At 33.7% G+C, this 57,671-nt stretch carries 56 protein-coding genes and 1 tRNA gene (1 of these 57 running past the window's edge); 30 read left to right on the top strand and 27 right to left on the bottom strand.

What is annotated here, in order from left to right; all coding sequences use genetic code 11:
- Both H6X70_RS15115 and H6X70_RS15110 read left to right on the top strand, forming a co-directional pair.
- A protein-coding gene (locus H6X70_RS15115) for a S1C family serine protease (RefSeq protein WP_194768535.1) crosses the window boundary here: on the top strand, positions 1-66 show its final stretch. 1,338 nt of this gene lie to the left of the window's left edge; 66 of the gene's 1,404 nt are visible here — the last part of the coding sequence; its start codon lies off the left edge, out of view; its stop codon occupies positions 64-66.
- Positions 67-327: 261 nt separating this feature from the next.
- The gene (locus tag H6X70_RS15110) at positions 328-939 is read left to right on the top strand and encodes a tRNA (guanine-N1)-methyltransferase (protein ID WP_194768534.1); all 612 of its coding nucleotides are present in this window, start codon (positions 328-330) and stop codon (positions 937-939) included.
- A 257-nt stretch (positions 940-1,196) separates the two neighbouring features.
- Here the strand turns inward: H6X70_RS15110 and H6X70_RS15105 are convergent.
- Positions 1,197-1,270, bottom strand: a tRNA-Arg gene (locus H6X70_RS15105).
- 192 nt (positions 1,271-1,462) lie between these two features.
- Positions 1,463-3,091 (bottom strand): sodium/sugar symporter, encoded by a 1,629-nt coding sequence (locus H6X70_RS15100; RefSeq protein WP_194768533.1) that lies wholly within the window; start codon positions 3,089-3,091, stop codon positions 1,463-1,465.
- A 139-nt stretch (positions 3,092-3,230) separates the two neighbouring features.
- Between H6X70_RS15100 and H6X70_RS15095 the strand changes: the two genes are divergently transcribed.
- The 6 genes from H6X70_RS15095 (at position 3,231) to H6X70_RS15070 (ending at position 11,285) form a co-directional block, all read left to right on the top strand.
- Positions 3,231-4,223 (top strand): GntR family transcriptional regulator, encoded by a 993-nt coding sequence (locus H6X70_RS15095; protein ID WP_194768532.1) that lies wholly within the window; start codon positions 3,231-3,233, stop codon positions 4,221-4,223.
- Between the two features lie 10 nt (positions 4,224-4,233).
- Positions 4,234-5,136 carry an aldose 1-epimerase gene (locus H6X70_RS15090; protein ID WP_194768531.1) on the top strand — a complete coding sequence of 301 codons (903 nt, stop codon included), beginning with the start codon at positions 4,234-4,236 and terminating at the stop codon, positions 5,134-5,136.
- Between the two features lies 1 nt (position 5,137).
- Positions 5,138-6,289: a galactokinase gene (gene galK / locus H6X70_RS15085; RefSeq protein ID WP_194768530.1), complete on the top strand. Its 1,152-nt coding sequence runs from the start codon at positions 5,138-5,140 to the stop codon at positions 6,287-6,289.
- A gap of 17 nt (positions 6,290-6,306) precedes the next feature.
- On the top strand, positions 6,307-7,329 hold the full coding sequence (locus tag H6X70_RS15080; RefSeq protein ID WP_194768529.1) for a UDP-glucose--hexose-1-phosphate uridylyltransferase: 1,023 nt from the start codon (positions 6,307-6,309) through the stop codon (positions 7,327-7,329).
- Positions 7,330-7,574: 245 nt separating this feature from the next.
- Positions 7,575-9,140, top strand: a complete 1,566-nt coding sequence (locus H6X70_RS15075; RefSeq protein ID WP_194768528.1) for a hypothetical protein — start codon at positions 7,575-7,577, stop codon at positions 9,138-9,140.
- 318 nt (positions 9,141-9,458) lie between these two features.
- Complete coding sequence (locus tag H6X70_RS15070) at positions 9,459-11,285, top strand: DUF885 domain-containing protein (protein WP_194768527.1); 1,827 nt, start codon at positions 9,459-9,461, stop codon at positions 11,283-11,285.
- Between the two features lie 93 nt (positions 11,286-11,378).
- Here the strand turns inward: H6X70_RS15070 and glyA are convergent, their stop codons facing one another.
- Positions 11,379-12,650 (bottom strand): serine hydroxymethyltransferase, encoded by a 1,272-nt coding sequence (gene glyA, locus H6X70_RS15065; protein ID WP_194768526.1) that lies wholly within the window; start codon positions 12,648-12,650, stop codon positions 11,379-11,381.
- 200 nt (positions 12,651-12,850) lie between these two features.
- Here glyA and fahA point away from each other — a divergent pair, with 200 nt between their 5' ends.
- Positions 12,851-14,137 (top strand): fumarylacetoacetase, encoded by a 1,287-nt coding sequence (gene fahA / locus H6X70_RS15060; RefSeq protein ID WP_194768525.1) that lies wholly within the window; start codon positions 12,851-12,853, stop codon positions 14,135-14,137.
- A gap of 109 nt (positions 14,138-14,246) precedes the next feature.
- Here fahA and H6X70_RS15055 read toward each other — a convergent pair whose 3' ends face one another.
- From H6X70_RS15055 to ytxJ, 3 genes are all read right to left on the bottom strand, one after another.
- Positions 14,247-14,981, bottom strand: coding sequence for an ion transporter (locus H6X70_RS15055; protein WP_194768524.1), 735 nt, complete (start codon positions 14,979-14,981; stop codon positions 14,247-14,249).
- A gap of 101 nt (positions 14,982-15,082) precedes the next feature.
- On the bottom strand, positions 15,083-15,496 hold the full coding sequence (locus H6X70_RS15050) for a gamma-glutamylcyclotransferase (protein ID WP_194768523.1): 414 nt from the start codon (positions 15,494-15,496) through the stop codon (positions 15,083-15,085).
- A 10-nt stretch (positions 15,497-15,506) separates the two neighbouring features.
- A complete protein-coding gene (ytxJ, locus tag H6X70_RS15045; protein WP_194768522.1) occupies positions 15,507-15,902 on the bottom strand; it encodes a bacillithiol system redox-active protein YtxJ in 396 nt (131 codons plus the stop codon).
- A gap of 267 nt (positions 15,903-16,169) precedes the next feature.
- Here ytxJ and clpB point away from each other — a divergent pair, with 267 nt between their 5' ends.
- The 4 genes from clpB (at position 16,170) to deoD (ending at position 21,743) form a co-directional block, all read left to right on the top strand.
- The gene (gene clpB, locus H6X70_RS15040; protein ID WP_194768521.1) at positions 16,170-18,770 is read left to right on the top strand and encodes an ATP-dependent chaperone ClpB; all 2,601 of its coding nucleotides are present in this window, start codon (positions 16,170-16,172) and stop codon (positions 18,768-18,770) included.
- Positions 18,771-19,143: 373 nt separating this feature from the next.
- The gene (gene deoC / locus H6X70_RS15035) at positions 19,144-19,893 is read left to right on the top strand and encodes a deoxyribose-phosphate aldolase (RefSeq protein ID WP_194768520.1); all 750 of its coding nucleotides are present in this window, start codon (positions 19,144-19,146) and stop codon (positions 19,891-19,893) included.
- A 475-nt stretch (positions 19,894-20,368) separates the two neighbouring features.
- Entirely contained in the window at positions 20,369-21,034 is a 666-nt protein-coding gene (gene deoC / locus H6X70_RS15030) for a deoxyribose-phosphate aldolase (protein ID WP_194768519.1), read from the top strand.
- 10 nt (positions 21,035-21,044) lie between these two features.
- Positions 21,045-21,743 (top strand): purine-nucleoside phosphorylase, encoded by a 699-nt coding sequence (gene deoD, locus H6X70_RS15025; RefSeq protein ID WP_194768518.1) that lies wholly within the window; start codon positions 21,045-21,047, stop codon positions 21,741-21,743.
- A 110-nt stretch (positions 21,744-21,853) separates the two neighbouring features.
- Here the strand turns inward: deoD and H6X70_RS15020 are convergent, their stop codons facing one another.
- Positions 21,854-22,267, bottom strand: coding sequence for a TerB family tellurite resistance protein (locus H6X70_RS15020; RefSeq protein ID WP_194768517.1), 414 nt, complete (start codon positions 22,265-22,267; stop codon positions 21,854-21,856).
- A 371-nt stretch (positions 22,268-22,638) separates the two neighbouring features.
- On the opposite strand from H6X70_RS15020, the gene H6X70_RS15015 reads away from it, so the two are divergent.
- From H6X70_RS15015 to H6X70_RS15005, 3 genes are all read left to right on the top strand, one after another.
- Complete coding sequence (locus tag H6X70_RS15015; protein WP_194768516.1) at positions 22,639-22,917, top strand: DUF1456 family protein; 279 nt, start codon at positions 22,639-22,641, stop codon at positions 22,915-22,917.
- 242 nt (positions 22,918-23,159) lie between these two features.
- Positions 23,160-24,449 (top strand): hypothetical protein, encoded by a 1,290-nt coding sequence (locus H6X70_RS15010; protein WP_194768515.1) that lies wholly within the window; start codon positions 23,160-23,162, stop codon positions 24,447-24,449.
- A gap of 8 nt (positions 24,450-24,457) precedes the next feature.
- Positions 24,458-24,901, top strand: a complete 444-nt coding sequence (locus H6X70_RS15005; protein WP_194768514.1) for a hypothetical protein — start codon at positions 24,458-24,460, stop codon at positions 24,899-24,901.
- 120 nt (positions 24,902-25,021) lie between these two features.
- Here the strand turns inward: H6X70_RS15005 and sucC are convergent, their stop codons facing one another.
- Positions 25,022-26,215 carry an ADP-forming succinate--CoA ligase subunit beta gene (gene sucC / locus H6X70_RS15000; protein ID WP_194768513.1) on the bottom strand — a complete coding sequence of 398 codons (1,194 nt, stop codon included), beginning with the start codon at positions 26,213-26,215 and terminating at the stop codon, positions 25,022-25,024.
- Positions 26,216-26,411: 196 nt separating this feature from the next.
- Between sucC and lysA the strand changes: the two genes are divergently transcribed.
- Positions 26,412-27,647 (top strand): diaminopimelate decarboxylase, encoded by a 1,236-nt coding sequence (lysA, locus tag H6X70_RS14995; RefSeq protein ID WP_194768512.1) that lies wholly within the window; start codon positions 26,412-26,414, stop codon positions 27,645-27,647.
- An 82-nt stretch (positions 27,648-27,729) separates the two neighbouring features.
- On the opposite strand, the gene H6X70_RS14990 is transcribed toward lysA, so the two are convergent.
- Entirely contained in the window at positions 27,730-28,290 is a 561-nt protein-coding gene (locus H6X70_RS14990; RefSeq protein ID WP_194768511.1) for a hypothetical protein, read from the bottom strand.
- A 5-nt stretch (positions 28,291-28,295) separates the two neighbouring features.
- Positions 28,296-29,153 (bottom strand): PPK2 family polyphosphate kinase, encoded by an 858-nt coding sequence (locus H6X70_RS14985; RefSeq protein ID WP_194768510.1) that lies wholly within the window; start codon positions 29,151-29,153, stop codon positions 28,296-28,298.
- Positions 29,154-29,291: 138 nt separating this feature from the next.
- Between H6X70_RS14985 and H6X70_RS14980 the strand changes: the two genes are divergently transcribed.
- Positions 29,292-30,065 (top strand): hypothetical protein, encoded by a 774-nt coding sequence (locus tag H6X70_RS14980; protein WP_194768509.1) that lies wholly within the window; start codon positions 29,292-29,294, stop codon positions 30,063-30,065.
- 104 nt (positions 30,066-30,169) lie between these two features.
- Here the strand turns inward: H6X70_RS14980 and H6X70_RS14975 are convergent, their stop codons facing one another.
- From H6X70_RS14975 to H6X70_RS14950, 6 genes are all read right to left on the bottom strand, one after another.
- On the bottom strand, positions 30,170-31,333 hold the full coding sequence (locus H6X70_RS14975) for a sigma-54-dependent transcriptional regulator (protein WP_194768508.1): 1,164 nt from the start codon (positions 31,331-31,333) through the stop codon (positions 30,170-30,172).
- Between the two features lie 36 nt (positions 31,334-31,369).
- Complete coding sequence (locus H6X70_RS14970; RefSeq protein ID WP_194768507.1) at positions 31,370-32,299, bottom strand: mechanosensitive ion channel family protein; 930 nt, start codon at positions 32,297-32,299, stop codon at positions 31,370-31,372.
- A gap of 5 nt (positions 32,300-32,304) precedes the next feature.
- Positions 32,305-33,609, bottom strand: a complete 1,305-nt coding sequence (locus tag H6X70_RS14965; RefSeq protein WP_194768506.1) for an ABC transporter permease — start codon at positions 33,607-33,609, stop codon at positions 32,305-32,307.
- 5 nt (positions 33,610-33,614) lie between these two features.
- Positions 33,615-34,541 carry an ABC transporter ATP-binding protein gene (locus H6X70_RS14960; protein ID WP_194768505.1) on the bottom strand — a complete coding sequence of 309 codons (927 nt, stop codon included), beginning with the start codon at positions 34,539-34,541 and terminating at the stop codon, positions 33,615-33,617.
- 303 nt (positions 34,542-34,844) lie between these two features.
- Positions 34,845-35,966 carry a molecular chaperone DnaJ gene (dnaJ, locus tag H6X70_RS14955; RefSeq protein WP_194768504.1) on the bottom strand — a complete coding sequence of 374 codons (1,122 nt, stop codon included), beginning with the start codon at positions 35,964-35,966 and terminating at the stop codon, positions 34,845-34,847.
- Positions 35,967-35,974: 8 nt separating this feature from the next.
- Complete coding sequence (locus tag H6X70_RS14950) at positions 35,975-36,538, bottom strand: nucleotide exchange factor GrpE (protein ID WP_194768503.1); 564 nt, start codon at positions 36,536-36,538, stop codon at positions 35,975-35,977.
- A 148-nt stretch (positions 36,539-36,686) separates the two neighbouring features.
- Between H6X70_RS14950 and H6X70_RS14945 the strand changes: the two genes are divergently transcribed.
- Positions 36,687-37,349, top strand: a complete 663-nt coding sequence (locus H6X70_RS14945; RefSeq protein WP_194768502.1) for a YceI family protein — start codon at positions 36,687-36,689, stop codon at positions 37,347-37,349.
- 51 nt (positions 37,350-37,400) lie between these two features.
- On the opposite strand, the gene H6X70_RS14940 is transcribed toward H6X70_RS14945, so the two are convergent.
- Together H6X70_RS14940 and mnmD are read right to left on the bottom strand one after the other, a co-directional pair.
- On the bottom strand, positions 37,401-38,303 hold the full coding sequence (locus H6X70_RS14940) for a TIGR01777 family oxidoreductase (protein WP_194768501.1): 903 nt from the start codon (positions 38,301-38,303) through the stop codon (positions 37,401-37,403).
- 205 nt (positions 38,304-38,508) lie between these two features.
- On the bottom strand, positions 38,509-39,201 hold the full coding sequence (gene mnmD / locus H6X70_RS14935; RefSeq protein WP_194768500.1) for a tRNA (5-methylaminomethyl-2-thiouridine)(34)-methyltransferase MnmD: 693 nt from the start codon (positions 39,199-39,201) through the stop codon (positions 38,509-38,511).
- Between the two features lie 134 nt (positions 39,202-39,335).
- Between mnmD and H6X70_RS14930 the strand changes: the two genes are divergently transcribed.
- Positions 39,336-40,403: a branched-chain amino acid aminotransferase gene (locus H6X70_RS14930; protein ID WP_194768499.1), complete on the top strand. Its 1,068-nt coding sequence runs from the start codon at positions 39,336-39,338 to the stop codon at positions 40,401-40,403.
- Between the two features lie 71 nt (positions 40,404-40,474).
- On the opposite strand, the gene H6X70_RS14925 is transcribed toward H6X70_RS14930, so the two are convergent.
- Complete coding sequence (locus H6X70_RS14925; protein WP_194768498.1) at positions 40,475-40,861, bottom strand: nucleoside triphosphate pyrophosphohydrolase family protein; 387 nt, start codon at positions 40,859-40,861, stop codon at positions 40,475-40,477.
- Positions 40,862-40,933: 72 nt separating this feature from the next.
- Here H6X70_RS14925 and H6X70_RS14920 point away from each other — a divergent pair, with 72 nt between their 5' ends.
- Positions 40,934-41,119, top strand: coding sequence for a hypothetical protein (locus H6X70_RS14920; protein ID WP_194768497.1), 186 nt, complete (start codon positions 40,934-40,936; stop codon positions 41,117-41,119).
- Positions 41,120-41,372: 253 nt separating this feature from the next.
- Here H6X70_RS14920 and H6X70_RS14915 read toward each other — a convergent pair whose 3' ends face one another.
- Positions 41,373-43,412, bottom strand: coding sequence for a dipeptidyl-peptidase 3 family protein (locus H6X70_RS14915; RefSeq protein ID WP_194768496.1), 2,040 nt, complete (start codon positions 43,410-43,412; stop codon positions 41,373-41,375).
- A 176-nt stretch (positions 43,413-43,588) separates the two neighbouring features.
- On the opposite strand from H6X70_RS14915, the gene H6X70_RS14910 reads away from it, so the two are divergent.
- Together H6X70_RS14910 and crcB are read left to right on the top strand one after the other, a co-directional pair.
- On the top strand, positions 43,589-44,611 hold the full coding sequence (locus tag H6X70_RS14910; protein WP_194768495.1) for an SRPBCC family protein: 1,023 nt from the start codon (positions 43,589-43,591) through the stop codon (positions 44,609-44,611).
- Between the two features lie 3 nt (positions 44,612-44,614).
- The gene (gene crcB, locus H6X70_RS14905) at positions 44,615-44,986 is read left to right on the top strand and encodes a fluoride efflux transporter CrcB (protein WP_194768494.1); all 372 of its coding nucleotides are present in this window, start codon (positions 44,615-44,617) and stop codon (positions 44,984-44,986) included.
- Here crcB and H6X70_RS14900 read toward each other — a convergent pair.
- Complete coding sequence (locus H6X70_RS14900; RefSeq protein WP_194768493.1) at positions 44,983-45,588, bottom strand: DUF1684 domain-containing protein; 606 nt, start codon at positions 45,586-45,588, stop codon at positions 44,983-44,985. The genes crcB and H6X70_RS14900 overlap by 4 nt on opposite strands.
- 143 nt (positions 45,589-45,731) lie before the next feature.
- Between H6X70_RS14900 and H6X70_RS14895 the strand changes: the two genes are divergently transcribed.
- Positions 45,732-46,703, top strand: coding sequence for a YpdA family putative bacillithiol disulfide reductase (locus tag H6X70_RS14895; protein ID WP_194768492.1), 972 nt, complete (start codon positions 45,732-45,734; stop codon positions 46,701-46,703).
- Positions 46,704-46,711: 8 nt separating this feature from the next.
- Positions 46,712-47,089 carry a VOC family protein gene (locus H6X70_RS14890; protein WP_194768491.1) on the top strand — a complete coding sequence of 126 codons (378 nt, stop codon included), beginning with the start codon at positions 46,712-46,714 and terminating at the stop codon, positions 47,087-47,089.
- A 9-nt stretch (positions 47,090-47,098) separates the two neighbouring features.
- Here the strand turns inward: H6X70_RS14890 and H6X70_RS14885 are convergent, their stop codons facing one another.
- Positions 47,099-47,542: an Lrp/AsnC family transcriptional regulator gene (locus tag H6X70_RS14885; RefSeq protein WP_194768490.1), complete on the bottom strand. Its 444-nt coding sequence runs from the start codon at positions 47,540-47,542 to the stop codon at positions 47,099-47,101.
- A gap of 122 nt (positions 47,543-47,664) precedes the next feature.
- Between H6X70_RS14885 and H6X70_RS14880 the strand changes: the two genes are divergently transcribed.
- A complete protein-coding gene (locus tag H6X70_RS14880; RefSeq protein ID WP_194768489.1) occupies positions 47,665-48,060 on the top strand; it encodes a hypothetical protein in 396 nt (131 codons plus the stop codon).
- Between the two features lie 70 nt (positions 48,061-48,130).
- On the opposite strand, the gene H6X70_RS14875 is transcribed toward H6X70_RS14880, so the two are convergent.
- Together H6X70_RS14875 and H6X70_RS14870 are read right to left on the bottom strand one after the other, a co-directional pair.
- Positions 48,131-48,271 carry a hypothetical protein gene (locus H6X70_RS14875; RefSeq protein ID WP_194768488.1) on the bottom strand — a complete coding sequence of 47 codons (141 nt, stop codon included), beginning with the start codon at positions 48,269-48,271 and terminating at the stop codon, positions 48,131-48,133.
- Between the two features lie 249 nt (positions 48,272-48,520).
- On the bottom strand, positions 48,521-51,982 hold the full coding sequence (locus H6X70_RS14870) for a methylmalonyl-CoA mutase family protein (protein WP_194768487.1): 3,462 nt from the start codon (positions 51,980-51,982) through the stop codon (positions 48,521-48,523).
- Positions 51,983-52,127: 145 nt separating this feature from the next.
- On the opposite strand from H6X70_RS14870, the gene purU reads away from it, so the two are divergent.
- From purU to H6X70_RS14850, 4 genes are all read left to right on the top strand, one after another.
- Positions 52,128-52,982 carry a formyltetrahydrofolate deformylase gene (gene purU, locus H6X70_RS14865; RefSeq protein ID WP_194768486.1) on the top strand — a complete coding sequence of 285 codons (855 nt, stop codon included), beginning with the start codon at positions 52,128-52,130 and terminating at the stop codon, positions 52,980-52,982.
- A 58-nt stretch (positions 52,983-53,040) separates the two neighbouring features.
- Positions 53,041-53,775, top strand: a complete 735-nt coding sequence (locus H6X70_RS14860; protein ID WP_194768485.1) for a DUF4197 domain-containing protein — start codon at positions 53,041-53,043, stop codon at positions 53,773-53,775.
- Between the two features lie 144 nt (positions 53,776-53,919).
- Positions 53,920-54,117 (top strand): Lacal_2735 family protein, encoded by a 198-nt coding sequence (locus H6X70_RS14855; RefSeq protein ID WP_194768484.1) that lies wholly within the window; start codon positions 53,920-53,922, stop codon positions 54,115-54,117.
- A gap of 92 nt (positions 54,118-54,209) precedes the next feature.
- Positions 54,210-54,404 carry a Lacal_2735 family protein gene (locus H6X70_RS14850; RefSeq protein ID WP_194768483.1) on the top strand — a complete coding sequence of 65 codons (195 nt, stop codon included), beginning with the start codon at positions 54,210-54,212 and terminating at the stop codon, positions 54,402-54,404.
- Between the two features lie 213 nt (positions 54,405-54,617).
- On the opposite strand, the gene H6X70_RS14845 is transcribed toward H6X70_RS14850, so the two are convergent.
- The 3 genes from H6X70_RS14845 to prfA form a co-directional block, all read right to left on the bottom strand.
- Entirely contained in the window at positions 54,618-55,394 is a 777-nt protein-coding gene (locus H6X70_RS14845; protein ID WP_194768482.1) for an ABC transporter substrate-binding protein, read from the bottom strand.
- Positions 55,395-55,460: 66 nt separating this feature from the next.
- Positions 55,461-56,279: an orotidine-5'-phosphate decarboxylase gene (gene pyrF / locus H6X70_RS14840; RefSeq protein WP_194768481.1), complete on the bottom strand. Its 819-nt coding sequence runs from the start codon at positions 56,277-56,279 to the stop codon at positions 55,461-55,463.
- A 103-nt stretch (positions 56,280-56,382) separates the two neighbouring features.
- Positions 56,383-57,459, bottom strand: coding sequence for a peptide chain release factor 1 (prfA, locus tag H6X70_RS14835; RefSeq protein WP_194768480.1), 1,077 nt, complete (start codon positions 57,457-57,459; stop codon positions 56,383-56,385).
- Positions 57,460-57,671: the final 212 nt, after the last annotated feature.

Here is a 57,671-nt window from a genome sequence, read left to right as displayed (position 1 = left end):
TACGAGCCATTAAGAATAGAAATTATTAATTTAAACGGCGAAATAGAACGTTTTAATTTCAGATAAACCAATTAAATCACAATAAAGCGTGTACGTATTTTAAAGCTTCATTCTGAATAAGATTACAGCGTATTAAATACTAAACCCACAAGAAAGCTTGTGATTTAAAAACTTTGAATTTTATTAAAATATTATAATCTAAATAACGTTTTACAACGTAGTTACTAAAGCCTCACTTGTTGAGGCTTTTTAAATATTCACAGCAAATAGTAAACTATATTTTATAAATTGCGCAAATTAGAAAAATCATTAAAAATTATTCCCAACATGAAACTCATTAAATCAACCCTTTTAATAGTATTTACCTGTCTTATATCTCTTCATTCTTTTTCCCAAACCGATGATATCGATGAAGATAAATTATCATTAAACAGCGGTACTATTGATAGTCAATTTGAGTTTGTTATAAGACGTTCAAATAAATATCAAGATTATAAGGTTGTAAAGAAAAACTGGCTGTACACGCTTAAAGCCCATACTTTAGATTCTTTAAATGCTGTACATAAAGATTTATTAGAAACACAAGCGGTAGTTAAAAACCAAAACCAAGAGATTTTAGATTTAAAAGAATCGCTTTCTAACACCCAAATGGATTTAGATAAAACAAACACCGAGAAGGATAATATGGCCTTGTTTGGGTTGCAAATGGGTAAAGCTAACTACAATGTACTCATGTGGTCTATAATTGGAATTTTAATAGCTTTTCTTGCTTTCTTTATCTATAAATTTAACAACAGTAATGCCGTTACCAAAGAAGCGAAACAAAACTTAGCTGAAATTGAAGAAGAGTTTGAAGAGCACCGCAGATCGGCTTTAGAACGCGAACAAAAGGTGCGTCGTCAACTTCAAGATGAATTAAACAGACAGAAAAAAGGATAAAAAACATTCCTTTTTTTGAATAATTATTTAGGTTGAAATTTTAAATAGTAATTTAAAATTTCAACCTTTTTTTATGAAACTATTATAGAGCACATTTCAGAGGCGTGAGAAACGTAAAATTCTTCCTCAATAGATTAACTACTATTTTTGCTTAATTCTGAAATCCCACAACTTTTGTGCTTGATCCGTAAAACCTTGAACAGCACACAAACCATATAAAAACAAAAAAGACCTACTATTTCTAGTAAGTCTTTTTGTGAGCCCTGCAGGATTCGAACCTGCGACCGCCTCCTTAGAAGGGAGGTGCTCTATCCAGCTGAGCTAAGAGCCCTCACAGAAACCATTTCTAATTTCTGGTGTGCAAATATAAAATTAACTATATTTCTAACCAAAGGAAATGTTTATAATTTTTACTAAAAATTTAATTCCATCATAACCCTTTGATATTATGAATATTATTACTTCACTTTAAATAAAAAAGGCATCATAAAATGATGCCTCCTTAGTTCTATACTGATTTATGTTACCAAAACAATGCATAAAGCACTGCTAAAATAATACACACAATCATCGATCCGATGTTGAATAACGGTGTGGTTTTAAATAAATCTCCAGAAAGATCAATCCCTTTAGGGTCGTCTGCTCCTTTATTTTGAATATGACTTAAAATAACAATTATAATCATTGTTAATACAGCCGTAATTCCCATTTGGTGCATCCAAGGTTCAAAAATTGGAATTGGTAAAAACTTAAGCGCTAATGCAATTGGAATAGAAGCTATAGCCCCCCAAATTGCAGCGTTGTTTGTTGTTTTTTTCCAGAACAAACCTAACATAAATACCGCTAAAATTCCCGGACTTACTATTCCTGTATATTCTTGGATAAATTGAAATGCTTGATCGATACCACCTAATAAAGGTGCTACAATTACAGCAATAACCAATGCAATTGCACCAGAAAGACGACCTACATTTACTGTTTCTTTATCGCTTGCATTCTTATTAATGTATTGTTTGTAAATATCCATTGTGAAAATGGTAGACGTCGAATTTAACATAGAAGCCAAAGACGAAACCACTGCTGCTGCTAAAGCTGCGAAAGCCACACCTTTAAGACCTACAGGTAAAAACTGTAACAACCATGGGTATGCTTTATCAGCTTGAGCAGAAGATGGCACATTTAACATACCTACTTCTCCTAAATTAGCCATAATTGCAGGGTCGTTAACCATAACATAAGCTGCAATTCCAGGAATAACAACAATTAAAGGAATAACTAACTTTAAAAATGCTGCTAAAAGGATACCTTTTTGAGATTCCTTTAAAGATTTTGCAGCTAAAGTACGCTGAATAATGTATTGGTTGAATCCCCAATAGTACAAATTGGCTACCCATAAACCACCTACTAACACCCAAATACCAGGTAAATTAACATAGTTATCATTCGATTCTTCAAGAATCATGTGGAATTTCTCTGGAGCAGCTTCTAAAACTTTAGAAAACCCTGCTATCACACCTTCTCCACCAGATACTGTATTTAAGGCCAAATAAGTTGTTACTAAACCCCCAAGTACTAAAAACACCACTTGTATAACATCGGTCCATGCTACTGCAGACAAACCACCATATAGTGAATAAGCTGCCGCAAACAACGCTAAACCAATAATAGCATATATCATATCTACACCCATAATAGTTTCAATAGCTAAACCTCCTAAATAGAGTACTGAAGCTAAATTCACAAAAATGTAAAGTCCTAACCAGAAAACAGCTAGAATGGTTTTTAAGTTGGTTGAAAATCGTTTTTCAACAAATTCTGGAATGGTATAAAGTCCTTTTTCAATAAAAATAGGCAGGAAATATTTACCTACTATAATTAAAGTTAAAGCAGCCATCCACTCATACGAAGCAATAGCAATACCTAGTGCAAAACCTGATCCAGACATCCCGATAAATTGTTCTGCTGAAATATTAGCTGCAATAAGCGAAGTTCCTATCGCCCACCATGGTAAAGATTTACTCGCTAAAAAATAATCTTCTGCGTTTTTTTGATGCCCCTCTTTGTCTCGAGACACCCATAATCCTACGCCTAGAATTAACACGGCATACGCAACAAAAACCACGTAATCCCACATTTGAAATCCTGCTGTCATAAATAAAAAAATTAGTTTAAATAAGTTAGTTCAGCTCCAAATATAGAAATTAATTATAAATATTCAGTCTTTAGTTTTAAAAAACCAACTAGTAGGGTCTGGTATGGTATTGTGTATTTTATTATATTTGCTGGAAATTATGATAGAAATAAACAAAAAAACAGGCGTACCGAAGTACAAGCAAATCGTCAATAGTATTGAAGAAGCTATAGATGGTGGTGCATTACAAAAAGGTGACCAATTACCTTCTATAAACGCTATTAAAGACACCCATAACCTTTCTAGAGACACTGTTTTAACGGCTTATAACGAATTAAAAAACAGAGGCATCATTCAGTCTATTGTGGGAAAAGGGTATTTTGTTTCGAGTGAACACATCCAAATTCAGCAAAAAATATTTTTACTTTTTGATGAATTTAATTCCTTTAAAGAGGATTTATACAATGCCCTTTTAGATCATCTAGGTTCGCATATTCAGGTTGATCTTTTCTTTCATCATTTTAATGAAAAAAGTTTCAGTCAATTAATTCAGGATAATGCTGGCGACTATAATTATTACGTTATTATGCCTGCAAATTTGAAGCATACCGCTCAGGAACTTAAAATACTTCCGAAGGAGAAAGTGTATATTTTAGACCAGCTTCCTAAAGATTTGTCGAAATACGCTGCTATTTATCAAGATTTTGAAAACGACATTTTCGACAACCTTTCCAAAGCCAATCAACTCATTACTAAATACGAGCAACTAATTTTGGTTTTCAATAAGAAAAAGCAACCAATGGGAATGCAAAAAGGATTTATTAAATATTGTAAAACTAATAACATTCCTTTTGATGTAATAAACAGTTTTGATACTGAAACCCTTAAAAAAGGCAGTCTTTACATTATTCCCGACGATAGGAATTTACTGAACATTATTAAAAGCTCGAAAAAAGAAAAATTAAAACTAGCTCAAGATGTTGGAGTCATTTCATACAACGAAACGCTTTTAAAAGAAATTGTAGAAGGCGGAATAACCACTATTTCTACAGATTTTAAGGCCATGGGAAAACGCTTGGCAGAAATGATTTTAAATAAAGAAAACATTAAAATAAAAAACCCTCATAATATTATTATTAGAAACTCACTTTAAACTATAAGCCGTGTATCAATTCAATCATAATAAAGAAACCAATATCCTAGAAGTTTCTTATCCGGAAAGCAAATCTTTTGCTAAAATTCACCTCAATCAAGGGGCAAGCATTCAAGAATTAACCTTAATGGGGCAAACACTTATAAAAGATTTAGCGCCATTAACGTATGCATATACTTATGCTTCTGCATTTCTATTTCCTTTTGCGAACAGAGTTAAAGATGGCGCTTATTCGTATAATGAAAAGCCTTATCAATTAGAAGTAAATAACAAACCCGAAAACAATGCGCTTCATGGTTTAATATTCGATAAGAAATTCAAGCTTCTTGGTACATACGCTAAAGAAGAAACGGCAGTTGCCATTTTTGAATATGACGAAGTAAAAAAACACGAAGGTTTCCCATTTACCTATACCATTTTACTGCATTATATTTTCCACAAAAACAGCTTAGACATCGAATTTAATATAAAAAACACCAGCTCTGGCACGTTTCCGTTTACCGTGGGCTGGCATCCTTACTTTTTAAGTGCCAATTTATTTAATAGCACCTTAAATTTTGGAAGCTCAAAAAAGCTCATTATTGGCGAACGAAATATTGCCACTGGAATTGAAGATATCAAGCCTGTTAAAGACCTTCAGATTGAAGACAAACAACTGGATGATTGCTGGGTATTAAACAACGATAAAACCATCAAATTTACGACACCTGAATACGAACTAATCATTGATTCTTCAGAAGAAAACAGCTTTGTTCAAGCCTATACACCACCAGTTAAAAATGTTATTGCCATCGAACCTACCACGGGTGTTTCCGATAGTTTTAATAACAAAATAGGCATAAAGGAATTACGCTCATACAAAACTTACGAAATACGATGGACCATCGAAGTAAATAAAATTAAAAACAACTAAAATGAACACGCAACTCATTCAAGATGTAAAAAACAAATACATCGAAAACTTTAAAACAGAGCCTTTACTAATTTTTTCGCCAGGGCGTATAAACATCATTGGAGAACATACCGATTACAACGATGGATTTGTATTTCCTGCCGCAGTAAACAAAGGTATTGCTGCCGCGATACAAAAAAGCGACTCCAATATATCGACCGCTTATGCTCTTGATAAAAACAGCAAAATTGAATTCGATCTAAACCAAATAAAACCTTCAAAAGAAGGAAGCTGGCAAAACTATGTTTTTGGTGTTGTTGCCGAAATTCAGAATAGAAATAAAGTTATTGGTAACTTCAACATCGTTTTTAAAGGCAATATTCCTGGTGGTGCTGGCATGTCATCATCTGCAGCATTAGAAAATTCGGTAGTTTTTGGTTTAAACGAATTGTTCAATTTAGAATTATCTAAAGAGGACATGATTTATATTTCACAAAAAGCAGAGCATAATTATGTTGGTGTTAATTGTGGTATTATGGACCAATACGCCAGCATGTTTGGCATTAAAGACAACGCGCTACACTTAGATTGCAGAAGTTTAAAATCGACCCCTCATAAAATTGATTTTAAAGACCATCAATTAATGCTGATTAACACTAACGTAAAACATCAATTATCTGATAGTGCCTATAACGACCGTCGTTCTGCTTGCGAAAGCATTTCTGAACTGCTAGGAATAAAAGCTTTAAGAGATGCTACTGAAGGTGATTTAAAAAGTATTGAAGACCAAGTAACGCCTGAAAATTATCAAAAAGCATTATACGTTATTCAGGAAAATGAACGTACCGAAAAGGCGGCGCAAGCCATTGAAGATAACGATTTAGAAACTCTAGGACAGTTAATTTATGCCTCTCACAATGGTTTACAACACCAATACAAAGTAAGCTGTGAAGAGTTAGATTTTCTAGTAGATCAAGCTAAAGCTAACAAACAGGTTTTAGGCGCTAGAATGATGGGCGGTGGTTTTGGTGGTTGTACCATAAACTTAATTTCAAAAACTGAGGCTGAAGCTTTTGCTGAAACAACCTCTAAAGCATATAAAAAAGCCTTTAATAAAGACTGTTCTGTTTACTTCATCGAGCTTTCTCAAGGTACACATATAGTAGAATTATAAAAGTAATTTAATTGAAAATGAAAAATACAGATTTACAAGATTACTCACATAAACGTTTTAATATTCTAACAGGAGAATGGGTTTTAGTTTCTCCACACCGTGCAAAAAGACCATGGCAAGGACAAAACGAAGCCGTTTCTAACGAAAAACGCCCTAGCTACGATGAATCCTGCTATTTATGTGCAGGAAACACCCGAATTAATGGTGAAGTTAACCCAAAATACACCGATGCTTTTGTGTTTACGAACGACTTTGCAGCGCTTCAAAAAGACTCTAAAACCTTTGCTGTAAACGACGGACTTCTAGTGGCACAAAGTGAAACAGGCATTTGTAAAGTGGTGTGTTTTAGCCCAGACCATTCTAAAAGTTTGGCTGATATGACACCTAAAGAGATTGAAAAAGTTGTTTTTACATGGCAAAAAGAATTTAAAGCACTTGCTGAAAACCCAGACATTAACTATGTTCAAATTTTTGAAAACAAAGGTGCTGTTATGGGATGTAGCAATCCGCATCCACACGGACAAATCTGGAGCCAGTCTACACTTCCTAACGAAGTTGATAAAAAAAACACGCAACAATTTAATTACTTCAGCAAAAATAACAGCAGTTTATTAGGTGATTATTTAGCACAAGAATTAGAAAAACAAGAACGTATCATTTTTGAAAATGATGAGTTTGTCGTTTTAGTTCCGTTTTGGGCAGTTTGGCCTTTTGAAACCATGATTGTTCCTAAAAAGCATCAAGCCAATATTTTGGATATGAATGCCGAACAAGCGCTACAATACGCTGAAGCCATTTCGGTAATTACCAAAGCATACGATAAATTATTTAACACCTCGTTCCCCTACTCTAGCGGAATTCATCAAGCTCCTACCGATGGAAATGAAAACAAACATTGGCATTGGCACATGAGTTTTTATCCGCCACTTTTAAGAAGTGCTTCGGTTAAAAAATTCATGGTAGGTTACGAAATGTTTGGTTCGCCACAACGCGACATTACTGCCGAAACCGCTGTAAAAATGCTTCGTGATTTACTTTAATTTGAACACGATAAAATAAAAAATGCTTTAACAAGAGGCTGTCTAAAAAGTATAACTAATGTCATATTGAGCTTGTCGAAATATTTCTAACTGATTGCTAATCAATATCGGTTTCGACAAGCTCAACCTGACAAATCAAATTTTCCTTACTTTTTAAACAGCCTCTTTGTTTATTTTACAGCTATAAATACTAAATCATAGCTTCAAAAGTTATATTTTTAGCCATCTAAAATTAAAGCCTTTAAATGAAACGCTATTTATACTTTTTTATCACTCTTGGATTTTTAATGCTTTGGAGCTCTTGCCGTAAAGATTTTGAATTTTCTCCAAGTACCGGCAGTTTACAATTTTCTAAAGACACCGTGTATTTAGATACCGTTTTTACCGATATTGGATCGAGCACCTACAATTTAAAAGTGTATAATAATAGTGATGATGATATTTCAGTACCTTCAGTAAGACTAAGCCTTGGAGATGCTTCAAATTACCGTTTGAGCATAGATGGGATGACAGGAAAAACTTTTGAAAACGTAGAGATTCTTGCCAAAGACAGCATGTATATTTTTGTTGAATCGACAATAGACATCAGTAAATTACCAAGTTTAGACGGTACTTTTTTATACACCGACCAAATTGAATTTGATGCAGGTTCAAATCTTCAAAAAGTAGAATTAGTTACCCTGGTTCAAGATGCTGTTTTTATCTATCCAGACCGAGATGATGACACCAAAGTTATAGAAACTTTAAAAATTAATATTGATGGCGAATTGGTTGAAACCGATATACAAGGTCGCGAACTGCAAGCTTCCGAACTTACCTTCACCAACCAAAAACCTTATGTGATATACGGTTTTGCTGCCGTTCCTGAAAACGAAACTCTAACTATTGAAGCTGGTGCACGTATACATTTTCATGAAAATTCGGGCATTATTGTGTATAACAACGCATCGCTCCATGTAAATGGTGCCTATAGTAGTGATCAAGAATTATTGGAAAATGAAGTGATTTTTGAAGGCGACCGCTTAGAGCCTGAATACGCCGAAGTCCCCGGACAATGGTCTGCCATTTGGCTGTTTGAAGGCAGTGTAAATAACATTATAAATTACGCCACGATAAAAAACGCAACCGCGGGCATAATTAGCGATGGAAATCCACAAGAGTCTAGCGACAAACTTAGCATTACAAACTCTCAAATATACAATTCAAGCAGTTTTGGTATTTTAGGTAGAAACACATCTATAAGTGGTGAAAATGTTGTGATTAACAATTCCGGACTAGCTTCTTTTGCTGGAACTATTGGCGGAAAATACAATTTCACACACAGTACATTTGCTAATTATTGGGATTATAGTTTCAGACAATACCCTGCATTATTACTAAATAATTTTGTGTTCGACGAAGACAACGGGATTATTGCAACCAATTTAACCGAAGCTAATTTTAACAACTGCATCATTTATGGTAACGAAAACATCGAGTTTTTAGCTGATGAAGTTGAAGCAGACAACACCGTTTTCAATTTTAAACTCACCAATTGCTTAATTCGTTTTAATGATAATAACGATGAGTTTGATGGGCCGAATTACGATTTTACAGATAACACGCATTACGAATCGATTATTTTAAATGAAGACCCTAATTTTAAAAACACTGAAAGCAACCAAATGATTATTGGCGAAGAATCTGCTGCAATAAACCAAGGGAATTCAATATACGCTTTACAAGTGCCATTCGACATTTTAAACGTAAGCAGAACTTTAGCACCAGATTTGGGCGCTTATCAACACATCACTTTTCCGGAGGAAGAGTAAATTAGAAGTCATATACTTCTACAATTATAAACCAAGGGTGAACATTAAAATGTTCACCCTTGGTTTTTGAAATAGTTTAGGTTTTCTAGAACTGTGTTTTATTTTGACTCGCTGTATCAACTCAAATAATGCGACCCTAAGTACATGCATCGAGAATCGTATGCTACACTAAAATTTCGTATCTATATTCAACATTATTGTAGTCATCAAAATACAAAATAGACTGAATTAGCACATGATTTGAATAGAATTTAAATTCTTCAAAACACTTTCAAAAGATTTTCATATCTTATAAAAATTGATTCAAAACAAATCCCAATGAAACCATTATTTTTAAAATCTGCACAAATTATTTTTATGCTTGCCCTATGCTTTTCCTGTAAAAAAGAAAAAACCAAAACACCTACAAATGCTGAAATTGAAGTAGAGTCGGAAAAAGTAACTGCTTTTTTTCAAAAAGCTTTTGATGAACGAGTTGATGCTTACCCTGAATTTCAAACAAGACTAGAGATTAAAAAAGATTATGGAAAACTGAATGACAACTCGCCTGCTGCCGCAGAAAGAGATCTAAAAAGAAACAAAGAAGCACTTGCCTGGTTAATAGATTCGGTTAACGTCGATTTACTTTCAAAAGATGTTTTATTAAGTTATAAACTTTTTAAACAAAAGGTTGAAAATAACATTTACGACTACAAATACCGATTTCATAATTACCCTGTAAACCAAATGTTTGGGGCACAATCGGGAAAACCTGCATTTATGATAAACATGCATCAAATCGATTCTATCGAAGATGCTGAAGCCTATATTTCTAGACTAAATGGCTTTAATAAATTCTTCAACCAATTGGTTGAAAACTTAAAAACCCGTGAAACCATGGGCATCATGCCGCCGTTATTTGTTTATGATAAAGTGATTCAAGATTCTGAAAACATTTTAGTAGGACAACCTTTTGATACTTCAGATAAAAAAAGTGCTTTATATGATGATTTCACTAAGAAAGTGAACAAATTAGACCTAGACAACGACACCAAATCGGCCTTAGAAGAACAAGCCAAGGACGCGCTATTAACCGCTGTAAAACCGGCATACAACACGCTTATTTCTTTTATGAAAGCCCAAAAAGGGCGCGCAAACACAAATGATGGCGCATGGAAATTCCCTGATGGTGAAGCCTTTTTTAATAACGCTTTAAATAGAACAACAACCACCAATTTAACTGCTGAAGAGATTCACGAAATTGGTTTAGCTGAAGTAGCCAGAATTCACAAAGAAATGAACGCTATTCGTGAGAACGTTGGATTTGAAGGCGATTTGCAAGCGTTTTTTGAGTTTATGAAAACCGATAAACAGTTTTATTACTCATCTGACCAAAAAGGAAAAGACGCCTATTTAGCGGAAGCGGTTCGTATTATCGACAGTATGAAAACGAGATTAGACGAGATATTCATTACAAAACCAAAAGCCGATATTATTGTTAAAGCCGTTGAACCGTTTAGAGAGCAATCGGCTGGAAAAGCATTTTACAATCGTCCCGCCGCCGACGGCTCTAGACCGGGCATATATTACGCCAATTTATATGACATGGCTTCTATGCCAACATATCAAATGGAAGCATTAGCCTATCATGAAGGCATTCCTGGACACCACATGCAACTGGCTATTCAGCAAGAATTGAAAGATGTACCTATGTTTAGAAAATTTGGGGGTTATACCGCTTATACTGAAGGTTGGGGATTATATTCTGAGTTTATTCCTAAAGAAATGGGCTTCTATGCTAACCCTTATTCAGATTTCGGTCGCTTAGCAATGGAATTATGGCGCGCCTGCCGATTGGTTGTAGACACAGGAATTCACGCTAAAAAATGGACTCGCGAAGAAGGTATTAAATACTACACCGATAATACCCCTAATGCCGAATTAGACGCGGTTAAAATGGTAGAACGCCATATTGTGATGCCTAGTCAAGCCACAGCATATAAAATAGGCATGTTGAAAATTTTAGAATTACGTAAAAAAGCGAAAGATGCCTTAGGTGATCAATTTGATATTCGAGAATTCCATGAAGTCGTGATTTCTCATGGCGCCATACCTTTAAATGTATTAGAAGATTTTGTAGACGACTACATGGCTTCAAAAAAATAAACTTTTACGCTAAGCTTAAAAACAAAAAATCCTGCTTGATGCAGGATTTTTTTAGTTGTAAACCTTAATACTAAGGTTCTATTTCATTGTAAATTATACAAATAAAGGTTTATCCTTCATCATGTTATTTACTTTAACTTTTACAGCTTCTAAAACCGCCTCATCTTCAAAATTAGTTACTACTTCATCAATTAAATTAACAATAGCAACCATATCATCTTCTTTTAAACCACGTGTAGTAACAGCAGCAACTCCTAAACGAATTCCAGAAGTTACAAATGGTGATTTATCATCAAATGGCACCATGTTTTTGTTTACCGTAATATCTGCTTTTACTAAAGCGTTTTCAGCATCTTTACCAGATAAGTTTTTGTTACGTAAATCGATCAACATACAGTGGTTATCGGTTCCACCAGAAATAATATTATATCCTTTAGCGACTAAAGCATCGGCCATAGTTGCTGCATTTTGTTTTACTTGTAATTGGTAATGTAAAAAATTATCGGTTAAAGCTTCACCAAAAGCAATTGCTTTAGCTGCAATAATATGCTCTAATGGACCACCTTGATTTCCTGGGAAAACAGCAGAATCTAATAACGAAGACATTTTACGTAAGCTCCCGTTTTTAAGAGTAATTCCGAATGGGTTATCAAAATCTTGTCCCATCATAATCATACCACCTCTTGGACCTCTTAAAGTTTTATGCGTTGTTGTTGTCACGATATGACAGTGAGGTAACGGATCGTTTAAAATACCTTTAGCAATAAGACCAGCAGGATGCGAAATATCAGCTAATAAAATAGCACCAACACTATCGGCAATCACTCTAAAACGTTTAAAATCGATGTCACGAGAGTAAGCAGAAGCACCAGCAATAATTAATTTAGGCTGCTCTTTAGTAGCAATCTCTTGAATTTTATCATAATTTAAAACCCCTGTTTCTTGCTCTACACCGTAAAATACAGGATTGTAAAGTTTTCCAGAAAAATTAACTGGAGAACCGTGGGTTAAGTGCCCTCCGTGAGACAAATCAAAACCTAAAATTTTATCACCTGGCGTTAAACATGCGTGATAAACAGCAGTATTAGCCTGACTTCCAGAGTGTGGTTGTACGTTTACGTAAGCCGCTCCAAATAACGCTTTTGCTCTATCGATAGCAATTTGCTCAACTTCATCAACAACCTCGCAACCACCATAGTAACGTTTGCCAGGATACCCTTCGGCATATTTATTTGTTAGCACAGATCCTGCAGCTTCCATTACTTGAGAGCTTACAAAATTTTCTGATGCAATAAGTTCTATACCATGTAATTGGCGTTCTTTTTCAGCTTGAATAAGTTCAAAAATTTGTTCGTCGCGTTGCATAAAATTAAATTATGATTAAATATTCGGCAAAAATAGGAAATTGATTAGTTAAAAGCACCAAAAAACATATATTTACTTATAAGTTTTTAACGGTTTTATTAACGGTTACTGCTTATCTATATTTTATTCTTTTTTTTCATTTAAAATAAAAAAAATGTGTAGGTTTGATAAGAATACTATAACATAAAAAAAATTAAGTTATGCCATTATCAGCTAACAATCCAGATAGAAAATCGTGGTTACACGTCGATAAAAACTCAGATTTCCCAATTCAAAACATTCCGTTTGGTGTGTTTTTAACCCGTGACGATATTATTACTATTGGTACACGAATTGGCGATACCGCTATAGATTTAGGTGCTTTACACCAATTGGGCTATTTTAAAGACATCCCTTTAACCGACGATATTTTTCTTCAGGATTCATTAAATGATTTTATTGCCGATGGCCGAAAAACATGGCGTGCAGTTAGAAACCGTATTGCAGAAGTTTTTGATGCCGATAACGACAGCTTAAAAAATAATACCAAACATAAAGAAACCATACTTTTTAGATTGGATGAAATTGAAATGCAGCTTCCTGTACAAATTGGTGATTATACCGATTTTCACTCAAGCATAGAACACGCTACGAATGTGGGCAGTATGTTTAGAGATCCAGAGAATGCTTTATTACCAAATTGGTTACACATTCCTATTGGATATCACGGCAGAAGCTCGTCAATAATTCCTTCTGGAATTCCGGTACACAGACCTCAAGGCCAAATGCTTCCAGATGGTGCTACCGAACCCGTTTTTGGCCCAAGTAAATGGGTTGATTTTGAATTAGAAATGGCTTTTATTACTACCGATGCTAATGATTTAGGAGAACCTATTCCAACAAAAGAAGCTGAAGAATATATTTTCGGATTGGTATTACTAAACGATTGGAGTTCTAGAGATATTCAAAAATGGGAATACGTGCCTTTAGGTCCGTTTTTAGCAAAAAATTTCGCGTCTTCAATTTCACCATGGATAGTAACTTTAGATGCCTTAGAGCCTTACCGTGTTGAGAGTCCGAAACCTCTAAAACCACAGTTAGACTACTTAAAGTATGAAGGCAAGAAAAGCTACGACATTAACTTAGAAGTGGCTATTCAACCAAAAGGTGCTAAAGAAACCGTAGTTAGCAAATCGAATTTCAAATACATGTATTGGAATATGGTACAACAATTAGCGCACCACACGATAAACGGTTGTCCGATAAATTCGGGCGACATGATGGGGAGCGGTACAATTTCTGGACCTACCGAAAACAGTTATGGTTCCATGTTAGAACTCACTCACAATGGCGAAAAACCATTAAAAATGAAAGATGGCAGTGAACGCAAATACATTAATGATAACGATACGGTAATTATGCGCGGATTCTGTGAAAAAGACGGAACACGAATTGGTTTTGGCGAAGTTTCAACCAAATTATTACCCGTTTACAAGAAGAAAAAATAACAAACTTAAAGATTAAACCTTTAGGTTAATAATACAAGGTTATTTAGGTATCCTAATAAATTAGGCGCTTAAATAGCCTTTTTTTATGTTGTGTTTTTTAAAAAACTCATTATTTACGCTTAGACTTTTCAAGAATCTCTTCATCTTCAATTTCTCTCGCTTTAGACAAAGCACTAGCGACTAACCCTGCAGGAATTGTTACAATACCAACACCAATAATAAGAATAAAAAAGGTGAATATTTTACCGCCATCTGTAATGGGATAAACATCACCATACCCTACGGTTGTTAAAGTTACAATGGCCCACCAAGCACTGTGAAACACAGAAGAAAACACTTCGGGTTGCGCTTCATTTTCAAAATAATAAATACCTGCAGAAGCTAGAAAAACAAAAATTCCGGTTACAATTAAAAAAAGTATAACTTCTTCCTTTACCAATCTGGCCGCTATATGAAATCGGTTAAGCGCCTTGTTGTAACGAATTAATTTTAAGGCTCTAAAAATTCTAAATATGCGAAATGCTCTTAACGCTCTTAAATCGTAGAAACTACTAAGGTAAAAAGGGAAAATAGCCAAGAAATCGACAAGCCCGTAAAAGCTAAAAATATATTTTAATTTATGTTTAGCAACATAAATACGTAATATATACTCTATAGTAAAAACAAGGACACAAAATATCTCGAAACTTTCTATTAAAACGATTGTATTTTTAGAGTTATTTGGTAAGGTTTCTACAGCAAATGAAATAAGCGACAAAAGGATTAAAACCTGAATAAAATAATCAAATATTTTTCCGTGTTTAGAGGTGTTATCTTCAACTAGTGCGCGTAATTTTTTTCCCATTTAATATCATTTTACGATATAATATTACATAAAAATCGTAAAAATGTCATATTAAAATTGAAATTGAATACAAAATAATGGCTATTTCGTAGTAAAACAACTTAAACCTCTTCATTAGAAAACTTCAAAAAATCTCCAGAAGAAATCCATTTTAAATGACTTACATCACGGTTATAAAGATACACCCAAGTTTCAATTGTGGTTCCATCAACTAGAACAGCTTGAACACTTTCTCTTTTAAACAAATCGGATGCACTTGGAACATGCCCAATACCTTCATAATGGTCTAAAACTTTAAAAACATTTTCAAAATCATCTATTTTAAAAACAGCACCATAAACTTTCTCTGAAGCATTAGCACTAACAACGGCACCTGGATACCAAGACACTTGATAGAGTTTTCCTTGAAAAGTGCCTTTAGCAACAAACTGCGCATGTGCCGCTAAAAATCTAGACATGTCGTTTTTTACGCCCTTTAATAAGGTGCCGTAAACAAATAAATAATCTGGTTTCAAGCGCGCATTATTAAATAAAGGTACTTAAATCGATGGCATTAATCGCGCCATGAGAATCGTGCTTAACAACCACGCCATTTTTTATGATTAGTAATTGAGGGGATTCGTGTCTTACTTGAAATTTATAACCCGTTTCATTTGAAACGTCGCGGTAATTCAATAAATCTAAATAGTACAAATCCAAATCACTTTCCGAAACATTATAAGCGGCTATAAATTGTTTCATAACCATTCTACTAATACCACATGTTGTGGAATGCTTAAAAATTGCTTGTGTTTTTGTATTCGATTTCTCCTTAATGGTTTCCAATTGAGAAACTTCAACTAAAGGAATCCATGGTAATACCTTTTCTTCCTTTTTCTCTTTTGCTTCAGACGAACCAAACAATTTATTTAATAAACTCATAATCAATAGCTTTATAGTGTTCCGCGAAAGCGAAAATTCAAATATTATTTTTAATTTTACAGTAAGTCGTTATCTTTTATAAATCTTACGTTTTGACAAAAAGTCATTAAAAACCAGTTGATTTACGACATTTTGTCTGATAATTCGCATTGGTAAGATAATTGACTTTATGTGCTTGTAAATGTAAATTATTTCAGCAATTACAAAAGAAAAAAACTAAGAATTGATTCCTACTAAAACAGGAATACTAAAAAAAGAAAATAAAAAATGAATTTAAATAATTATACCATAAAATCGCAAGAAGCCATACAACAAGCGCAACAAATTGCGCAAGGTTATGGCCACCAGCAAATTGAAAACGAACACCTCTTCAAAGGGATTTTTGAAGTGGACGAAAACGTATTACCTTTTTTATTAAAAAAACTGAATGTAAACGTTTCTATGCTTGAACAAGCGTTAGACAAACAGATTGAAAGTTTTGCTAAAGTTTCTGGAACCGAACTTATGCTGTCCCGTGAAGCCGGAAAAAGCTTGAATGAAGCCTCTATTATTGCAAAAAAAATGAAAGATGATTATGTTTCTATAGAACATTTAATTCTTGCCATTCTTAAATCGAACAGCAAAATAGCACAAATGCTAAAAGACCAAGGTGTTACAGAAAAAGGTCTTACAGCAGCTATTAACGAGCTACGTCAAGGCGAAAATGTAACCTCTCAAAGTCAAGAAGAGACCTATAATTCCCTAAATAAATATGCCAAAAACTTAAATCAGTTGGCCAAAGACGGCAAACTAGATCCTGTTATTGGTCGTGATGAAGAAATAAGACGTATTCTACAAATATTATCGCGTAGAACAAAAAACAACCCCATTCTAGTAGGTGAACCTGGAACAGGTAAAACCGCTATTGCTGAAGGTTTAGCGCATAGAATTATTGATGGCGATATTCCTGAAAACCTTAAAGACAAACAAATTTTCGCTTTAGATATGGGCGCACTAATTGCTGGTGCCAAATATAAAGGCGAATTTGAAGAACGACTAAAAGCAGTTATTAAAGAAGTAACCACGAGCGAAGGTGATATCGTACTATTTATAGACGAAATCCACACACTTGTAGGTGCTGGCGGCGGACAAGGCGCTATGGATGCGGCTAATATTTTAAAACCCGCTTTAGCCCGTGGCGAACTGCGTGCTATTGGCGCAACCACTTTAGATGAATATCAAAAATACTTTGAAAAGGACAAGGCTTTAGAGCGTCGTTTTCAAAAAGTGATGGTCGACGAGCCAGACACCGAAAGTGCTATTTCAATTCTTCGAGGTATTAAAGAAAAATACGAAACGCATCATAAAGTACGCATAAAAGACGAGGCTATTATTGGTGCCGTAGAACTTTCATCCAGATACATTACCAATCGATTTTTACCAGATAAAGCCATCGATTTAATGGATGAAGCAGCATCAAAATTACGCATGGAAATCAACTCTAAACCAGAAGAATTAGATGTTTTAGATCGAAAAATCATGCAGTTGGAGATTGAAATTGAAGCCATTAAACGTGAAAAAGATGAAACAAAGTTAAAATCACTTCGTGCCGATTTAGCTAATCTTAAAGAGTCTAGAAATGAAATTAACGCCAAATGGAAGAGCGAAAAAGAAGTTGTTGACCATATTCAAAACACCAAACAAGCGATTGAAAATTTCAAGCTTGAAGCTGAAAAAGCAGAACGTGAAGGCGATTATGGTAAAGTAGCCGAATTGCGTTACGGAAAAATTAAAGAAGCCCAAGAAGAACTTGAAATTTCACAAAAGAAACTTCAAGAACAATCGGAAACTTCATTAATTAAAGAAGAAGTGACTTATGATGACATTGCTGAAGTTGTAGCCAAATGGACTGGAATTCCGGTTACCAAAATGCTACAAAGTGAACGTGAAAAACTTTTAAAATTGGAAGATCAATTACACAAACGTGTGGTTGGCCAAGAAGAAGCAATTGAAGCGGTTAGTGATGCTGTTAGAAGAAGTCGTGCTGGTTTACAAAACCCGAAAAAACCTATTGGAACCTTCTTGTTTTTAGGAACTACAGGCGTTGGAAAAACAGAACTTGCAAAGGCTTTGGCTGAATATTTATTTGATGATGAAAATGCCATGACGCGAATTGATATGAGCGAATACCAAGAACGTCATGCCGTAAGCCGTTTGGTTGGTGCGCCTCCAGGATACGTGGGTTACGATGAAGGCGGACAATTAACGGAAGCTGTACGACGCAAGCCGTATTCTGTTGTTCTTTTAGATGAAATTGAAAAAGCTCATCCAGATACCTTTAATATTTTATTACAGGTTTTAGATGAAGGGCATTTAACAGACAATAAAGGGCGTATTGCCGATTTTAAAAACACGATTATCATCATGACTTCAAATATGGGTAGTCAAATTATTCAAGAGCGATTTGAAGCCACCAAGGATATCGATTCTGCAATTGAAGCTGCAAAGGTTGACGTGTTAGCGCTTTTAAAACAAACGGTTAGACCAGAGTTTTTAAATAGAATTGACGACACCGTAATGTTTACACCGTTAAGCAAAGAAAACATTGTTGAAATTGTAGGCTTACAACTTAAAGGCATTACAAAAATGATTGCAGAACAAGGCATTACTTTTGACGCCACTCCAGAAGCTGTCGCCTATTTAGCCGACAAAGGATACAATCCTGAATATGGTGCGCGACCTGTAAAACGTGTCATTCAGAAAGAAGTTTTAAACGCTTTGAGTAAAGAAATTTTAGCAGGAAAAGTAACTACCGATAGTATTATTTTATTAGACGCTTTTGATAATCAACTCGTTTTTAGAAATCAAGACGATTTAGTTAAAGGCTAATTATAAAACAGCCAACTTAAATCATGTAGCAAAACACATCGCTAACCACCTAATAATTGGTTAGTTAACCCAAAAATCAGCAAGGATCAAATTATTGAATTCTTGCTGATTTTAATTTTTTATTCCTAAGTTCTCAATGATTTAGTAAAAATATCTCATATAATAAAATATTTATACAACTTTTCTATGATGTACACATTCAGTCTACCGTTAATCTAAAAAACAAATAATTTCATCTGTTAAATTGCTTTTAATATTAGTTTAGCTTCAACATTAATTCTTGAATTCTCAAAAAGGTTAGATAGCACTAAACAAGGAATTAATTGTATTTACCTTAATTACGTAAATAAGCAGAAAAAACTGATTAACAGCAATGAATATATCCCAATATTTAGATTACACCCTTTTAGAATCGACTGCCACAGAACGCGATGTTATCGACCTTTGTAACAATGCAAGAACCAATAACTATTATAGTATTTGCGTAAATGGTTGTTACGTGTCTTTAGCAAAACAATTTCTACAAGACACTAAAATAAAAGTATCTACAGTTGTTGGATTTCCTCTTGGTTCTATGACCACAAAGGCAAAAATTTACGAAGCACAACAAGCTATTGAAGATGGTGCTGAAGAAATTGGTATGGTGATTAATTTAGGCTACGTTAAAAGCAAAAATTACGTTTCAATTTTAAAAGACATTACCGATGTAAAAATGGCCATTGGTAGCACGCCTTTAAAAGTAATTATTGAAATTTCTGAGTTAAATAAAAATGAAATTGTAAAAATTAGTGAAATCTGCATCGATGCTAAAGCTGATTTTATTGAAACTTCAACTGGCTTTTCAAAATCTGGAGCAACGCTTACTGCAATTAAAATTATTAAAAAAACAATTAAAGATGCTGCGCAGATAAAAGCATCTGGCGATATTTTAGATTTTGAATCGGCTGTAAAATATCTTGAAGTTGGTGCAGACAGATTAGGCATTACAACCAACTATAAAGGTCAAAACACTAATACGCGCCAAAATAGAAATAGTAAAATATTTAAACAGTATTTAGAATCTGCAGCAAAAAAATCTGAAAGCACAAATTCAAATTCTATTTCCAACAAAACAACCTTTTAAGTTTCAAAACAAACCCTTTTTATTTCTATTTATCACTACCCTAACCTAGTGAAAATAGAAAATTGTTAATACCTTTAAAAGAACAGCTTCTAAATTTAGTCATTTTACAACCCAAAGTATCCGAAACTTTTTTCATAAATTAGAGTCTATCATTAAATAGATGCTAAACTGTATATTTGAATATGAAATTACTTTATGGAAAGAGGTTTTATGGCCTATCGAAAATTTATCGTGAAATTTGAAGTGAAAACACCGTGAAATTTCAGGCTGTTTGAGCTAAACGTTTTTTTTGATTGAACCTATATTTTTCATAGCGAGTTCCTGAAATTTAGGTGTCGAACAAAAAATTTAGATAAAGATTCGTAAGCCTAGATTTTTTTGGTTCGTTTTTTCATCAATGGAAAAAATGAACAACATTATTTAGAACGGGAATAATATTTAATATCTAATCTGTTATCAAAAAAAGGTTTAACACATGAATCCATTTAGCCATTACATCGACCACACGCTTTTAAAGGCAACTGCCACAAAAAACGACATCATTCAACTTTGTGAAGAAGCCAAAACACATCATTTTTATTCCGTTTGTGTAAACAGTTGCTATGTCTCTTTAGCAAAACAAACCTTAGCTGGATCTCAGGTAAAGGTATGTTGTGTAATCGGGTTCCCCTTAGGTGCCATGAGTACTGAATCGAAAGTTTCAGAAGCTAAGGAAGCCTTAAAAAATGGCACAGTTGAAATTGACATGGTTATGAATATCGGTTTACTAAAAAGCCAAGATTATGATGCTGTTAAAAATGATATCGAAGCTGTAAAAAGCGTCATGCCTAACAATATTTTAAAAGTGATTTTAGAAACCTGCTATTTAGACGATTCTGAAATCATTAAAGCCAGTACATTAGCTATTGAAGCTGGCGCCGATTTTATTAAAACATCTACTGGATTTGGAACGCGAGGTGCAAACTCAAACGACATAAAACTTATGAAAAGTGTTTGCAAAAACGGTACTAAAATAAAAGCTTCAGGAGGTATTAAAGATGCTGAAACTGCTTTACACTATATCAACATGGGCGTAAAACGACTAGGTACCTCCTCTGGTATTGCTATTGTTAGCGGAACAAAATCGAATTCTAATTATTAAATCATCATGTATGAGTGTTCATATTGAAGCCAAAAAAGGAGACATCGCTGAAACCATTTTACTCCCTGGCGACCCATTGCGTGCCAAATGGATTGCCGAAAATTTCCTAGAAAACCCTGTATGTTTCAATAAAGTTAGAAATATGTTTGGCTACACAGGCACTTACAACGGAAAACGCGTTTCGGTAATGGGTACAGGCATGGGCATTCCTTCTATATCCATTTACGCCCATGAATTGATTACCGATTATGGTGTAAAAAATCTAATTCGTGTAGGAAGCGCTGGCTCCTATCAAAAAGACATTAAAATTCGAGACATTGTATTTGCCATGGCAGCTTCATCAAATTCTGGATTGAATAAAATCCGATTTAACGGTGCCGACTATGCCCCTACGGCTAATTTTGAATTGTTTCAAAAAGCATTGGACGCAGCAAAAGAAAAAAATATCCCTGTAAAAGCGGGTAATGTTTTTAGTTCGGATGAATTTTATGCCGACGATTTTGAAACCTATAAAAAATGGTCGAAATTCGGAATGCTCTGCGTTGAAATGGAAACCGCTGGCTTATATACCGTAGCCGCAAAACATCACGTTAAAGCATTGGCCATTTTAACCATTTCAGATTCCTTAGTTACAGGCGAACGAACCACAAGTAAAGAACGCGAAACCACCTTTAAAGATATGGTTGAAATTGCTTTGGAATTGGTTTAAACAATCTTAAATAAGCGCTTCGTTTGAGAATAAGACGTAAAACTTGAATCTATCATAAAATATGCAATACCAAAACCTCACTATAATTAGCAATTAAAGCTAACAATAATTTAATTATAATGTGTTTTAAATATATCTATAAGCACATCTGGAGGTACAATTTTATTAGGAAAGCTATCCATTAAATACAGTACTTTGGTTATAGACTCATGGCTTAACCCCATTCTTAAACCGAAATTATACAACTTTATAACACTTTTAGAATTGTTATTACCACCAAACTCTTGCTCAATATTCATCAACAAAACCAATCTGTGAAATTGCACAATACGCTCGCTATGCGATTTTAAATGGGTGTAAGAAATAGGGTTTTCTAATAAATAATCAAAATCTTCACGAGAAATCCCCAACTGCTTTGCTACACCTAAGAGAAAGTTATACTCTATTTTCCTGATGTCTTTATCATATTTTGCAAAAGCAATCATTTCAGATAAAAGACTTAATTTTTCTACTCTATTAATCATTTCTTGAGGGATTATCTGGTTACTTTATAAAGTTAAGCAGAACCCCCAAATATTAATCGTACATTTAATGTCGCTTATCGAAAAACCGCACGCTGTTAATCGTTGATTTTAATGTGTTTATCAATAAATCATTTTAATTCAACTAATTAAAATGCATTTCATCTTTCAAAAACAAAAAGTTGAAGCTAAACAAAACAACTATAAACACTTGAAAAACAATTAATTAAACATATTTTACTTTAGATATTATTACAATTCCTAAAAATCAATAATTAAGGTATCTTTACAAAACTTAAAAAACGCTAAAAACACCTATGTATTCTTCTTAAAAGGATGAAAAACAGCATAAAAAAAGCCAAAAAATTACAATTATGACAAATAATGATATTCTAAAAAAATTACGCGTGGCATTACAACTTCGTGACGATGAAATTGTGAAAATTCTAGAATTGGTTGATTTTAGGATTTCTAAAAGTGAACTGGGTGCTTTTTTCAGAAAAGAAGACCATCCTAAGTACATGGAATGTGGCGACCAAATTCTAAGAAATTTTTTAAACGGTCTTGTGATTCACTTACGTGGGCCTATGCCCAAAAAAGGTGAACAACCTAAAAAAACAAAAGTGAACAAACCAGTTCCTCCAAAAAAATAAACACCAAATATTAAAATCACAACTTTAAAAGGTTGTCTAAAAGTTACTTTTTAGACAACCTTTTTTATTTATAATAGGCTTTCTAAAAGCCAGTTTAAACAACCAGTTTGGTTGACAATAGGTTAATATTCCATTAACCTAAAGGTAATTTACAATTTTCGCAATTCGTAATCTTGAGTTATAACTTTGCTATTCATTACTAGATATAATACTAGCAATAACAAACCCCAAATTATTTTACTATGAAAAAAAATTACATCGTGTTAATCTTAACCTTATTTACCATATTAGGAATTACTAAGGTAAACGGACAAGAAAACAATACAGAATGGACGCGTGGTTGGACAAACTTTCAACCTAATTTAGAACGCTATAGAGAAGCTGAAATACAAATCTCTTCAATTATTACTGAAGATCTAGTGCTTACAAACAACAAAACATATTTCATGACTGGGAATGTTTATGTGATAGGAAGTGCCACATTAACAATCGCTCCTGGAACCGTAATTCGTTGCGATTCTAAGAACCCTGCCAGTTTAATTGTTTCTAAAAATGCAAAACTAATTGCTGAAGGCGACCAATACAATCCGATAATATTTACATCAAACAAACCCTCAAAATCAAGAAAAAGTGGCGATTGGGGTGGTATTGTAATCTTAGGAAACGGAAAGCTAAATTCCCCTGCTGGAGTTGCCGTAGTTGAAGGCAATTTTTCTCCGCAATATTCGCTTTATGGAGGCGATATAGCCGATGAAGAAACTGCTATTTTAAAATATGTTCGTATTGAATTTCCCGGACATAAAATAAATGAATCTAAAGAATTAAATGGTTTAACACTATGCGGAATAGGTTCTAAAACCATTATTGAAAATGTAATGGTAAGTTACTCTGCCGACGATTCATTTGAATGGTTTGGAGGTGAAGGCGCATTTAAAAATTTGGTATCCTTCAAATCTAAAGATGATGATTTTGATGTGACTAATGGTTTTAAAGGAAGCTTAACTGATATTTTATCTGTAAGGCATCCTTATATTTCTGACATTAGTGGCTCTTATGCTATTGAAGTAGATGGTTATACTTCGGAAGTAAGCTATGCTTCAAACAATAATTTATCTTATATAGAAGTAAAAAATGCCACACTAATTAATTTAGCTTCCGAAGAAAATATTCCGTTTATAAAAGCTGCTATTTCAGCAAAAAAACTAGCGCGAATTTCTATTGAATCCTCTACAATTTCAGGATATGCACACGTTGTTGAACTGGATAAAACCTATTTAAATATTGATGAAGTAACCCATAAACTAAAGTTTAAAAACAACCTTTTTAATATTAGTAATCTAGGCATACAAGCTAACAAACTTAATATTTCAAACACAAATAGTATATTTTCTACCAACATCTTCACTGCCGAGTTTAAATCGCCTGAAAGTCTATTTAGAGATCCTTTAAATACGACAACCCCTTCATTTGCATTAAAATCTACAGAAATAAAAAACAAAAAGAGTATTACATTAAATAACATAAACGAGTAAAAATTAAAATGAATAAAATAAATACCCTAATAGCAGTAGCTTTATTTTTTAGTTGCATTTCAACTTACGGTCAAGTGGCCGATCAAACATTCTTCTCTAAATCGGATAGAATTGAAAAATTTCATACCATTAACGATTTAGAAGATTTAGGTAAAGGAGAGCTTGTTGATTTATATGCCGACAGGTTTTCAGAATTAATTAAAACCATGCCTTTTATGGCAATAACAACAAAATCTGACCAAAAGTTAGATGATTTTGGTATTCGTGCGAGCGCTTCAAACTTAAAACTATTAAGTAAATATAAAACTGAAGAGCGCGAACATATTAAGGCGAGTGATGAGATTATTTCAGATTTTATTGCCTATGCAGACACCGATAATATTGTATGGTCCATTTTATACATGGAAGATATTATTAAAAAACTGAGATTAGGATTTAAAGGTAATTTTTAACCCAATACTATTCTTTAAACGCATTAAAAAAAATAAAAACCTCCAAAAGTTAAACTTTTGGAGGTTTTTTTATAGGCTAAAGTGTTATTTTTCAATTAAAACAACACAAAGTAAGTTTAATTACTTAGCAAGTACTTCTTGTACTTTATCTGCAGCTTCTTGGAATTCAGTAGCACTTAAAACGGCTAACCCTGAATTATCAATTAATTCTTTAGCGATGTCTGCATTGGTTCCTTGTAAACGTACAATAATTGGCACAGTAATGTTACCCATGTTTTTGTAAGCATCAATAACTCCTTGCGCTACACGATCGCAACGAACAATACCACCAAAAATGTTAATTAAAATTGCTTTTACAGCTGGATCTTTTAAAATAATTTTAAAAGCCGCTTCAACACGAGCTGCATCTGCAGTCCCACCAACATCTAAGAAGTTAGCTGGCTCTCCACCTGCTTGTTTAATTAAATCCATTGTTGCCATAGCTAAACCAGCACCGTTAACCATACAACCAACGTTTCCGTCAAGGTCTACATAGTTTAAACCTAGCTCTCCAGCTTCAACTTCAATAGCGCTTTCTTCACGTACATCACGTAAATCAACGTATTTTTTATGTCTGTATAAAGCGTTATCATCAATAGTTACTTTTGCATCAACAGCCATGATTAAGTTATCACTTGTTTTTAAAACTGGGTTGATTTCAAATAAAGAAGAATCAGAAGCCACATAAGCGGTGTATAAAGCTGTAACGAATTTCGTCATTTCTTTAAAAGCAACACCAGATAATCCTAAGTTAAACGCAACGCGTCTTGCTTGAAAAGGTAATAAACCTACAGCAGGATCAACTTCTTCAGTAAAAATTAAATGTGGTGTTTCTTCAGCAACCGTTTCAATATCCATTCCACCTTCAGTAGAATACATAATCATATTACGTCCTGTACCTCTGTTTAATAATACAGACATGTAAAATTCGCTTGTTTCAGATTCTCCTGGGTAATAAACATCTTCAGCAACTAAAACTTGGTGCACACGTTTTCCTGCGGCAGAAGTTTGTGGTGTTACCAAATCCATTCCTATAATTTGTCCAGCAATCTCTTCAACTTCTTTAAGGTTTTTGGCTAGTTTAACGCCTCCACCTTTACCACGGCCACCTGCGTGAACCTGTGCTTTTATTACGTGCCAGCTTGTTCCTGTTTCACTAGTTAATTGCTTCGCAGCAGCTACTGCCTCTTGAGCATTCTGTGCAACTAAACCGCGTTGGATACGTACTCCAAAACTACTTAATATCTCTTTACCTTGATATTCGTGTAAATTCATAATTTGCTAATTGATTAAGAAAAAAGCAAATGTAAATAATAGGCTTTACTTACACTAATATTTAATAATGAAAACTTTAATAAGTTTTCAAGATATTGTTGTTAAATAATTAACACTTTGTTTATTTTGTATAATTTTTCAGTTATTCCTTTTTTATATTCAACAAAGAAATATCTTTGCCAAAAATTATAAACCTATGTTAGAAAATCAATTGCTTAAAATTGCACAGGATTTTGGGAGTCCAGTTTATGTTTATGATGCTGAAAAAATTGAATTTCAGTACCACAGACTAACAAACGCATTTAAAAATGTAAAAAAATTAAAACTTAACTATGCAGTTAAAGCATTGTCTAATATATCAATTTTAAAGCTTTTTAAATCTTTAGGTTCGGGTATAGATACGGTTTCTATTCAAGAAGTTCAGCTTGGATTAGCTGCTGGTTTTGCGCCAGAACAAATTATTTTTACACCAAATGGTGTGTCTTTAGCTGAAATTGAAGAAGCTGCTAAACTTGGGGTTAAAATTAATATTGATAACCTTTCTATTTTAGAACAATTTGGAACTAAACATCCTAAAGTTCCGGTTTGTATTCGTATTAACCCGCACGTTATGGCTGGTGGAAACGCGAATATTTCGGTAGGACATATCGATTCTAAATTTGGAATTTCAATTCATCAAATACCTCATATTTTACGTATTGTTGAAAATACTAAAATGACTATTAACGGTATTCACATGCATACAGGTAGTGATATTTTAGATATTGAAGTATTTCTTTATGCGAGTGAAATTTTATTTGAAACTGCAAAACAATTTAAAAATTTAGATTTTATCGATTTTGGTTCAGGTTTTAAAGTTCCTTACAAAGCAGGCGATATTGAAACGAATATTGAAGAATTAGGTGAAAAATTATCGGCTAAATTCAATGAGTTCTGTAAAGAATACGGCAAAGATTTAACCTTAGCATTCGAACCAGGAAAATTCTTGGTAAGCGAATCTGGAAGTTTTTTAACCAAAGTAAATGCGGTTAAACAAACAACTTCTACAGTTTTTGCTCAGGTAGATTCTGGTTTTAATCATTTAATTCGCCCAATGTTTTACGGGTCGCACCATGATATTGTAAACATTTCTAACCCTAATGGACGTGAGCGTTTTTACACCGTTGTAGGATATATTTGTGAAACCGATACTTTTGGTAATAACCGACGTATTAATGAAATAAATGAAGGTGATATTTTATGCTTTAAAAACGCAGGAGCTTACTGTTTCTCTATGGCGAGCAACTATAACTCAAGATTTAGACCTGCTGAAATTTTATGGTATAACAACAAAGCCCACGTTATTAGAGAGCGCGAAACTTTTGAAGATATCTTAAGAAATCAAATTGAAGTAGATTTTACTCCTAAAAAGAAAGCGGCTACTGCAAAATAATAACCGCATTATAAATTAAAAAATCCTCTTTCTGGTATCATGCCATTAAGAGGATTTTTATTTTTGAAAGCGTTTCTAAACGCTACACCTTCAGTTTTCCTGAAAAAACATTCACTTTCGAATTAAAAGGATTTCCTGAAGCACGTCTTAACATCACTATTTGTCCGCAATGCCATAAAGCATCGGCAATTGGTCCATTAACAATGTTCCAAAAAGGCACATCGGTATTTTCTAAATTAAAAGGTTTTTCAGTGTTTCTTAAAACATCAGAAACCATTTTTAAATTTAATAAGGTCTGTTTGCGTTTGGCTTCAAAACTTAATTCTTCCTTATTCAAATCTTTGTTATCTACTACAATCTGGTTTCTAATAAATTTTGATAATCCGTAAATATGTTCAATAGTTTCGGCACTGGTTCGACCAGATTCACTGGCTTTCATACTTAAATCTTTATCTGTTAAGCCTTCCGAAGCCCAAAAATATCGAAATCCTAAACCATCAACCATTCGCGCTGCAACCGTTCCAGCTGTATAGGATTCTGGAGCCTCAGGAATTTCGTAAAAAGGCAATTGTGCTTCAGTCATATCCTGTGCGTTTACATTGAAAACTACCATAAAAACAAAAACCACTAGTAAATGCTTCATATAATTTATTCGTCGTTAAGTTGCTTTTTATAGGCTTCTAAATGCGATTTAATAGCATCATCAAGCTCTGGCTCTTTAATATCATCAAACTTTTTAAGGGTATCGTAAACCGTTTTGGCAACCAAATAGCGCGCAGAAGCTTTATCATCGGCAGGAATATTATACCAAGGCGCATGAGGTTTCGATGTTCTGTTTATGGCATCTTCATAACAAAATTGGTATTTATCCCATAATTCACGCTCTTTTAAATCGCCAGGAGAAAATTTCCAGTTTTTCGAAGGCTTGTTTAATCGACGTAACAATCTGTTTTTTTGCTCGGATTTAGATAGGTTTAAAAAGAATTTAAAAATGATGGTTCCGCTTTGTGCAAGGCTTTTTTCAAAATTATTAATTTGCTCAAAACGTTTATCCCAAAAGGCATCATCGATATCGCTAACACTATTAACCGTTGGGATATTTTCACCCAAAACATATTCGGGATGTACACGAGTTACCAAAACATTTTCGTAATGCGTACGATTAAAAACACCAAATTTACCACGAGCAGGAAGCGCTATATAATGGCGCCATAAAAAGTCGTGTTTTAGCTCCAGCTCGGTTGGCACTTTAAAACTATGAACTACGACACCTCTAGCATTAAATTCTTTAAACACTTCACGAATTAAGCTGTCTTTTCCGGCGGTATCCATGCCTTGTAAACAAATTAAAACCGCATACTTTCCATGCGCATAAAGGGTGTCTTGCAGCTTGCCTAATTTTTTACTAATGGACTTTAGTTCCTTCTCGGCATCATCAATAACTACTTTAGTTACCGAGTTTTTTAATGAAATGTTTGAGGTGACTTTGTACGGATCTGTATGCATCTTTATATGTTTAAGGTTTTCTATTCTTACATTAATAGTATAAATATAGTAAATCTATGATTTCAACTCACCACATGTTGCACTTTATCGTTATTTTTAATACATTAGTCGAACCTATTTATGTTAACCCCTATGACTATGAAAAAAATTTACCTATTATTTTTTCTAATGACCTCTTTGGTTGTTAGTGCACAAAGCGAGTGTGACAACGCTAATTCTTATCTTGTAAATGCGTATTCTCATGTTAAAGACTCCTACGAGTCTAACAATGTTAGTCACTTAAAATATTATGCTAACCGCTCTGTTGAATCCTTAAAACTCGCCAAGGAAGCCTTAAATTTATGCAATTGCAAAAAGGCTAAAGAATTAACTAACAAAACCCTGGAATTATTGGTGAAAGTTGACAATGCTGAAACTTTTGAAGATGGCCGATTTTTTGTTAAACGCGGAAGAGATTTAAGCAAAGAAAGTGTTATTGAAATTGACAAATGTGCTTTTAACCAATATCAAGATAATCAGGCAGATGAAAATTATGTAGCTGCGCAAACTGCCAATTCAGAATTATCAGATTTACAAGCAGCGCAATTACAATTAGAACAACAACAACAAGCTTTAAAACTTAAAGCAGAGCAAATTAAAAACAAATTAGCAGAGCAAAAAGAGCGCGAATTAGAGCTTGAAAAACAACAAATTGTTGAATCTTATAAAACGAGAATTTTAGAAAACATTAAATCTTACAACGAAACTTTAAAAGTTTACAATACGGCAAACTTCACACCAATTAGTTTTGAAGACACGCCAATTGACATACAAACCAAAAGTATTTCTGAAATTAAATCGCATTATATAAACCAAATGAAAGCTTTAACTAAAGATTATTTAGAAGCGTTAAATCGCTGTGAAACAAGCTAATATTTTATTTTGAAGAACAAAAAAAGCTGTGTAAATCATTTATTTCTACACAGCTTTTTTGTTTTATATGATTTTTATAAATAAGAATTCTAAAAAGAATTCGCTTATTTACTAGCAAACAATTTCACATCTTGTTCGCTTACTTCCTTACCACCTAGTATTATTAAGCGTTCGATAACATTACGAAGTTCTCTAATATTTCCTGTCCAATCGTATTCTTGAAGCAGTTTTATAGCGCTATCTGAAAACTGTTTTTTAGCAGTACCGTTTTCATTTGCTATTTTTTCTGAAAAATGACTGACTAATAAAGGAATATCGGCACGTCTGTCATTTAACGAAGGAACTTCAATTAAAATTACGGCCAATCTGTGATATAAATCCTCACGGAAACGTCCTGCTTCAATTTCCTTTTTTAAGTTCTTATTCGTGGCTGCAATTACACGTACATCCACTTTTATATCGCGATCGCTACCAACACGCTGAATTTTATTTTCCTGTAAAGCGCGAAGTACCTTGGCTTGAGCAGATAAACTCATGTCCCCTATTTCGTCAAGAAAAATGGTGCCACCGTTGGCTGCTTCAAATTTTCCTGCACGGTCTTTATTAGCACTTGTAAAAGCACCTTTAACATGACCAAACAATTCACTTTCAATAAGTTCAGAAGGAATTGCAGCACAATTCACCTCAATTAAAGATGCTTTAGAACGGGCGCTTTTTTCATGTAGCCAATGGGCTACCAGTTCTTTTCCTGTACCATTTGCTCCTGTAATTAAAACACGGGCATCGGTAGGCGCAACTTTATCTATAATCTCTTGAATTTGAGTAATAGCGGCACTTTCGCCAACCATTTCATATTTTTTACTAACTTTTTTCTTTAAGATTTTATTAGCTACAACCAACTCTTTTCTGTCCAATGCATTTCTAACCGTATTTAACAAACGGTTTAAATCTGGTGGTTTCGAAATATAATCGAAAGCCCCCAAACGCATCGTATTTACAGCAGTATCCAAATCGCCATGACCAGAAATCATAACCATAGGCACTTCGGGTTTTATCTTTTTCGTGGCTTCTAAAACTTCAACGCCATCCATTTTTGGCATTTTAATATCGCATAGAATCAAATCGAAATCGGTATTCTTAATTTTTTCTATTCCGTCTAAACCATCAACAGCTTCTTCAACTTGGTAAGTATCATTTTCTTCAGAAAGAATTTTAACCAACACGCGTCTTATCGCTGCTTCATCTTCTACAACTAATATTTTGGGCATAATTTTATATTTGATTTAATTCTAGTTAACTTAAAATTATTGTGGATTTTTAATGATATGTATGTCTCTTTGAGGAAACGGAATACTAATATTGTTTTCTCTAAATAAACGATCTATTTCAAATCGGATATCACTTTTTGGAAACTGCGCTTTAAAACTATCATTTATTGTGAAAACGACTTTAAAATTCAAAGAACTATCTCCAAAATCCATGAAAACCACCGAAGGTTCTGGAGAAATAAGAACCGACGGATTAGAACTCGCTGCCTGAAGTAAAAGCTTTTTAACCAACTGTACGTCGCTTCCATAAGCCACACCAACACTAACGGACTCTCTTGTTGTAGTGCCGTTTTGAGTCCAATTATATAGCATATTTTCTAAATATAAATGGTTGGGAATAACCAATACTTTATTATCGATGGTTACTGCTCTTGTAGTTCGTAATTTTATTTCTTCAACGCGACCTACTTTACCTTCTATTTCAATAATATCGCCCACATGCACGGTTTGATCTACAAGAATAAATATTCCGGAAATAATATCTTGAAATAAGGTTTGCAGCGCCAAACCAATTCCAATTAATAAAGCGGCAGAGGCTGCGAAAATTCCGGTTACATTAATTCCTATGGAATCGAAAACAACTAGAACAACAATGATATAGATTAACCAACGAGCAAATGAAAATACCGTGGTAAACTTAGCTTTATCATCAAGAGGCATTTTTTTTGTGACTACATTTTTAGTCCAACGTAAAATGGTAGTGGTTACCATTAAAACGAGAACCACCAGCAAAACGTACTTTACTTTAAGTACAATTTCATGGGTATTTCCATCGGCAACATAAGAGAAATCGATGAGTTTAAATTCTAAAAACTTAACAATTTGTTCCCAAACACCACTTTCGGTAATAGCATCACTTACTTGGTCGACGCCTTCTTCTATTTTTTCGGCTGTATTTTGTTGCATTTTAATTAATACTTAATCCATTTTAATAATTCTTTGTACGTTGGTTTTTTACCATACATTAAAATACCAACACGGTAAATTTTGGCAGCAAACCAAACGGTTCCCATAAACGTTCCTATTAAGATAAGGAACGACAAAATTTGTTCCCAAATGGGTACTCCAAAAGGAATACGCATTAGCATAACCACTGGCGATGTTAATGGTATAAATGAAAATACTGTCGACACCATACCATGAGGATCTTCAATAACTGTAAAGATACCAATATAAACGGCTAAAACTAAAGGCATTATAATGGGCATCATAAATTGTTGCGTATCGGTCTCATTATCAACAGCTGCACCAATAGCAGCATATAACGAACTGTATAACAAATAACCGCCAACAAAAAACATTACAAAAGCAATAATTAAATTGGTTAATGGTAAGTGATAAAACGCGTTTGCAATGTTTTGAATTTGAAGATTCACTTCTGGGTTATTCATGGCTTCTTCGGCCATTTGTTGCTGTGGCGTTTGCATTTCTATACCCAAAACTAGTGTTGTTATTGACATTAAAACACCGCCCAAAATCAGCCAAATAACAAATTGTGTGATGCCCGCTAACGAGGTTCCTATAATTTTCCCCAACATGAGTTGTATGGGTTTTACAGATGAAATAATAACCTCAATAATCCGGCTCGTTTTTTCTTCAATCACACTGCGCATAATCATATTACCATAAATAATAATAAACATGAACAATAAATAACCTGCTGCTCCACCAAAAATTAATTTAACAACACTATCGACTTTTGAAGTTTTTTCACCTTCAAAACTTTCTTGTGAAATATTAACTCTTACTTTTGAATTGTTTATCATTTCAACATCTACCCCATTTTTCTGAAGGTTGATATCGGTTAGACGCTTTTCTAACTGATTTTCTATATCTGAAATTAAACTGATAGAAGGTGCATCTTCAGAATAAAAGGTAATATGCTGCGCATCAATAGCATCATTTTCGAGCTGATTAATATGTAATAAACCCGTGCCTTCGGTTTCAAGAACTAAATCTTTAGCATCGTTAACCGACATGCCTTCTAGAATATTATAGGTAACATGCTCGGAATTTTTAAATACATTTTGAACGAGTTTTGATTCGTCTAAAACAGAAATAACGCGAACTTTATCATTATTTAACTGCGATAAATACGCCACAAAACCAATAAGTGCCATAAAAATTATCGGACTTAAAAAAGTCATGATGATAAACGATTTGTTTTTAACCTTGGTTAAATATTCGCGTTTTATAATAAGCGGTAAATGGTTCATAAAAGTTAGTTATTCTTTACTGTTTGAATAAAAATATCGTTAACACTAGGAATGAGTTCAACAAAATGAGAAATTTCGCCTTTCGTTGTTAAATAATTCAATAAATCGTTTGGTTTTTGATCTGGATTCAACTTAATATTCACTTTTAGCTCATCTTCTAAAGTTTTAAAATTAGCATCAGAAACATTAAATTTCTCATTTAATTCTAACCTTAAAGCTTCATTATTTGCAGTTCTTAAACCAACTTCAAAAGTGTTTATTTTATATTGACGCTTAATATCGACTAATTTACCATCTAGAATTTTGTTCGATTTATGAATTAATGCAATATCATCGCATAATTCTTCTACAGATTCCATGCGGTGTGTTGAAAAAATAACGGTTGCGCCATTATCGCGTAAACGCAAAATTTCATCTTTTATCAAATTCGCGTTTATAGGATCGAAACCAGAAAATGGTTCGTCGAAAATAAGCAGTTTTGGCTCGTGTAAAACGGTAACCACAAACTGAATTTTTTGAGCCATACCTTTGGAAAGCTCTTGAATTTTCTTGTTCCACCAATCGCCAATTTCTAAGCGTTCAAACCAATATTTCAGGCGTTTTTTTGCCTCTGCTTTACTTAAACCTTTTAACTGCGCTAGGTATAATGCCTGCTCGCCAACTTTCATAGATTTATACAAACCGCGTTCTTCTGGTAAATAGCCAATATCGCGAATATGGTTTTCGTTAAGTAATTCGCCTCCCAAATGAACTGTGCCCGAATCTGGCATGGTGATTTGATTTACAATACGTATTAAGGTTGTTTTTCCTGCTCCATTTGGCCCTAATAAACCAAAAATACTGCCTTCGGGAACCGAAAGCGAAGCATTGTTTAAGGCTGTAAAGTTTCCAAATTTTTTAGAAACATTAGCAACCTCCAATAAATTACTCATAGCTGTTATTTTGAATGGTAAATATATTAAATGTATGAAAGCTACGTAGGCTTTTCGTTAATTTATATGGCAGACGAGTAGGCATATTTACTAGAAAAGTACTAAAAAACAAAACCCACCCTCAACAGAATTAAGGATGGGAAAAAAAATTGCTATGAAAAAGAAAAATTATCACTAAAAAATTAGTGATTTCCAAATATAGTTTTTTTTTCAGTACTTTCGGCAAAACATTAACAGATCTTCCCGAAATAAGCAAAAAAAATCCGCCTTTAAAGCGGATTTCTTAATTTTGATGCTATTTTATTATGAAAACATATCTTTCACTTTTTCAAAGAAAGATTTGTCTGAACTTTCAGGTTTTGGCTCAAAATGCTCATCATCTTGCATGGCTTCAAAAAAGTCTTTTTGTTGTTTATTCAATGTTTTTGGCGTCCAAACATTAACATGAACTAAAAGATCTCCTTTTCCGTAACCGTTTATGCTTGGAATTCCTTTTCCGCGTAAGCGTAAAATTTTACCAGATTGCACGCCAGCTTCTACTTTAATACGCACTTTTCCTGTAACGGTATCAATTTCTTTCGAAGTTCCTAGAACAGCTTCAGGGAAACTTACATACAAATCGTAATGTAAATTATCGCCTTCACGTTGTAATTTATCATGTTGTTCTTCTTCAATAACCACAATTAAATCACCCGAAATACCATTTCCTGGCGCTTCATTACCTTTTCCTGAAACTTTAAGTTGCATACCATCTACCACACCTGCTGGTATTTTAATCGAAACGGTTTCTTCGGCAACTTTTAAGCCTTGAGCATCGGCATCTTTAGGTTTTTTATCAATTGTTTGTCCTGCGCCACCACAATCGTTACAAGGTGCAGCCGTTTGCATTCTACCTAAAATGGTATTTGCAATACGTGTTACTTGTCCGCTACCATTACAAGTTGGACATGTTTTATAAGTTGTTCCTGGCGCTTGAACTTTACGTTTTACTTTAATTTTTTTCTCTACGCCATTAGCAATTTCTTCTAAAGTTAGCTTGACGCGAATACGCAGATTGCTTCCTTTAACACGACGTTGACCACCGCCAAAACCGCCGCCTCCAAAACCACCACCGAAGCCGCCGCCTCCGAAAATATCACCAAACTGACTGAATATGTCGTCCATATTCATGCCACCGCCGCCAAAACCACCGCCGCCGTTTTCAAAGGCTTGGTGACCATATTGGTCGTAACGTGCTTTTTTATTTTCGTCGCTTAAAACTTCGTAGGCTTCAGCTGCTTCCTTAAATTTAGCTTCTGCTTCTTTATCGTCAGGGTTTTTATCTGGATGAAATTCGATTGCTTTTTTTCTATAAGCTTTCTTAATTTCAGCAGCACTAGCTCCCTTATTAATTCCTAATATTTCGTAAAAATCTCTTTTTGCCATATCTTATATTATTGCCCAATAACTACTTTTGGGAAACGAATTACTTTTTCTCCTAAAACGTATCCTTTTTCCACAACATCAATAATTTTTCCTTTTAAATCGTCGCTTGGTGCTGGAATTTGCGTAATAGCTTCATGATTATCGGCGTTAAAAACATCGCCTTGCTTCACCTCCATCGCTTTTAAACCTTTTTGCTCTAAAGTGTTTATTAATTTCTGATAAATTAACAACACGCCTTTACGTAATTCTTCAGCTTCTTTATCGTCTTCAATATGACTTAAAGCGCGTTCAAAATCGTCAAGAACTGGCAGTAATGTTTTCATTACACCTTCGCTGGCAGTAGCGAAAAGCTCAATACGTTCCTTAGATGTTCTTCTTTTATAATTTTCAAATTCAGCAAATAAACGCAGAAATTTATCTTTCTCTTGCTTTAACTCGGCTTCAAGTTTTTCTTCTGCAGTTTCCTCGTTCGCTATTTCTTCAACTTCTTGATTTTCAACTTCAACAGTTTCGTTTTGCACACCGTCTACTTGCTCGTTTTCTATCTCGTTGGTTTTATCATTTTTACTCATGGTAAATTCAAATTTTGCAATTCTAAAATTAGTTGGCAAAAGTACTGCCAATATTGTAAAAATGTCATAATGTCACGAAATTAATTTTTATTTTTTTTCCAATTTCGATTTGCTAATTTCGTTACTTAAAACCTAAAAACATTTTTAAATGAAAAAGCACCTAAAATCACTATTATTTTTAGCACTAATAAGCATCGCTTTTACAGCTTGTAAAGACAAAGCCAAAGAAGCAGAAACTACTAACGCTGAAGCTCCTGCTGCAGTTGAAAACACAACAAATGCTGTAACTTATACTGCAAACACAACAGAATCTAACTTGAATTGGGAAGGTTTTAAACCAACGGGGTCGCATTACGGAACCATTAAATTGAAAGATGGTGAATTAAATGTTACTAACGGTGAAATTGTTGGCGGTAAGTTTACTATAGATATGAATACCATTGTTATTAACGACATTCCTGTTGATGATGAAGGAAATGGAAAACTTTTAGCGCATTTAAAAAATGATGATTTTTTTGATGCTGAAAATCATAAAACTTCAACTTTTGAAATTACAGGATTAACAGAAGCTGAAGGTAAAACAATGCTTTCTGGAAACTTAATTATAAAAGAGATATCGCGTAATATTACTTTTCCGGTGACTGTAAAATTTGACACAAATGATGTTTTCGTAACGAGTGAAAAATTTACCATCGATAGAACACAATGGGATATAAAATATAAATCGAAGTCTGTTTTTGGCGATTTAGGCGATAAATTTATTAACGATGATATTGAATTGAAAGTATTTATTAAGGCTACAAAATCTTAATTAAAACACACTTTTTTTGAAAACCACTTTATGTAAATAAGGTGGTTTTTTTTACAATAAATCTATAAGTGCAGGTTCCAAATGGTGGTATTCAAAATAGAAACCTTTATCTTCTATTTTTTTGGAACTTACACGCTGGCTTTCAAATAGAATGGTATGCATCTCACCTAAAACCATTCGCATTAAAATTTTGGGAAGTTTAACTACAAAAAGCGACTTATCCAGCACTCTATTAATCGACTTAACAAACTCTTTATTGGTTACAGGGTTTGGTGCTACGGCATTGTAAACACCACTTAATTTGTGCTGTAAAACATAAAAAATCATCTGACTTAAATCGGAATGATGAATCCATGATTGCCATTGTTTTCCACAACCAAAAACGGTACCAACACCATATTTAGTTGGTTTTATCATTTCGGTAAGTACACCGCCTTTATCCGATAAAACCAAACCAATTCTAATTTTAGAAACCATGATGTTTAATTGCTTAAAAGCATCGACTTCATGTTCCCAAGCACAAGTTACTTTACTTAAAAAAGAGGTTTTTGAAGTTTTAAAATTTTCATCGTAATATTTAGTTTCAGAACTGGGGTAAATCCCAATAGAACTTGCCGAAATCACATGTTTTATGGTATGCGTTTCGCCTTTTAAATTATTGACTAATAATGCGGTTGAAGCTGTTCGGCTAGCTAAAATTTCTTTTTTATAACTAGGCGTCCAGCGATTAGATATTGATGCGCCCGCCAAATGAATAATGGCATCGACACCGTTAAAACATCTGGTATCAATCTCTAAAGTTTTAGGATTCCAATAAAAACCTTGGTAATTTTCGGTTTGCGAAATCTGAGATTTTCGTGTGGTTAAATAATTAACCTGAATATTATTTCTGTGACAAAGTTTTACAATGTCTTTACCAATCAAACCCGTTGCCCCCGTAATTAATACCCGCATTTTTTTTTATAAAGTTACAAAATGCGCAAGCCTGCAACTAAGGTTTTATATTAGGTTTAACAGTGTTGGGTGTTAGGAAAAATATAAATAGAATTTATTTTTTTTAATAAGCTTATTTCTACTTCATAACTTTCTAACCACATAACGTTATAACTTTTAACGCTTAATTTTTCATTGTTCATTGCTCATTGTTAATTGTTAATTGTTAATTGTTAATTGCCTTCGTAGCTCGTAGCATTTCTCGTTTTCCTGGAGGTCCAGGCAATCTTTCAACGGTAAAACCAACGGCTTGCATGGCGCGTCGCACACTGCCTTTTGCGGCATACGTGACTAATACTCCACCTGTTTTCAAGGCTTTATACATGATTAAGAAAATTAGTTCTGTCCATAATTCGGGTTGAACTCGAGCACCAAAAGCGTCAAAGTAAATGATGTTAAACTGATTAATGGCTTCAATCTCATCAAAAAATTTCTTTTGTTTAGTTAATGAAAAGTCTTTGGTGATTTCATGTTTTTCTTCCCAAGATAGGTTATGCATTTTACTAAAAACATCATCATACTGTCCCGATTCCAATGTTTTTGAATAATTAAGTTTTTCAACTTCATCAAAAGAAACAGGATAGGCTTCAACCCCAAAATAATCTATTTTTCTATTTAACTTTTTGGCTTCAATAAAGGTGATAAAAGCATTTAAACCCGTGCCGAAACCAATTTCTAAAATTGAAATGTTCTGGTTGGTAGTTGATGAATCCAATTCATTAAAATACTGAAAACCATTTTTAATAAAAACATGATAAGCCTCTTGTATCGCGCCGTGTTTAGAATGGTATTGCTCGTCCCATTCTGGAATATGAATGGTTGAAGAACCATCAGAAGTAATAATAATTTCTCGTTTCAAAATAAAAACATCTAGTAAAAAGTGACTTAAAATCAATTCGCTTCAAAAAAAATAAAAGAAACCACGATTTGTTGTAAATATAGCACTTTTTAAAGCCGATTTTGTTTAAATTTGTTTTATAAAACTACGAGACTATGAGTGCTATAATCAACGATATCGAGATTATAAAAGCAAAAACTACTAAAATTACAGATGTAGATTTTGATAATTTAAAATTCGGGCATGTTTTTTCAGATCATATGCTGGAATGTAACTATAAAGATGGCGCATGGCAAGCACCTAAAGTCATTCCTTACCAAGGCATAACTTTAGATCCATCAGCTAAAATTTTTCATTACGGGCAATCCGTTTTTGAAGGTATGAAAGCCTATAAAGATGCCAATGATAAAGTCTGGTTATTTCGCCCTTTAGAAAATTTTAAACGTTTAAATATTTCATCTAAACGATTGGCGATTCCTGAACTTCCTGAAAATTATTTTATGGATGGTTTAAAAGCGCTTTTAGAAGTGGATAAAGATTGGATTCCTAAAAAAGTAGGAAGTTCGCTATACATAAGACCATTTATTTTTGCTTCAGGAAACGGTTTTCACGCCTCGCCTGCCGACGAATATAAATTTATTATTAGCACAGCACCTTCGGGGGCTTATTTCTCTGGCGATATAAAAGTTTTAATTGAAGAAAAATATTCGCGTTCTGCTAACGGTGGTGTAGGATTTGCAAAAGCTGGAGGAAACTATGCTGGACAGTTTTACCCAACTCAGTTAGCTATTGAAAAAGGTTACCAACAAGTTATTTGGACGGATGATAACACGCATGAATATATTGAGGAAGCTGGTGCGATGAATATTTTTGTTCGTATTAACGATACTTTAATTACAGGCCCTACAAGTGATAGAATTCTTGACGGTATTACCCGTAAGAGTATTATTGAGTTAGCAAAATCGGAAAATATTCCTGTTGAAGTTAGAAAAATTACGGTTAGCGAAGTTGTAGAAGCTGCTAAAAATGGTTCGTTAAAAGAAATGTTTGGTGCTGGTACCGCTGCAGTAATTTCGCCAATCTCTGGATTTGGTTATAAAGATAAAGATTACGAAATACCAAAACTAGATGAAACCTATGCGAGTTTCTTAAAAAAACGCATTACAGATATTCAAACCAATAAAGCCGAAGATCCTTTTGGATGGCGTTTTGAGGTTAAATAAATTAAAAATGGTCTGTTTTACAGACCATTTTTTTTGCTCAATTTTGAGATAATTCAATATTTAAAAATAATCTATTTATCTAATATAGATTTAATATCAGGTTTAAAATAGTTAGGCCCTTTAAGTACTTTACCATCTTCTCGATAAATAGGCTGACCACCCTCACCTAACTTACTCATATTACTGCGTTGAATTTCTTCAAAAACTTCTTCAATTTTATATTGCATACCATGCTCTATAATGGTTCCGCATAAAATATAAAGCATATCGCCAAGAGCATCGGCAACTTCAACCAAATCGTTATTATTGGCGGCTTCTAAATATTCTTCATTTTCTTCCTTCATTAAATTAAAACGAAGTGTATTTTTAGCTGTACCCAAATTGGCTTTAGGAGATTCTAAATGCCCTATTTTAAATGCTGTATGAAAAGCCTTTACAGCTTCAATTTTATCTTTCATAAGTAATAATTAGTGGTTTGATTTAAGAAGAAAATGGTTTCTAATTCCTTAAATTTGCATAAAAATAACCATATGTTCAGTAAAGGTCAAATCATTTTCGGAGTTTTATTTTTTATCGTCTTTTCCATTATTATCGCTTATACCTACAGAAAAGATTTAAAACTTCACAAGCGTTTCTATGCTGGTAGTTACTGGATGCTTATTGCGTTTATTGCTTTTATTGCTTTTATTTCTGCGATTAAATACTTTTTCAAATAGGCAATATTCAACCTATTTCTCTGTTAAATAAATTAGTATTTAACAAAATTTCAAAATAAATAATATTTTTAACGCAACCTTTTTACAAACTAAGCATCTACTACTTAACTAACATAAACTAAACCGTAATATGAACGTTATTTTAATAATAAGTGCCCTGCTTGTAATTAATGCTATTTTATTAATTTTTAGCGTAAATAAAAAAACACAACCTTAAAAGATTGTGTTTTTATAATTCTTTATAACAGCGGAATTAATTAACCTCTGGCAGGAAACTATAGTTTTTGCTATAATTTAGCATTTGTCCTTCAAAAGTTTCTGGCTGTGTTACCTTTATAGCTATTATTTCGCCTTTTTCATTTTTATCAGCCACTAAAACAGGATTTACAAATCCGCTATAGGGCGCCGATTTAAATTGCTTGTTACGCTCAAGAACTTCGGCATGAATGGCTTGATCTACTTTTACACCATAACCTTCAACCAAAGCCTCGCAAGCAGCATAATCCCCTTCAGACTTAATACGTTGAGTTTCTCTTAATAATTGTCCGAATAGCTCATGCAATTTCTCATAATCATTAATATTGAAATAGGTTTTTCCATTTCTTGTTATTTTTTCAATAACGTTGTCTGGCTGACCTTTTTCAAAAACCCAAGCAGAAACCCATTGTCTGTTTCGCATGTGCGCTTCTTCAACATCATCACCTAAATTTAAACGAATTAATTGCGTTAGTAAACCGTTTCTAATATAACCATCGTAAGCCGCCTCACCAACAGCTTTCCAATCGACTACCAAACCTAATTCTTGCAGTTTCGGGTCGTATAAATAATAAAGACCAACCAAATCGGCACGTCCTTCTTCTAAAGTAGAGGCATAATTTTTTAAAGTCTCCTTAGTCTCTCCTACTCCAGGATTTAATTGCCCAGATGCATGCCCAATAACTTCGTGTAAAGCGGTGTGTAACTTATCGGCTAACTGACCGTATTTTTCTTCTAGCTCTAATTCTTTTTCATCGTTTACAAACTCTTTTAAACGCTCACTTCCACCTGAACTGTTATGCGCCTGAATAATATTTCCTAGCGATACCGACTTACTTCCTACCGCAGCACGAATCCAGTTCGCGTTAGGTAAATTAACTCCAATTGGTGTACTTGGTGAAGCGTCTCCCGCCTCGCCTGCAACATTAACTACTTTATAAGTTACACCAACAACATTCTTCTTTTTGTGGGCTTCCATTAATGGAGAATGATCTTCAAACCATTGCGCGTTATCTGATAAAACTTTCATTTTTTCAGACATATCGAAATCATTTATTTGAATGATACTTTCATAAGATCCGCGATATCCCAAAGGATCGTTGTACACTTCAATAAAACTGTTTATATAATCAATATTGCCTTTGGTTGCGCCTGTCCATGCTACATTATAATCATCCCAAGTTTGTAAATCGCCAGTTTTATAATACGAAATAAGCAAACCTAAAGCATCGCCTTGTGCTTTATTTTCGGCAACTTCTTTGGCTAATTCTAACCATTTGATAATTTCATCTATCGCCGAACCATATAAACCTCCCGATTTAAAAACACGCTCTTTTAACACCCCGTTTTCTTTAACCAATTGTGAATTTAATCCAAACGACAACGGCTTTTCTGGGTTAGGAGAAACCTTTGTTTTATAAAAATTTTCAACATCGGCATTGGTTACATCAGGACCGTAAAAATTAACAGCAGAAAGCAATACATTATCAACACCCTTCGCTTGATTTACTTTTTTAGAATCGATAGCGTTAAAAATCACATTAAACGCATCAGCTTCTAAGGTCGTATTAGTTTCAGTTAATAGGGTCTTTAAATATTCAGCTGAAAATGAAGGCTTCAATTTATCATTTGAATAATGATGATGAATACCATTGCTAAACCAAACACGTTTTAAATAGGTATCGAAAGCTTTCCAATCTTCAGTCGTTTTATCACCTTTATAATGGGTGTAAACATTTTCTAGTGCATTCCTAATTTTTAAATTATAGCGGTAATTTTGGTCCCACATAATATCACGTCCCGACAAACCAGCTTGCGTTAAATAGTACACTAGTTTTTGTTCTTTAAGGGTTAACTTTTCCCAACCTAGAATTTGATAACGCAGCACTTTTACGTCTCCAAACTGTTCCACATTGTAATCAAACTCTACTTTTTTCTCTTCAGTTATTTCTTGATTGTTTTGCTCGGATTTCTCGCTACCACAAGACCAAAACACGACACTTATTAGTGCTAAATTTAAAATTGTTTTTATTCGCATATTCTTAAATTATAATTATAAATTAATACCAATACAACTATGAAGCGCTATAGATTAAAATAACAAAACCACATTTAACTATAAAACACAAACAGAATTTCAACAAAAGTAATAATTTATTAACTGAAAATTAAAAATGAGTATCTTTGATTTATACATTTAATAAAACCAACCAGATGAAAGCATTTAAATACATTTTATTCCTTTTACTTATTATTTTTATTGGTACCGCCATATACATCGCCGTGCAGCCAAATGAATTTAGTTTTAATAGAAGTAGAATTATTAAAGCCCCAGCTTCACTCCTATACAATAAGGTAAACGATTATAAGAGTTGGCCAAGTTTTTCGCCTTGGATTGAACACGAACCCGATGCCGACTTAACTTATGAAGAAAAAACCTCGGGCGTTGACGCTGGTTATTCCTGGAATGGCAAGATTTTAGGTGAAGGCAAAATGAAAACAATCGCTGTTGAAAAAGATAAATCGATAAAACAAAACATAGAATTTATTAAGCCTTTTAAGTCTAAATCGAATATTAATTGGACTTTTGAAGATACCGATGAAGGCACCAAAGTAACTTGGGCCATGCACGGAAAACAAGATTTTATGACAAAAATGTATACAACATTTGCTGGTTCTATTGAAAAAAATACGGCTCCAGATTTTGATCGTGGTTTGTTTAAATTAGACAGTATTGTTAATGCTGACATGAAAATATACAACATCACTGTAAATGGTATTACCGAACATGGTGGCGGATACTATATTTACAACACGACTTCATGTAAAATTTCCGATTTACAAAATAAGATGGAAACCATGTTGCCTAGAGTGATTCAATACGCAAAAACGAACAACATAAAAATGGCAGGAACGCCTTTTGTATACTACCATAAATGGGATATAGACAATAATGCCGTAATATTTTCCTGCTGCATTCCAACTATAGAAAAAACCATTTCAGCTGAAAATGATATATTAACAGGACAATTAGAACCTTTTAAAGCTGTAAAAACAACCCTAAAAGGAAACTATAAAAATTTAGAAGAAGCTTGGGAAACAGCGATGACATACATTCCTTCAAACAACTTGGAATTTAGCGGAAACGGTCCCATGCTTGAAACATATATTACAACGCCAACAGATAGCGAAAATCCAGCCGATTGGATTACTGAAATATACATTGCAGTAAAATAAATTATGAAGAGCCTTTTATTTGTATTTGTTGGTGGTGGCTTTGGAAGTGTTTTACGCTATATTATTGGAAAACATCTTAATAGTTTTGAAAGTGGTATACCTTACGGCACTTTTGTAGCCAATATTTTAGGTAGCTTGTTAATAGGATTAATTTTAGGTTTAGCGGCTAAAAATGATACACTTACTCAAAATCATACGTTGCTTCTTGCAACAGGGTTTTGTGGTGGTTTTACAACATTTTCAACATTTGCTTATGAAAACCATGTGTTTTTAAAATCTGGCGATTTTTTAAGTTTTGCTATGTATACTTGCTTGAGTTTTATTGTTGGTTTTCTTGCTGTATTTTTTGGCATGTTTTTAGCCAAAAGTTTTTAATGCTTTTTAAAGTTTTTTACGCCAGCTTCAATTCTAGTTTTTAAATAATTTTCTCTAGGCACAATTGGGCAAGAATACTTCTCATTGTAAGCACAGTAAGGGTTATAGGCTTTGTTAAAATCTATAATCATGATATCCCCATTTGGGGTTTCAGCATCAATATAACGCCCTCCGCCGTAAGTTTCAAACCCATTAGTTTCATCTAAAAAAGGTAAAAACAAATAATTTTCAAAACCTGGTTCATGCATCATTTCTTTGCCTTGATAAATATTTAATTGATGTGTCTTTCCATGCAATTCAAAAGTTAAAACTCCAAAAACACGCTCTTCTGAAACACGATCTGTAGTGGTTTTCATTTGAAACCAATCTGTGTCTGGTGTACGTTCCAACTGTGCTGTAACCACATAAGTGGAATCTGTTTTAAAAAAATCCAATCCTTCAAAAGTCTTTCTATCACTCGTTTTTAATGGTGATTTTGATGCATCTTTAAAATCGGCATTCATTTGCTTTTGAAAATCGGTTTCGCCTTGAATTGGACGTTTTTTTTGAGCACAACTAAAAAATGATACTAAAATAATGATGATAAAAAAATTGATTCTCATGTGTTTTATATGATTTTGATTTACTGAGACACCTCATTTGAAAACAATCATTTTCAAAATATATTAAATCAAAAATACAATTTCCAATTGTTTTAAATAGCTTTGATAAATCAAAAACATTTGAAACCCAAAAATCACAAAATTTGAAAAAAGTACAGAAAGACATCATAATAATTGGTGGTGGTCCTATAGGTATTGCATGTGCCTTGGAATGCCAAAAAAGAAACTGGAATTATGTGATTATCGAAAAAGGCACTTTAGCAAATTCACTTTTTAACTACCCAAAAAACATGACGTTTTTTTCAACTTCCGAAAAGTTAGAAATTGACGACATTCCATTTATAAGCAACAACCCAAAACCCAACCGCGATGAGGCTTTAGAATATTACCGACGCGTAACTACTTCGAATAAATTGCATGTTAATTTGTATGAAACGGTAGTTTCTGTCAACAAAAATTCAGAAACTTTTGAAACCATTACAGATAAAGCACACTATACATCAAATCAAGTTATCCTTTGTACAGGGTTTTATGATATCCCTAAACTTTTAAACGTGCCTGGAGAGCATTTAGATAAAGTGTCACATTATTACAAAGAAGCCCACAATTACACTTTACAAAATGTCATTATTGTAGGTGCTAGCAATTCGGCTGTTGATGCAGCTTTAGAAATTTGGCGTAAAGGAGGCCAAGTTACCATGGTAATTCGTGGCGAAACTATTGGTGAGCGTGTAAAATATTGGGTGCGACCAGACATTTTAAACCGTATTGAAGAAGGCAGTATTACCGCCTACTTTAGCTCGGAAATTGAAGAAATAAAGGAAGATTCTGCCATTATAAAAACTCAAAACGGCTCTGTAACTATTCCAAATGATTTTGTAATCGCCTTAACGGGATATCTTCCTGATTTTGATTTACTAAAAAACAGTGGTATCACCTTATCTAAAGACGAAAAATGCATACCTGAATATGATAGTAACACCATGGAATCGAACATTAAAGGACTGTATTTGGCAGGCGTAGTTTGCGGTGGCAAAGAAACACATAAATGGTTTATTGAAAATTCTAGAATACACGCCAAATTAATTGCCAAACATATTGAAAGCATAAAATAAGCTTTATTATGAATTTAAATCAAGTAACCATTCCATCGCTAAATATTGAAAAATCAATCGCTTTTTATAAAACCTTAGGATTGCATCTTATTGTTTTTACACATCCACGGTATGCCAGATTTGAATGCCCAGATGGCGATGCTACATTCTCGATTCATCAGGTAGATGCATTACCAAAAGGACAAGGGATTACAATCTATTTTGAGGAAACGAATTTAGATGCTGCCGTAGAAAAACTGTTATCAAAAGGCATTGTTTTTGACGAGTTGCCAGAAGACAAACCTTGGCTATGGCGTGAAGCACGTTTAAAAGATCCTGATGGCAACCAAATCATTTTATATCACGCTGGAAAAAACAGAAAAAATCCGCCGTGGCGCTTAAAGTAACTTAAAAAATTATTTAATTGGCGTAACTTCCTTTTGTTTTACGACGTTTGAAAGTACAATTTGAGTTTTAGATTCGCCATAAGAAATAAGCTGATCGATAAAAGATTCAAGATGTTTTTGGTTTTTTAAAACAACCTCCATAACAATATTTTCATCACCTGTAATTCGGTAACAATTTATAACTTCATCGTAAGTTTTTACTTTTTCTAAAAAGGGTCTCAACTTCCCCATAAAAGCCCTTAAAGTAATGATGGCTTTTAGCTGGTAACCTATTTCAAAAGGTGACACAATCGTTTTATAACCTTCAATAATACCTAGGTCTTCCATTTTTTTGATACGCTCTGAAACAGCCGGGGAACTAATACCAACTTGACGGCCAATTTCGGCATTTGAGAGCCTCGCATTTTGCTGTAAGCACTTTAAAATCTTACTATTAAGGGCATCTACACTCATTTAAAGGAATTTTAACTATTATAAATTAAAAACTAAAGCAAATATACAATTTTACTTTAAAAACTAAAGTTGATTTTGTTTTCTTGTGAGTAATTTTGAATAAAATTCTTAGAAAAAGAGCCATGTCGTCTAATATCCCACTAAACCTATCGGAATTACCTATTTACCAAAAGGCATTGGAGATTTTTACATTGTCCCAAAATATTTCAATGTACCTAAAGGATGACTTATCCATTCTAAAACCCGATGGGTCAGAAGATAACGATATTTATTTTTCTGGTGACATCATTCAACAGTCAGTTGCATTAGCTCCAGAAATTCTAAATGCTGAATTAGAAAGACACTCCGAACGTCGCCATAAACACATTGCTTCGTTAAAAAGGCTAACTAATAAACTTTACAAAAATTCGTATCGATTAGAACGTTCAAATAGTAACGGCAAAGATTTTTTACCCATTTTAAGAAACGAGTTAAGAAAGTTTAAAAAGTTACAACGAAATTGGATGTTAACTTTGTAAAATTCTCCACAAAAAAAATCCTCAAGAACCTATAATTCTTGAGGATTTTTTATTGGTTTGAGTATAAATACTAACCGATTGACATGCGTTTCTTGCTATTCATAATACAGCCTTCAGCTAAATAATATTTTTCCGATTTCACTGTATAAACTAACCAATCTAAATAATTTTTAGAGCGTCTTTTAAACTTGTACTTGAGGGTTGATTTCATAGGGAATAAATTTAAAGTTTGGGTTAAACCATGCTAAATTAATAGCACCTTATGAATGAATTTACACCTAGAAAATTAAAGCCAAAAAATATTTTAAATAATTTAGATTAAGGGTTTACATAATCCTATTATCTGTTTTAAATTGTCAAAAAACAGGATGAAATCGCTTTATAAAACCAGAGAGCTTTAATATGAGTCGTTCAAAACAAAACACAATCCACTTATAATCAACAAAATAAAATTATTTAACTACATGTTTCTTCTGTACTGCCCACCAACTTTAAACAACGCATTTGTTATTTCACCAAGCGAACACACTTTACAAACATCCATTAAAGCTTCAAAAATATTTTCATTATTGATGGCTTTTTGTTGTAAGTCTTTTAATAATGCCTCTGTATTATTGACTTGATGCAGCTGCTCTAAAGTTTTAATTTGAAGTTGTTTTTCTTCTTCGGTAGCACGAATCACTTCCGCAGGTAAAACTGTTGGAGACCCTTTACTGCTTAAAAAGGTATTCACGCCTATTATTGGAAAATCGCCATTATGTTTTAAGGTTTCGTAATACAAACTCTCTTCTTGAATTTTACTGCGTTGGTACATCGTTTCCATGGCTCCTAAAACACCGCCACGTTCGTTAATTCTATCAAACTCTAAAAGCACAGCCTCTTCTACTAAATCGGTTAATTCTTCAATAATAAATGAACCCTGAATAGGATTTTCATTTTTAGCTAAGCCCAACTCTTTATTAATTATAAGTTGAATGGCCATGGCGCGACGCACCGATTCTTCTGTTGGTGTGGTAATCGCTTCATCGTAAGCATTTGTGTGCAGCGAGTTACAATTATCGTAAATCGCATACAAGGCTTGAAGCGTGGTGCGAATGTCGTTAAAATCAATTTCTTGAGCATGTAAACTACGCCCCGACGTTTGAATATGGTATTTAAGCATTTGCGCTCTGGCATTAGCTCCATATTTATGTTTCATGGCTTTTGCCCAAATTTTACGAGCCACACGACCAATAACAGCATATTCTGGATCGACACCATTGGAGAAAAAGAACGATAAATTTGGTCCGAATTTATTAATATCCATGCCACGGCTTAAATAATATTCCACGTATGTGAAACCATTAGATAAAGTTAGCGCCAATTGGGTAATGGGGTTTGCGCCTGCCTCGGCAATATGGTAGCCTGAAATGGAAACCGAATAAAAGTTCCGCACATTATTCTCAATAAAATATTCCTGCACATCGCCCATTAAACGCAAAGCAAATTCTGTTGAAAAAATACAGGTATTTTGCGCTTGATCTTCCTTTAAAATATCTGCTTGAACGGTACCACGAACTTGAGAAATCGTTTTGAATTTTATGTCTTGATAGATATTACTCGGTAAAACTTGATCGCCAGTAACGCCTAATAATAGTAGACCTAACCCATTATTTCCTTCTGGGAGGTTTCCATTATATTTTGGTCGTTCGGTATCTTTATAAAGCTTTGCAATTTTAGTTTCTACCTCTTTTTCTAAACCATTTTCTTTGATGTAAATTTCACATTGCTGGTCTATGGCCGCATTCATAAAATAACCTAATAACATAGGCGCAGGACCGTTTATTGTCATGCTTACCGAAGTTAAAACATCGGCTAAATTAAACCCAGAGTACAGTTTTTTAGCATCGTCTAAACAACAAATAGAAACGCCTGCATTTCCAATTTTACCGTAAATATCTGGTCTGTTATCTGGATCATTTCCGTAAAGGGTCACACTATCAAAAGCCGTTGATAACCTTTTGGCTGGCATGCCTGCACTCACATAATGAAAACGCTTATTAGTACGTTCCGGACTCCCCTCGCCTGCAAACATTCGTGCCGGATCCTCACCTGTTCGTTTAAAAGGATACAAACCTGAAGTATATGGAAATTCTCCTGGCACATTTTCCTGCAAACACCATTTTAAAACATCGCCCCAAGCTTGATATTTTGGAAACGCTACTTTTGGAATTTGTGTATGAGATAATGATTCGGTGTGTGTTTCAATGTTGATTTCCTTATCGCGAACTTTAAAGGTGTAAATTGGATTTTTGTATTTATTCACTTTATCATCCCAACCCGTAATTATTTCCCAATTGTATGGATCGAGGTTCATTTTAACCTTATCAAATTCAGCTATAAGCAGTTTTACAAAATCGTTATTTTCCTTCTGAACAAATTTTGAAATAGCATCTTCATTCAATCCTAATTTGCCTATTAAAGCCAATTCGTCCGCTGTTGAAGATACATTTATAACAGAACAAATGGTTTTAAAAATTCCGTATAATTTTTGAGCAATTTCAACTTGTTCATTGGCTTTTTTATCATATGCTCTATTGTTTTCGGCAATTTCAGATAAGTAACGTGTTCGCGTTGGGGGAATTACAAATATTTTTTCACTAACACCACTTGAAACAACCATACTAGAATCTAAAACCGTTTCTGTTTTTTCAACCAATTTATTAATAATCGCTTTGTAAAGCGTATTCATGCCTGGGTCGTTAAACTGAGAAGCAATCGTTCCAAAAACAGGCAAATCTTCTTGTGGCGTATCCCAAAGCAGGTTGTTGCGCATGTACTGTTTTTTCACATCGCGTAGGGCATCTAGCGCTCCTCGTTTATCAAATTTATTTATAGCGACTAAGTCGGCAAAATCAAGCATATCAATTTTTTCCAACTGTGTGGCTGCACCAAACTCAGGAGTCATTACATAAAGTGACACATCTGAATGTTCAATAATTTCGGTATCTGATTGTCCGATTCCTGAAGTTTCTAAAATGATTAAATCGTATTCTGCAGCTTTTAAAACTTCAACCGCTTCATTAACATGTTTAGAAAGCGCTAAATTAGACTGACGCGTCGCCAAACTTCGCATATACACACGGTTATTATTAATGGCATTCATGCGAATTCTATCACCAAGCAGTGCGCCTCCTGTTTTTCGTTTTGAAGGATCTACAGAAATTATACCAACCGTTTTATCAGGAAAATCCATTAAAAAGCGTCGTACTAATTCATCAACCAAACTTGATTTCCCTGCGCCTCCGGTCCCTGTAATTCCTAGAACAGGCACCCCTCTTAACTTCCCCGAAGGAGAGGAATTCTCACTCTGTGGGTTGAATAGTTTATCAAAAACATCATGTTGATTCTCTGCAAACGAGATTAAACGAGCAATTGTAGAAACATCTTTATCTTTTAAACTTGCTTTAATCTCTTTTCCTTTGGGAAGGATTAATGATGGGCTTTGAAAATCCGATTGTTCAACCAAATCGTTAATCATGCCTTGTAAGCCCATTTCGCGTCCGTCATCTGGCGAATAAATACGTGTTATGCCATAATCCATTAAATCTTTAATTTCCGAAGGCAAAATAACACCACCACCTCCGCCAAAAATCTTAATATGTTCTGCGCCGTTTTCTTTTAAAAGATCGAACATATATTTAAAATATTCGTTGTGACCGCCTTGGTAGGAAGTTAAACAGATTGCGTTAACATCCTCTTGAATAGCCGTATTTACAACCTCTTCCACGCTTCTATCGTGACCTAAGTGAATCACCTCAACACCAGTGGCTTGAATAATACGTCGCATGACATTAATGGAGGCATCATGACCATCAAAAAGTGATGCTGCGGTAACGATTCTAATTTTATGTTTGGGCTTGTAAATTGCTTGCTGATTCATTCGTAACGATTCTCTTATTTTAGTCTGGCAATTTACGAAATATTCAAAAAATCAAACCATTTCCTTGATATTATCTAAAACTATATTCTATGTTTAGTCTTTTATATTTTTAACCTAATTTTGAAAGATTAAAGATTGAATTCTAATGACAAAAATTACCATACTTATACATTGTAAGGATCAACCAAATATTATTGCTTCCATAACAAATTTTATTGCACAAAAAGGTGGAAATATTGTTTATATCGACCAGTATGTTGATAGAGAACAAGACATCTTTTTTATGCGTTTAGAGAGCGAATTTGCTGCTGAATCATTTTCAACTATAGATTTTAAAGCGGCTTTTAAAAGTGAATTAGCTGAAGTATTTAAAATGAAATGGCGTATTTATTCTTCGGAAAAAAAGCCAAAAATGGCCTTGTTTATTTCGAAATACGACCACTGCTTATACGATTTGCTAGGACGCTATAATTCTGGAGAACTAAACTTAGAAATCCCTTTTATAATAAGTAACCATAGGGATTTAGAGCATATTGCTAAAAATTTCAATATTCCGTTCTATCATATTCCAGTAACTAAAGACACCAAAAAAGAAGCTGAAAATAAACAACTTGAATTATTAGAAGCGCATAAAATAGACTTTATTGTGCTTGCGCGATACATGCAAATTGTTTCAGATCGATTGATTAGTAAGTACCCTAACAAAATCATTAACATTCACCATTCTTTTTTACCTGCCTTTGTTGGCGCAAAACCTTATCATTCAGCCTATAAACGTGGCGTAAAAATTATTGGCGCTACAAGTCATTATGTCACTGAAGAATTAGATGCAGGTCCTATTATCGAGCAAGATGTTGCCCGAGTTTCTCACGCCCATGCCATAACCGATTTAATTGCTAAAGGTAGAGATTTAGAGAAAGTAGTTTTAGCCAATGCCGTAAAGCTTCATGCCAATAGAAAAGTAATGGTTTATAATAACAAAACAGTTATTTTTACCTAAACCGGAGATTTTCAATTTCAAAATATACAATTCAATTTCAAAATAAAAAGCCCTAATTATGATTCGTACTTTTTTAGCTATCACCGCTGTTTTTAGTTTAACTGCCTGCGCAGAATTACAACACGCCACAAATCAAATCACTCAGCCACAAACAAGTACTAGTTCTAATTCTGGTACAAGTGTACTTGGAAATGCTGATATTGCTGCAGGATTAAGACAAGCCTTAGACTTAGGTATTGAAAAACAAGTTACAAAGCTGACTAAAACTGATGGTTTTTATAAAAATGATATGGTTAAAATTCTTTTACCAAAAGAATTACAGAAAGTAGATAAAAGCCTTAGAAGTATTGGCTTAGGCAGTTTAGCCGATGAAGGCCTTAAAGTACTTAACAGAGCTGCTGAAGACGCCGTAAAAGAAGCGACACCTATTTTTGTTGATGCTGTTAAAGACATAACTTTTAACGATGCTAAAGCCATTTTAACAGGCAGCGATGATGCTGCAACGCAATATTTAACTTCGAAAACCCAAACATCACTTTATGATAAATTTAATCCCGTAATTAAAAACTCCTTTAGTAAAGTGGGCGCCGACAAAATATGGACAAATTTGATTAATAAATACAATACGATTCCATTTACGGAAGCTGTTAACCCAGATTTAACCGATTATGTCACTCATGAAGCCTTAGATGGTGTTTATAAAATGATTGCAGTTGAAGAAAAAGACATAAGAACAAAATATTCATATAGAAGTACAGATTTACTTAAAAAAGTATTTGCTTTACAAGACTAAAATACACCAACTTAATTTTCTAAAACCGAATGATTTTCATTCGGTTTTTTTATGCCGTTAATTTTTTATTAATTTTTTAAACAGATTTTAAAAATTTAAATAAAAAAAATGTATATTTAAGTACTTGTTTATCAAGCAATAACAATGAACAGAATTGACGCCATAAAACTTCATGAAGATAAACTCTACAGAGATTACAAATCTCTTGTGGAGCAAGCTTATAATTTGCGTCAAACAGATTCTGCGCTGAGTGATATTTCAGAGTATCGTGCGATAAAACTGCTTAACAAACTCAATAGATTAAAATACCTCTATCGAGAACAGCAGAATTCGGTCATCTAACTATTTTATTTACCATTTATTTAACTTTTAAAGAACATCTAGGGCATTATACTTGCTCGTACTTTATTATATAATTTTAAAAATATAACATTATGAATGCCTCAATATTAACCCAATGCAACAAGTTGCTTGATAGATATAAACAACTTATAGAACAAGCCTATAACTTCAGTCAAATAGATGCCGCTTTGAGCGATATTTTAGAATTTAAAGCTATTAAAATCCTTAATGAAGTAAATAAACTCAAATACCTAACTACAAATCAGGTTAGATTTGCCAGTATTTAATTCCTTATCGTTTTTTTAACCTTTAAAAAACATCTAAACAACAGGTTTTCACGTACTTTATATAAATAAAAACTGACACTATTATGAACAATCATTTTTGCCGAGTAGGAAAGATTAAGCCTAACTTAAATAAGTTAATTAGCTTAAAAGAATTAGAAAACAGAATTGCAAACTTTGTAGAAGATACAACCAAAGTAGAATATTCAGAAGATTTTAATGGAGCGTTCTAAAATACTTAAACGCTTTCATGAGTCTTGATCCATACCAAGAGAACATTTCCCCATCCACGAGTTTCACTGTGCTATTGGGCAAATTTTCTTGTACCTCATTTTTATGAGATTCTTTAAACGGAAAAGGTTCAGACGACAATAAAATCAACTCTGCATTACCGCATAAGCTAGAATTAGAACATTCTATTTCTGGATATCTACTTTTGTGTCCATACACATTTTCAAATTTATTAAGGGACAACAAATAATCTATAAAAGTATTACTTGCTGCAACCATCCACGGATTTTTCCAAATGAAATAAGCCACTTTTAAAGCTGGTTTATCCTTTATAAATATTTTAAATTCTGAAGCTTCTTTGTTTACCGTTTCAATAATTTGTGAAGCCCGCTCTTTACAGTTGAAAATTTCACCGTATTGTCGCATCAGCTCCAAACTATCATCTAAAGTATAAATATCGGAAACATGGACGTTGCAAATTAACTGGCAAGCTTCAACAATCTCTAAAGTGTTTTCTTCCTTATTACATAAAATAATATCAGGCTGAAGTGCTTTAATTTTATCTATTTTAATTTGCTTTGTTCCGCCTACAACAGCAACTTCTTTTCTTATAGAATTAGGATGAATACAAAATTTGGTAACTCCAACAAGACTATCCTTTAATCCTAAATCACATAGTAATTCGGTTTGACTTGGCACTAATGAAATAATGCGTTTAGGCGTTTTTTCTAAATGAATTACACGTTGAAGTTGGTCTATCATATTAAAGTTTAACAAGCTTAGATTCCAATTTAAATCGAAAGCAACTTAACGGAGCCAAGTCACTGTTTATTGTTTACTCAAAATAACCGCCATTTCATTTTGAAGCTCCTCTGCTTTAGTGGCTGCAGCTTGCGCAAAATCGATTTGATTTGAAGCATAAATTACACCTCGTGATGAGTTAATAAGCAACCCTACTGTATCGGTCATACCGTACTTACAAACATCTTGCAAGTTTCCGCCTTGAGCACCAACCCCTGGAACTAATAAAAAGCTATTTGGGATGATTTTTCGAATATCGGCTAAATACTCTGCTTTAGTAGCACCAACAACATACATTAAGTTTTCTGAGTTGGTCCATGTTTTTGAAGTTTCTAAAACCTGTTTATAAACCTCTTTACCTTCAATGGTTTTCGTTTGAAAATCGAAAGCACCTTGATTAGAAGTTAAAGCTAATAGAATGGTATGCTTATTATCAAAAGCTAAAAAAGGTTCTACAGAATCTTTCCCCATATACGGTGCAACTGTAACAGAATCGAAAGCTAAGTCTTCAAAAAAAGCTTTAGCATACATGCTACTTGTATTGCCTATATCTCCGCGTTTAGCATCAGCAATTGTGAAAATTTCTGGATGATTAGCGTTTAAATATTGAATCGTTTTTTCTAATGATTTCCAACCTTTTAATCCGTATGCCTCATAAAAAGCTGTATTGGGTTTATAGGCTATACATAAATGATGCGTCGCATCAATAATGGCTTTATTAAACGCAAAAATGGGATCGTCTTCCTTAAGAAGGTGTTTTGGGATTTTATTTAAATCGACATCCAATCCAATACATAGAAAGGATTTCTTTTTCTTTATTTCTTGAACGAGTTGGGTTGTTGTCATATCCTCCTTAATCCTCCTATGGAGGAAACTTTTACGTAATTACTTTTATTATTAAACATATCTAGCCGAGTGTCTTTCCTTAAGAAAAGAGTCAGATTGGGAATTAAATTACATCTTTATTAGCTTTCAACTTTTCGGTGTTTTCAGCCAATTGTAATTCGTCTATAATTTTTTGAATATCGCCATTCACAATATTTGACAAATCATAAAGTGTTAAACCAATTCTATGATCGGTTACACGGCCTTGCGAATAGTTGTACGTTCTAATTTTAGCACTTCTGTCGCCACTAGTTACCATGGTACCACGTAAAGCAGCATCTTCTTCCATCTTTTTGGCTAATTCTAAATCGTACAAACGCGAACGTAGTACTTTAAAGGCTTTCTCTTTATTTTTATGCTGCGACTTCTGGTCTTGACACTGTGCTACCAAACCTGTTGGGATATGCGTTAAACGCACTGCAGAATAGGTTGTGTTTACCGACTGACCTCCTGGACCCGAAGAACAGAAAAAATCGATACGAACATCTTTAGGATTGATTTCAACATCAAACTCTTCAGCTTCAGGAAATACCATTACTGTTGCGGCACTGGTATGAACACGACCTTGAGTTTCGGTTTGTGGCACACGTTGCACACGATGTACTCCGGCTTCAAACTTTAAAGTTCCGTAAACATCATCGCCAGTAACTTCAAACTGAATTTCTTTAAATCCACCATTGGTACCTTCACTAAAATCTACGGTATCGACTTTCCAACCGCGACCTTCGCAATATTTCGTATACATTCTAAACAAATCGCCAGCAAAAATACTCGCTTCATCACCCCCTGTTCCTGCACGTAATTCTACTACGGCATTCTTAGAATCTTCAGGATCTTTAGGTATTAAAAGTACTTTTATTTCTTCTTCTAACTTTGGAATCCCTTCTTTAGCCTCATCATATTGCATTTTGGCCATTTCAACCATTTCTGCATCACTTCCATCTGAAATAATTTCTTCAGCTTCAGCTAAATTATTAGTCAGTTCCAAATATTCCTCGCGTTTATCCATAAGAATACGCAAGTCTTTATACTCTCTATTTAGCTCTACGTAACGTTTTTGATCTGAAATAATATCTGGTTGAATGATTAAATCGCTAACCTCATCAAAACGTTGCTTTACTATTTGTAATTTCTCTAACATCTGCCTTTTTTAATTGGATGTCAAAAATACGATAATTTATGAATTTTCAACACCTAGAACTCTTGTTTAAATTTATGTTAACTTCGGGTCAATCTCAAAAGTTGTGGAGCATCTAAAAAAGCAAGACCTTTGAATAAAAATTTTTAATGCCATCAGATTCATTATTAGCCATAGCCAATTTATTACTTCCAGAAATACTTATTAAGTATTTT

The sequence above is a fragment of the Tamlana sp. I1 genome (assembly GCF_015355625.1).
Lineage (GTDB): Bacteria > Bacteroidota > Bacteroidia > Flavobacteriales > Flavobacteriaceae > Pseudotamlana.
Note: the sequence above shows the minus strand (reverse complement) of the source record. Positions and strands in the feature narration are given on the sequence as shown.

Excerpts from the sequence above, each read along its gene's own strand:
- H6X70_RS15110 (WP_194768534.1), top strand. The coding sequence starts at position 328 with ATGAAACTCATTAAATCAACCCTTTTAATAGTATTTACCTGTCTTATA.
- H6X70_RS15100 (WP_194768533.1), bottom strand. The coding sequence starts at position 3,091 with ATGACAGCAGGATTTCAAATGTGGGATTACGTGGTTTTTGTTGCGTAT.
- H6X70_RS15095 (WP_194768532.1), top strand. The coding sequence starts at position 3,231 with ATGATAGAAATAAACAAAAAAACAGGCGTACCGAAGTACAAGCAAATC.
- galK (WP_194768530.1), top strand. The coding sequence starts at position 5,138 with ATGAACACGCAACTCATTCAAGATGTAAAAAACAAATACATCGAAAAC.
- H6X70_RS15080 (WP_194768529.1), top strand. The coding sequence starts at position 6,307 with ATGAAAAATACAGATTTACAAGATTACTCACATAAACGTTTTAATATT.
- H6X70_RS15075 (WP_194768528.1), top strand. The coding sequence starts at position 7,575 with ATGAAACGCTATTTATACTTTTTTATCACTCTTGGATTTTTAATGCTT.
- H6X70_RS15070 (WP_194768527.1), top strand. The coding sequence starts at position 9,459 with ATGAAACCATTATTTTTAAAATCTGCACAAATTATTTTTATGCTTGCC.
- glyA (WP_194768526.1), bottom strand. The coding sequence starts at position 12,650 with ATGCAACGCGACGAACAAATTTTTGAACTTATTCAAGCTGAAAAAGAA.
- fahA (WP_194768525.1), top strand. The coding sequence starts at position 12,851 with ATGCCATTATCAGCTAACAATCCAGATAGAAAATCGTGGTTACACGTC.
- H6X70_RS15055 (WP_194768524.1), bottom strand. The coding sequence starts at position 14,981 with ATGGGAAAAAAATTACGCGCACTAGTTGAAGATAACACCTCTAAACAC.
- ytxJ (WP_194768522.1), bottom strand. The coding sequence starts at position 15,902 with ATGAGTTTATTAAATAAATTGTTTGGTTCGTCTGAAGCAAAAGAGAAA.
- clpB (WP_194768521.1), top strand. The coding sequence starts at position 16,170 with ATGAATTTAAATAATTATACCATAAAATCGCAAGAAGCCATACAACAA.
- deoC (WP_194768520.1), top strand. The coding sequence starts at position 19,144 with ATGAATATATCCCAATATTTAGATTACACCCTTTTAGAATCGACTGCC.
- deoC (WP_194768519.1), top strand. The coding sequence starts at position 20,369 with ATGAATCCATTTAGCCATTACATCGACCACACGCTTTTAAAGGCAACT.
- deoD (WP_194768518.1), top strand. The coding sequence starts at position 21,045 with ATGAGTGTTCATATTGAAGCCAAAAAAGGAGACATCGCTGAAACCATT.
- H6X70_RS15020 (WP_194768517.1), bottom strand. The coding sequence starts at position 22,267 with ATGATTAATAGAGTAGAAAAATTAAGTCTTTTATCTGAAATGATTGCT.
- H6X70_RS15015 (WP_194768516.1), top strand. The coding sequence starts at position 22,639 with ATGACAAATAATGATATTCTAAAAAAATTACGCGTGGCATTACAACTT.
- H6X70_RS15010 (WP_194768515.1), top strand. The coding sequence starts at position 23,160 with ATGAAAAAAAATTACATCGTGTTAATCTTAACCTTATTTACCATATTA.
- H6X70_RS15005 (WP_194768514.1), top strand. The coding sequence starts at position 24,458 with ATGAATAAAATAAATACCCTAATAGCAGTAGCTTTATTTTTTAGTTGC.
- sucC (WP_194768513.1), bottom strand. The coding sequence starts at position 26,215 with ATGAATTTACACGAATATCAAGGTAAAGAGATATTAAGTAGTTTTGGA.
- lysA (WP_194768512.1), top strand. The coding sequence starts at position 26,412 with ATGTTAGAAAATCAATTGCTTAAAATTGCACAGGATTTTGGGAGTCCA.
- H6X70_RS14990 (WP_194768511.1), bottom strand. The coding sequence starts at position 28,290 with ATGAAGCATTTACTAGTGGTTTTTGTTTTTATGGTAGTTTTCAATGTA.
- H6X70_RS14985 (WP_194768510.1), bottom strand. The coding sequence starts at position 29,153 with ATGCATACAGATCCGTACAAAGTCACCTCAAACATTTCATTAAAAAAC.
- H6X70_RS14980 (WP_194768509.1), top strand. The coding sequence starts at position 29,292 with ATGAAAAAAATTTACCTATTATTTTTTCTAATGACCTCTTTGGTTGTT.
- H6X70_RS14975 (WP_194768508.1), bottom strand. The coding sequence starts at position 31,333 with ATGCCCAAAATATTAGTTGTAGAAGATGAAGCAGCGATAAGACGCGTG.
- H6X70_RS14970 (WP_194768507.1), bottom strand. The coding sequence starts at position 32,299 with ATGCAACAAAATACAGCCGAAAAAATAGAAGAAGGCGTCGACCAAGTA.
- H6X70_RS14965 (WP_194768506.1), bottom strand. The coding sequence starts at position 33,609 with ATGAACCATTTACCGCTTATTATAAAACGCGAATATTTAACCAAGGTT.
- H6X70_RS14960 (WP_194768505.1), bottom strand. The coding sequence starts at position 34,541 with ATGAGTAATTTATTGGAGGTTGCTAATGTTTCTAAAAAATTTGGAAAC.
- dnaJ (WP_194768504.1), bottom strand. The coding sequence starts at position 35,966 with ATGGCAAAAAGAGATTTTTACGAAATATTAGGAATTAATAAGGGAGCT.
- H6X70_RS14950 (WP_194768503.1), bottom strand. The coding sequence starts at position 36,538 with ATGAGTAAAAATGATAAAACCAACGAGATAGAAAACGAGCAAGTAGAC.
- H6X70_RS14945 (WP_194768502.1), top strand. The coding sequence starts at position 36,687 with ATGAAAAAGCACCTAAAATCACTATTATTTTTAGCACTAATAAGCATC.
- H6X70_RS14940 (WP_194768501.1), bottom strand. The coding sequence starts at position 38,303 with ATGCGGGTATTAATTACGGGGGCAACGGGTTTGATTGGTAAAGACATT.
- H6X70_RS14930 (WP_194768499.1), top strand. The coding sequence starts at position 39,336 with ATGAGTGCTATAATCAACGATATCGAGATTATAAAAGCAAAAACTACT.
- H6X70_RS14925 (WP_194768498.1), bottom strand. The coding sequence starts at position 40,861 with ATGAAAGATAAAATTGAAGCTGTAAAGGCTTTTCATACAGCATTTAAA.
- H6X70_RS14920 (WP_194768497.1), top strand. The coding sequence starts at position 40,934 with ATGTTCAGTAAAGGTCAAATCATTTTCGGAGTTTTATTTTTTATCGTC.
- H6X70_RS14915 (WP_194768496.1), bottom strand. The coding sequence starts at position 43,412 with ATGCGAATAAAAACAATTTTAAATTTAGCACTAATAAGTGTCGTGTTT.
- H6X70_RS14910 (WP_194768495.1), top strand. The coding sequence starts at position 43,589 with ATGAAAGCATTTAAATACATTTTATTCCTTTTACTTATTATTTTTATT.
- crcB (WP_194768494.1), top strand. The coding sequence starts at position 44,615 with ATGAAGAGCCTTTTATTTGTATTTGTTGGTGGTGGCTTTGGAAGTGTT.
- H6X70_RS14900 (WP_194768493.1), bottom strand. The coding sequence starts at position 45,588 with ATGAGAATCAATTTTTTTATCATCATTATTTTAGTATCATTTTTTAGT.
- H6X70_RS14890 (WP_194768491.1), top strand. The coding sequence starts at position 46,712 with ATGAATTTAAATCAAGTAACCATTCCATCGCTAAATATTGAAAAATCA.
- H6X70_RS14885 (WP_194768490.1), bottom strand. The coding sequence starts at position 47,542 with ATGAGTGTAGATGCCCTTAATAGTAAGATTTTAAAGTGCTTACAGCAA.
- H6X70_RS14880 (WP_194768489.1), top strand. The coding sequence starts at position 47,665 with ATGTCGTCTAATATCCCACTAAACCTATCGGAATTACCTATTTACCAA.
- H6X70_RS14875 (WP_194768488.1), bottom strand. The coding sequence starts at position 48,271 with ATGAAATCAACCCTCAAGTACAAGTTTAAAAGACGCTCTAAAAATTAT.
- H6X70_RS14870 (WP_194768487.1), bottom strand. The coding sequence starts at position 51,982 with ATGAATCAGCAAGCAATTTACAAGCCCAAACATAAAATTAGAATCGTT.
- purU (WP_194768486.1), top strand. The coding sequence starts at position 52,128 with ATGACAAAAATTACCATACTTATACATTGTAAGGATCAACCAAATATT.
- H6X70_RS14860 (WP_194768485.1), top strand. The coding sequence starts at position 53,041 with ATGATTCGTACTTTTTTAGCTATCACCGCTGTTTTTAGTTTAACTGCC.
- H6X70_RS14855 (WP_194768484.1), top strand. The coding sequence starts at position 53,920 with ATGAACAGAATTGACGCCATAAAACTTCATGAAGATAAACTCTACAGA.
- H6X70_RS14850 (WP_194768483.1), top strand. The coding sequence starts at position 54,210 with ATGAATGCCTCAATATTAACCCAATGCAACAAGTTGCTTGATAGATAT.
- H6X70_RS14845 (WP_194768482.1), bottom strand. The coding sequence starts at position 55,394 with ATGATAGACCAACTTCAACGTGTAATTCATTTAGAAAAAACGCCTAAA.
- pyrF (WP_194768481.1), bottom strand. The coding sequence starts at position 56,279 with ATGACAACAACCCAACTCGTTCAAGAAATAAAGAAAAAGAAATCCTTT.
- prfA (WP_194768480.1), bottom strand. The coding sequence starts at position 57,459 with ATGTTAGAGAAATTACAAATAGTAAAGCAACGTTTTGATGAGGTTAGC.